Below are 46,900 nucleotides of genomic sequence, written 5' to 3' on the forward strand. Positions count from 1 at the left end.
CTGCAGGACGTGTTCATCCGCGTCGGCGGTGCCGGCCCCGGCTCCGCCACCGCCGGCATCGTGGTCAACAGTGACGACGTGATCGTCGACCACACCTGGATCTGGCGCGCGGACCACGGCGCCGGCGTCGGCTGGACGACCAACCCCGCCGACTACGGCCTGCTGGTGCGCGGGGACGACGTGCTCGCCACCGGCCTGTTCGTGGAGCACTTCAAGAAGTACGACGTCGAGTGGTCCGGCGAGCGCGGCCGGACGATCTTCTTCCAGAACGAGAAGGCGTACGACGCGCCGAACCAGGCCGCCGTCCAGAACGGCGCGACCAAGGGCTTCGCTGCCTACAAGGTCGACGACGGCGTGACCACCCACGAGGGGTGGGGCCTCGGCAGCTACTGCTACTTCAACGTGGACCCGACCATCCGGATGGACCACGGCTTCGAGGCCCCGGTGCGGCCCGGGGTGCGGTTCCACGACCTGCTGGTGGTCTCGCTGGGCGGCAACGGCCAGTACGAGCACGTGATCAACGGGACCGGCGGCGCTACCTCGGGCACCGCCACCACCCCGTCCACCGTGGTCGCGTACCCCTGAGCCGGTTCGCCGGGGGCTTCAGGCGGAAGTCCCCGGCGGGCGCTCCCGAGGCCCGGTCTTGGCCCCCCGCTCGCGGCCCGGTCGCGGCCCCGGCCCCGGTCACGCTCCCGTGAGTGTGGCCGGGGTCGGGCCGTCGGGCCGGACGGTGATGCTGTAGGCCGCTCCGGTGGGGGTGCTCAGGAAGCGGGGCGAGTAGGCGGGGAGGAGGAGTTCGAGCAGGGCGGTGGTCTCCCGCAGGGCGAACTGGGTGCCGAGGCAGGCGCGGGCGCCGAGCCCGAAGGGGTAGTAGGCGCCCAGGTGGGCGGGCTTGCGGCCGGGAGAGGTGAACCGGGCCGGGTCGAAGCGCTCGGGGTCGGGCCACAGCTGCGGGTCACGGTGCGTCAGATAGGGGCAGACCAGCAGATCCGTGCCGGGCTCGATGCGGTGGCCCGCCAGGGTGTCGGCCTCCAGCGCGTGCCGGGGCAGGATCCACGCGGACGGGTAGAGCCGCAACGTCTCGCTCACCAGCGCCTGCACCGCCTCGCGCCGCTCGGCCGAGCCCTCGGGGCCGGCCGCAAGCGCCCACGCGCGGGCCTCGGGGTTGCCGTCCAGCAGGAGGAAGAGCCAGGTCAGTGTGGTGGCGGTGGTCTCGTGCCCGGCGACCAGCAGGGTCACCAGCTCGTCCCGGATGAGCCGGTCGGTGTACTCGGGGAGCTCGTCGGCGGCGTCTAGCAGTACCCGCAGCAGGCCGTCCCCCGCCGGGTCGCGCCGGGCGGCGTCGATCGCGGCGTGCGCGACGGCGTCGATCCGGGCCAGGTCGTCGGCGACCGCCTCCCGGGCGTCCGTGCCGTCGGCGGGCAGCGTCGGCAGCGCGGCCACCACCCGGGCCACCGAGGCGAGTTCGCGGTCGGTCCGGTCGTCCAGCGGGCGGCCGGTGAGGGCGCGCCAGATGGTGTCGAGGGCGAAGTGCCGCATCTCCTCGCCGACGTCCAACTGCTCCCCGGTGCGGGCGTAGCCGGCCCAGCGGTCGGCGGCGCGGCGGGCGGCCTCGACGATCCGCTGCTCGTAACGGCGCATCCCGGGGCCGGTGAACTGGGACTGCAACAGCCGCCGTTGGCGCTTCCAGGCCTCGCCGGTGGCGGACAGGACGCCCTCGCCCGCCAGCATCCGGGCCCGGTGGGAGCGCTTGACGTAGCGGTCCGGATGCCGCCCGAGCACCTGCTGCACCGCGTCCGGCTCGGTGACCAGAACGGTGGGCTGCGGCCCGAGCCGGAACGCCGCGACGCCGCCGAGCCGTTGCCGCGCCACGGCGAGCAGCTCGATCAGGTCGGACTGCTCGGCCCGCCACTGCGCGACCGTCTCGGCCGGCAACTCGGGGACGGGCCGGACCGCCCCGTCGGCGGGTGGCGGGACGGGAACGGGGTGGGCTTGGGTGGCCACGGCGTGCTCCTCTGGCGAATGGACCGACCACTCGGACGGCTGCTGCGCGCACCTGACTGTACGTCAACAGGCGGTCACCGGTCAGGGCGTGTCCCGGGACCGCACCACTGCTCCGGCCGGGGGACGGAGCGGGGCGATGCCACCCGGGCGGCGGACAGTCACGACGTGTGCGAACCGGTAGCCTTCGGCGAGGCCGACCCGGCCACTCACCGCTGCTCGCCCTCCGACGGGAGAAACGCATGCCCGGGACTCCGCCCATCACGCCCCGCCCTCGCGTCGGCAGACCGGCCCGGTGGCTGGCTGCCGCCCTGCTGCTGCCGGCGCTGGCCGCCTGCGGGGGAGGCGGCGGCTCCGGGTCCGGGGCGGAGAGCTCGGCGGCCGGCGCCGCCGAGCCGGCGGACACGCCCCCGGCGGAGGGCTCGGGGCAGCAGCCCCAGGACAAGCGGACGGAGGCGGGCGGCAACCAGGGCGGGTTCACCGGCGCGGGCAATGTGTCGGCGAGCGCCACCGGAAACTGGCCGACGGCCCATCTCACGCTCACGAGTTCGGTGACGAGCACCTTCACCGCCGAGGTGACCAAGGTCAACGACTGTGCCGGTGGCCCTAAGTCCTCGGGATCCACGAAGGTGGAATTCGACGGAGGCGAGGCAACCGCCACGGTCTCCGTTCCGGGCCCGCAGCCCCCGATCGGCAGCGGCGTCAAGGTCTGCTTCACCCTGACCGCGGGCGGAAAGAGCCAGTCGATCCAAGCCGCAGGAGGGTTGGTGGTGCAGGAGGAGATCGGCACCGAAAGCGGGGGCGGCCAGAACGGCGGGGGCGGTGAAAGCGGGGGGAGTCCGGCAGGCAGTACCGCCGGAGGTGACGCAGGCACCAGCGCCGGCAACGCGTCGGCGGGCAGCGGGAGCACGCCCTGAGCCCTGCGGAGGAGGAGCCGCCCGCCGCAGAGCCCGCCGCCGGGCCCGCCGCCACGGCCGAGCAGCCCGAGCCGCCGGTCGGCCGCTCGTTGAGCAGCTGGCTCGGCCTGATCACGACCTGGGTCGCGCCGACCACCCTCATCACCGCGCTGCTGTTCTTCTTCGGCTTCGCCTACACCGACTCGCTCTACCACTACTTCGGCCTGGACGCCGCGACGATCGGCTTCGGCACCCAGGACCTCCTGCTCCGCAGCTCGCCCGCGTTGTACCTCCCGGCCGGGGTGCTGCTCTGCGCCGCCCTGGTGGCCGCGGTCACCTACCACCTGGCGACCCGTGCCGTCCGGTCCGGTCCGGACAGCAGCAGGGCCGTCGGCCGGGCCTGCCGAGCCGTCGCCGTGCTGGTCGTCCCGTTGGTGCTGCTCGGCTTCCTGGCCGGGTTCGAGGTGATCGACGCGGGCCCGATGGGCACTCCGCTGTTGCTCGGCGGCGCGCTCCTGCTGGTCGTGCTGGCCCGGCTGCTCGCCGTCCGCACCACGGGCGCCCCCTACCCGCTCACCGGCGAGCGGGCGGCGCTCGGCATCAGCACGGCGCTCATCGTGCTCTGCTCGTTCTGGGCCGCCGGCGGCTTCGCCCACCAGAAGGGGGAGGCGGACGCCGAGCGGCTGGCCGGCAACCTGGCGCTGCGCCCGGCCGTCGTCCTCGACACCACCGAGCGGCTCTACCTCCAGTGGTCCGGGGTGGACGAGCGGGCGCTGCCGGACGCCGCGGCGGGGCAGCGGTTCCGCTACCGCTACCGCGGCCTGCGCCTGCTGGCGCAGGCCAACGGTCGGATGTTCCTGATCCCGCGGAACTGGACGTGGGAGGAGGGCAATGTGCTGATCCTCCCGGTGGACGCCAACGTCCGGATGGTCTTCCACCCGGGCTGATCCGGTGCCCGTGCGCGGACGCGGCCGGGCCGCGGCTCGTCCCCCTCGACGAACCGCGGCCCGGCCCGGCCCGTAGGCCTCCGGAATCAGGTCAGATCTGCTGCCAGAGGGCCGGGACGATGTTGGGCTCCCAGCCGACCTGCGCGGTGTGGCCCTGGATGCAGCGGTAGCTGACGCCGTTCCAGGTGACCACGTCACCCGCCTGGTAGGTGGTGCCCGGCGTCCAGGTGCCGCCCGGGTTGCCCGGGTCGGTGCCGACCACCAGCGAGTAGGTGGTGCTGTGGGTGGTCGAGCCGGTGCCGGTCACGGTGAGGGTGTAGGTGCCGGCCGCGGTGCCGGAGCCGACCGCGACGGAGAGCGTCGCGGAGGAGCCGGACTGCACCGAGGACGGGCTGACGGTGGCCGTGACGCCGGCCGGGGCGCCCGAGACGGACAGGTTCACCGTCTGGGCCGAGCCGGACGTGGTGGCCGTGGAGACGGTGGCGTTGGTCGAGCCGCCCGGAGTGGCGTTGCCGGTGGTCGGGCTCACCGCGACGGAGAAGTCGTTGGTCGGGATGGGACCGCCGCCGACCGAGGTCTTCCACAGGGTGTACGCGACGCCGTCGGCGCTGCGGTCCAGGACGGTGGTGTTGATGTTGCTCGTGGTGTCGCACGCCTGGTGGTAGCAGGAGTCGTACGCCCGGTTGGCGGTGCCGCCCCACTTGGCCGCCTGGGCCGTGGTCTTGACCGCGCTGGCGCCGGCCGCGTAGCCGGAGGTGGGGATGCCGCCCTGCTGGAAGGAGTAGTCGTCGGAGCGGCCCTGGCCCTCGACGTTCTCCTCGGGCTGGATGCCCAGGGAGTCCCAGTAGGCCTTCATCGGGGCGGAGGCGGCGGAGTTGATGTTGTTGATGAAGTAGCCGGCGTTGGGCGAGCCGACCATGTCGAAGTTGTAGTAGCCCTTGATGGCGCTGCGCTGGGTGGAGCCCAGCTGGTTCACGTAGTACTGCGAGCCCTGCAGGCCCTGCTCCTCACCCGTCCACCAGGCGAACCGGACGTGCCGGGTCAGGGTGGGGTTCTGCTGGGCGAGCGTCAGCGCGTTCTCCAGCAGGACGGCGGAGCCCGAGCCGTTGTCGTTGATGCCCGGGCCGGCGCCGACGCTGTCCAGGTGCGCGCCGAACATGGTGACCTGGTCGGTCGGGCCGCCCGGCCAGTCCGCGATCAGGTTGTTGGAGCTGTAGGTGCAGGAGGTGCAGGTCTGCTCGCTGACGGTGTAGCCGGCGGCCTGCAGCTTGCCCTTGATGTAGGCGAGCGACTGGCTGTGGCCGGCCGTGCCGGCCCGCCGGGTGCCGCCGTTCTGGGTCGCGATGGTGTTGAGCTGGCTCAGGTGCGCCTGCACGTTGGCGACGCTGATGTCGGGCACGTTGGGGTTGGGGTTGCCGCCGCCGACGGTCAGCGTGTACTGCGCGGTGTGCGTGGCGGAGCCGGTGCCGGTCACCGTGATGACGTAGGTGCCGGGCGTGGCGGAGGAGGAGGCCGAGGCGGTCAGCGTCGCGGACGAACCGGCCTGCACCGAGGTCGGGCTGACCGAGACGGACACGCCGGCCGGGGCGCCGGAGACGGCCAGGTTGACGGTCTGCGCGGTGCCCGAGGTGACGGCGGTGCTCACCGCGGCCGTGGTCGAGGCGCCGGGCTGGACGGAGCCGGACGCCGGGTTGACGGCCAGCGAGTAGTCGTTGTTCCCGCTCGGCGTGCAGGTGGGCTCACCGCTCTGGGCGGTGACGCTGATCGCGTCCCAGGCCGCCTTGGTGCGGGTGAACAGGGTGCAGCCGGGGTCCAGGCTCTTCGCCGCGGTCAGGGTGGTGACCCGGTACTTCTTGTAGGTCATGCCGCTGGTCTTGAGCAACATGCCGCCGTAGAAGACCCGCCCGGCGTCCTTGATGCCGACGCCGGTGACCGAGGAGTTGTTGCAGGTCGGGCTGGTGGGCTTGCCGCCACCCGGGTTGGAGCCCTCGGAGAGCAGGTAGAACCAGTGGTTCAGCGGGCCCGCCGCGGCGTGCACCTCGGTGCTCGGGATCGAGGAGGAGTAGCAGTTGGGGTTGTTGCCCACCAGCGAGGGGTTGTACATGTTGCGGATCGGCCCCTGGCCGACCAGGTTGATCATCTCGCCGACGGTGTAGTCGGGGTTGTCGTACGGGGACGGCTCGTTGGCGTACGCCTCGGTCAGCGCGCCGAAGATGTCGCCGGTGCCCTCGCCGAGGCCGTTCTCGTTGTTGGCGCCGCCGGGCGTGTACTGGTCGATGCCGTGGCCGAACTCGTGGCCGACCACGTCGATGGCGGCGATCCACTCGTTGGCGTTGTTGTGGCCGATCGAGACGGAGGAGCCGTCCCAGTAGGCGTTGACGTCGTTCAGGCCGACCTTGACCGGCCAGCTGCCGCCGTTGCCGTTGTGGCCGTTGCGGCCCAGCCAGTCGCGGAGCATGTCCCATTCCTTCTGCGCCGCGAACATCACGTCGGCGCAGCCGGTCTCCTTGCTGGTCGGGTTGCCGGTGCCCCAGGAGTCGCTCGACTTGGAGAACACCTGGCCGGAGCTGTAGTCCGCACAGCTCAGCCCGGACCGGCTCGGGTCGCGCAGCGAGTAGGTGCTGCCCGAGGCGGTGGTGCTGATGGTGACCGGGGCCGGGCCGTTCCACTTGCTGTTGGCGGTACCGGCCTTGACGTCGTCGTAGCGGTCGATCACCTCACCGGTGCGGGCGTCGACGAAGACGTGCAGCCGGCTCGGGGCCGCGGAGGTCCGGCCGGTGAGCACGGTCTCCCAGGCGAGCCGCCCGGTGCCGTCCTGGACCTTGACCACCAGGCGACGGGTGTCGACGCCGTCCACGGCGGCCAGCCCGGTGCGCGCGGTCTTCTCCGCGTTGGCGGCGCTGATCAGGGGTGCGGTCGCCAGCGGGGCGACGGCGGTCCCGCCGACCGGCCCGGTGGCCGCGGACTGGAGGCCGCGGACCTTGCCCTGGCCGTCGGCTATGACGACGGCGTCGCCGCCGACCACCGGCAGGCCCCGGTAGCTGCGCTCGTAGGCGATCGAGTAGAGGCCGCCGAGCCACGGGGTGACGGACTGGCGCTCGTAGGTCTCGCCCGGGCCCTTGGCCAGGGCGTCCAGGCCCGCTGCGGCCGCCTGGTCGGCGGCGGACACGGCGGCGGCCAGCGCGCTCGGGGGCGCGCTCACGGCCGGGCCCGGCTCGGCGGCGGCCTGCCCGACCGCGGTGGCGGTGAGCATGCCGGCCAGGACGGTCAGGGTGGTTCCCGCCGTCAGTAATCTGCGTTTCATTCCGAGGCTCCTCGAACGTGGGGGTGCTCGACCGCGGACGACGTGCCTGTCTGGCGCTCACCGCGGGCCGCATCGGGGGACGGCCGTTGCGGGCGTCCGCGCTCGGGTGCCGGAACCCTCACACGCCGTCATGCCTCGGTCAACGGGTCCGGCACGGCATTCGTGCGGTTGGCAAGTTCTGTCAAGCTGCGGGTTTTGTGGAGAGGTTGAGACCAAGAGGTTGAGACCACCTCATGTACGGAGGGCGCCCGGTCCAGTACCGTCCTGTTCATCGGAGGGACCGGAACCGACTCGCCGGGACCGATCAACCGGAACCGACCCGTCGGAACCGACCCGCCGGAACCGATCTCGGGAGGGCAGCCCCGTGTACCGGAACCACGCCGACGCACCGCCCGCCGGTCCGCCGTCGGCCGACGCGCTCTGGCGGGCCTTCGGCGCCCGCCTGCGGCACTGGCGCCGGCGCGCCGGCCTCACCCAGGCCCAGCTCGGAGCCGAGATCGGCTACGACCACACCGCCGTCAGCAAGCTCGAACACGGCGCCCGCCGGACCACCCTGCGGATCGCCGAGCGGCTGGACGGCCTGCTGACCGCCGACGGCGAGCTGCGCACCGCCTGCCTGCGCGCCGAGGAAGGGGACGCGGGGGAGTGGGACCGCCCCGCCCCGCCGGTCCCGCCCGTACCGGCAGGCTGGGCCCGCCACCCGCTGCCCGGCGGCCCCGCCGCCCCCGAACCGGCCCTGCCGCCGTTCGCCGCCGGCGGACCGCCCCGCCGCCTCCCCGACTACGGGCTGCTCTGCCCGCTGCACGGCGCGGCCGGCTGCGCCGTCCCCGAGGCCGGCGAACTGGCCGTCCTGCACGCCGCGTTCTGCGCCGCCGACCCGGACACCGCGCCGCCACTGGACCCCGACACCGCGCACGCCCTCACCGGCCTGCTCGCCGCCCACCTGCGGGCCGGCGAGGCGCCCGCCGGACCGGGCACCGCCGCCGTCGAGGAGACCCTGCGGGTGATCCTGCGCCGGCTCACCGGCACCACCGCCGCCCGGGCCCGCCGCCCGCTGGCCCGGCTCGCCGCCGAGTACGCGCACGCCGCCGGCGGGCTGCGGATGCAGCACGGCCGCAACGCCACCGCGATGGCCTGCTTCGACCGCGCGCTCACCTGGTCCGAACTGGCCGACGACCCCGCCACCCAGGTCGCCGCACTGAGCGACATGAGCACCCTGGCCCGGCTCGACGGCGACCCGGCCGCCGCGCTCGGCTACGCCCGCGAGATCGCCCGCGCCGCGCCCGGCCGGCACTGGGCCGGCGCGATGTCCCAGGTCGGCCAGGCCCGGGCGCACGCCCTGGCCGGGGACGTCCGCGCGACGGTCCGGCACATCGCCCGCGCCCGGCTCCACCTCGACCACATCGGCGAGCACGACGAGACGGACGCGCCCTGGCTCTCCATCGCCTCGATGCGGCTGCGGGTCGAGTCGGGAGCGGCCGCCGCGCTGCGCGACGCCGCCGCCGCCGTCGGGGACCACCGGCTCGCGCTGCGCGCCGTGGACGCCGCCGACACCGCGCTGCGACTGCTGGCCCCGGACCAACTACCGACCACCCGACTGCTGTTCACCATCCGGATGGCCGACTGCCACCTGTGCGCCCATGACCCGCAGACCGCCGTGGCCCTGCTCGCCCCGGTACTGGACGACGCCACGACCGCGCTGCCCGCCCTCGCCCGGCACGAACTGCGCGGGCTGCGCACCCGGCTGGGCGCCCACGGGCTGGCGGTATCTTGACGAAGGTGGGCGATCACGCCGCTCGTGGGCTCCGGCCCCGGCGGGCGAAGATCGGACCACCGCCGAACAGGGCGGGCCCCGGTACGAGTTCGAGGAGCACCCCGATGACCGCCAGCGCCGTTCTCAGCGTCCCCGCCGCCGACCCGGCCGTCGCCGCCGCGCACTTCCTCACCCGCCTCTCCTTCGAGGCCGACGTCTCGGACGTGCACGCCGACCTGGCCGCCGGCGCCCCCGGCGTGGTGGTGGTCGACTCCCGCAGCGAGGCGGCCTGGGCACAGGGCCGGATCCCGGGCGCGGTGCACATCCCCACCGCTCGGATCGCCGAGCTGGCGCCGCTGCTGATCGACCCCTCGGCCACGGTCGTCACCTACTGCTGGGGCCCCGGCTGCAACGGCGCCACCCGCGCCGCCCTCGCGTTCGCCCGGCTCGGCCACCCGGTCAAGGAGATGCTCGGCGGCTTCGAGTACTGGGCCCGGGAGGGCTTCGCCTACGACACCGACCACGGCACCGAGCAGCGGCCGGTGGACGACCTGACCGCCCCCCGCTCCGGCATCTCCTGCGCCTGCTGACCCGGATCGGCGGCGACGAAGGCCCGGGCCCGGTGGCCCGGGCCTTTCGGCCGGCCGGGCCCTGGCTGGCCGTTCGGGGCGGTGCGGTGGGTGCGGTCGGGGTGCGGTCGAGGTGCGTCGGGGCAGGGGTCGCGGCGCGGTCCCACCGGGTCAGTGTGGCCGCGGTGTTGCGGCCCTGTGGCGCGCGGTTGCGGGAGGCCGCGCAGGCGTTGAATCGCTGGTCCGGGCGTTGATTGATCGTCTCCGGCTTCCTAGACTCGGGGACGGCGAAGGGCGCCGGTCGCAGGCCCGGACCGGCTGACCGGCAGCCCCCGTACCGCGGTGCGGCGACCGGGGGCTCGCGATGTGACGCGGCGTCATGTCAGAGGCGGCCGTGGTCGAGGCCCGGGTGGGCGGGGACGGAGAACGTCGTGGCACAGCGGACGGGCGGGCCGATCGCCGTGGGCCTGAGGCTGGTGGCCCGGCTCGATGTCGACCTGCGCCGGCGCGCCGGATCGCTCTGTCGCTGACGCTGCCGACCGGCCGGGGCGTCCTCCCCGGGGCGATCCGGCCTTCGCCCGTCCCGCTTTCCTTCGCCTTTCCGTCAGCCTTCCCCTGCCTTCCCCCCGACTTGCCCGCCGAGGAGACCGTATGGCCACCGACCTGTCCCCGTCCGACGCCGAACAGATCCGCCAACTGCTCGCCCGCTTCTCGCACGCCTTCGACAACGCCGACACCAAGGCTCTGGGCGAGGTCTTCGCCACCGATGGGGTGCTGGAACTCGCCCGTACCGGTGCGGTGTTCAGCGGCCTGGAGAAGATCCGGGTGTTCAGCCGCGACCTCGGCACCCGGTCGCCCGACCAGCACACCCTGGACAGCGTGCTGACCGCCGAACCGGACGGCACCGTCCGGGGCCGCAGCCGGTACCTGGCGATCCAGTCGGACGGCACCGTCCACAACGGGGACTACTTCGACGTCTACGTCCGCACCGAGGACGGCTGGCGGATAGCCCGCCGCCGCTCCGTCCCGCGCTACCCGCTGCGCGCCGGCGAGGCGTAGGGGGCGGGGGCGGGCTCCAGTTGCCGGGCTCGCCCGGCCCCCGGACCTCCGGGGAGGCGCGGACACGCACTCCGGTGCGCGAGCGGGGGCGACAGTGCCCGGGCGTGTTCCTCGGTACCCCTGCCGAACGGCAGGGGTACCGGGCCCTGACAGGTGTTCAGAACCTGCCGAACAGCACATGTGCCGCCCTGTGGTCAGGCGGGAAGCTGGATCCGTCAGCAGGAAGCAGCCCCGGCCACGGCCGGCAGGCGCGCCAGACGAGGGAGTTCGGCATGTCCGTCATCATCAACACCGCCCGGGCGAGGGCGACCACCGGGGCGATCGCCGTCGCCGCGCTTCTTGTGGCCGTGGGCGGTTGCGCGTCCTCCTCGCCGGTCGCCGGCGCCGGGGCGGTGTCACCGGCGGCGGGCACGGCCGGCCGCTCGGCCTCCCCCTCGCCGGGGGCGGTGGCACCGGCGGCGGTGGCGGGGGTGGGCGGGTCGGCGCGGATCACCTACGCCTACTCTCCCGACGACGACATACGCTTCACCTTCGAGGTCGAGGCGGCGCCGTTCAGCCGTCCTTTGCCGGGGGCTCCGCAGGGGCTGCCCTCCGATGCGCGCGGCACGGTGCGGATCTCGCACCACGTCGCGGCGGTGGACCGTACGGTGACGTCCGAGGCCGCCGTGGACTGCCTGGTGACCGGGGACCGAACGGCCTCGTTCAGCGCCATCGTCACCCGGGCCGACCCGGAGGTCGCCGACACCATCGGCAAACGCCAGGGCTTCAGCGTCCTGGACGGCGGCTCACCTGACCACCCCGACCGCGTCGGGTTCTCCTGGGGCGTGGCGAACCTGGACACCGACGCCACCGGCCAAGCCGTCGAGGGTCGGGTCGGCACCTGCATGGCACCCGCCCCCTTCGCCCCGGTCGCTACAGGGGACTTCACCGTGCGGCCCGCCGAGCTGCCCCCGCTCCCCGCCGCCCCGAGCACCCCGGCCGGCCCGTGAGCAGGGCCCGATCCCCGGGGCAGCGCACGCACTCGGCGGCGAGCTCGTCGCCGGACATCGCGCCGCGCGGGCGGAACGACGCGGTGCGGACAAGGAAGTAGTCGTTGACCACGCCGTCGTAGCCAGTCGCATGTCCAGGCGCGACGACCTGCTGGTGCCAGACACGCGGCGGGTCCGTATCGACCGCCAGCCCCACCTCCTCGTTGAGCTCTCGGCGGAGCGCACGAGGGACGTCTCGCCGCACTCGACGCCTCCACCAGGGGCTGCCCGGACGACAGTGCCGACCGGATGTGGGAGGGCGAAGCGACACAGCAGGATGCGGTCATCCTCGTCGAGCGCGACCGCACGGCCTGAGCGACGCGGGTTCACCGAGGGCATCCGCGCATGCTATCCACCGGTGACCACCACGGTCCCTCGGAACGGGGAAACTCGGTTGCCGCGGGCCGCCGTCTCGATCATGATCTCCCGCATGGACTTTTGATGACTGCCACGTAGTACGTACCTGTCGCGCGATCGACCTCGGAGCCTGACTTCCCGGCCCCGGGGCGATGGGTCGCGCCCCTCGTGAGCATCCGTCAGAGAGCGGGAGTCGCCGAGTGAGTTCGGCATGCCCTCCTGCTGAGTCCTGAAAGCACCCAACACACATGAATACCGACCGCAAGGCCCTGTGGGCCGTGCGTCAGTCCGCCCTGCCCACCGTCGTCCGGTCCTGCCCGGACTGCCCCGGCATGCGGCACCGCGCCTCGGGGAAGATCCGCGTCAACGCGAACGGCAAGCTGCTCGACGTCTGGCTGCTGCTGAGCTGCGCGACGTGCGACCGGACCTCGAAGGTGCCCGTCCACGAGCGCGCCCACGTCTCGACGCTGGAGCCGGCCCGGCTGGTGGCGTACGAGATCAACGACCCGGCAGCGGTACGGGAGGTGGTGATGAGCGCGTCGCTCGCGGCGAAGAACCGGTACAAGCTCGACTGGACCGGGACGTGGGAGCTGGAGGCCCGCATGCCGCTGTACGCGCTCGACGACCCGAACCCGCTCTCGGTGCAGGTGCGCTTCGAGCTGCCCGCGCCGGTCCGGGTGGAGCGGCTGCTGCAGCTCGGTCTCGGTCTGAGCCGGGCCGAGGTGCGCCGTCTGGTCGCGGACGGGCGGATCCGTCTGCCGTTCGCGCCGGACGCCAAGGCGCACCAGGACTTCGAAGTCACCATCCACGGACCCGGTTCCGTCGATGCGGCCAAGCACGCGAAGTCCCTCGATGCGCCCGACGCCGAACGCGCCGACCTGGCTCGGATCGGGCTGCCGCCCGCGCCCGGCCGGGAGCTCCCACGCCGGGCCACGGCGGCTGGGACGTGTCCGGTCGATCGTGCGCGGAGCCCGATGACGAGGGCGGCTGCGGTGACGGTTCCGAGGTAGACGTATCCGCGTTAGTCGTATCGGGTTGCGACTGCTCTGGCGTGCTTGAGCTTGTCGATGGCCCGTTCGACGGTGTTCCGGTTCCTGTACCGCTCCAGGTCGAGTTCCGGTGGCCGCCCGCCTCGCGATCCCTTGCGCAGGCGGGCGGCCTGGTTCCTAGTCGGCCGTGCAGCCCCAGTAGCCGACCTCTGCCGGTTCGCCGTCGTGGTACAGGACGGTGCAGTGGCCGATGCCGCGGCCGGGGAAGGGGAGGGCCGCGGTCCCGAGTGCCGCTTCCCAGCGGGCGCGCGTCGGTCGTCCGTCGGGTGCCCAGCGGCGAAGTTCGTGATCGGTCAGCGGCCGCACCATGGCGAAGTCGTCGTCGGCCCCGGCGTCGAGGAGTGCGTAGAAGTCGAGCACGGTGGCGGTGCCGCCGGTGAGGATGAACTCCCGCCAGTCGGCGTCCCCCCACAGATCGCTGATGTCCCGGCCGGGGAAACCGTGGTCGTCCTTCGCCAGCTCCAGTTCCTGGGCCCGTCTCAATGCCGCCGCCAAGTCCGGCCGGTACGGCCCCGTCCCCGCCCACTCGTGGCCACCCATGCCCAGGGCCTCCCCGTATCTCTCGCCCACTCGACTCTCGCCGCAGGTTAACGGGGGCCACCGACAGGTGATGATGACGGGACGAGGCCCGCGGCGAGGTCCTGCGGGAGGGTGCCCTGGCTGTTCATCGGCTGTCCATGCGGTGGTCCAGACCAGTGGGGCGGGATCGTCGATAGCATCCGCAGGTGACCAGGTTGACCAGGGTGACCACCGAGGATGACCGGCCCGCGCCCCGACGGCCCACCGTTGCCCGCCTGTCGGGGTTGCTGCTCTGCGCGGCGCTGCTGGGCTCGGACGGCTGGCTGGTCGGCCGGGGTGCGGCGAGGATGATCGCGGTCGGGAGCTGCGGCGACGGCTTCGAGCGGGCCTGCGAGTCGGCCGATCTCTGGGCGGGCCTGTCCGTCCCCCTCGGCGTCATCCTCGGCATGGTCCTCCTGGTGGGCACCGCCTTCGTGCTGGCCGCCGACGGCTCCGCCTCGGCCTCCTCCGACCTCCCGATCGGTGCGGGCACCCTGCTCGGTCTGCTCTGCCTGCTGGCCGGCATCGCCCTCGGTGCCGACGGCGCGAGCGGGTGGCTGCTCGGGCCGGCCGTCCTGGTCGCACTGCTCGCCGCCTGGTCGGCGCGTGCGGAGGCCCGTCGCCGCCGTCGGATCCTCGCCGGGGAGCGGGCGCGGGCCGAGCGGGCGGAGCGCCTCGACCGGTACGGGGTGACGGCGCACGGCACCGTCCTGGACCTTCGCGGCACCGGCGTCGTCCTCAACGACTGCCCCGAACTGGTCGTCACCGTCCGCTACGTCACGGCCGACGGCCCGGAGCACACCGAGTCGCTCACCGAGACCTTCCCCGTCCACGAGCTTCCGCGCCGCGGTGACCGGCTCGCCCTGCGCTACGACCCCCGGCACCCGGACCGTCCCGAGCTGTGCTCCCGGGCCGCGGCGCCGGACGGCACCCCGGGCTGAGCCCCGAGGGCCGCGCGAGGAGATCACTGCGCCGAAGCCCGTGCGCCGAGGTCAGCTTGCCGAGGTCAGTGCGAGAACTCGATCGACAGGTACGGGCTCAGCGCCCGCAGGAAGTCCGCCGCGTCGAACATCGCGCCGGCCGAGGCGACCCCCGTGGTCCGCGTCCGCCCGGTCAGGATGCGGTCGACGGCCTCCACCGCCAGGGGCGCGGTGATCGCGTAGATGTCCTGGCCCCGGGCCGTGGCACGGCGCTCGACACCACCCGCGGCGAGCAGGACGTCGACCAGGAACGTCTGGTCGGACCGGCCCAGGTCGTCGACCGGCTCGGGCGCCGGCGTGTTCTCCCCGGCCAGGTCCCCCGCGGCCTCGACGGTCATGTAGGTGCGGACCTCGGGCACGGCCAGGTGGCTGGGAAGGGTCACGACGTCGGCCATCGTGAACTCCCCGATCACCGTGCGCCGGCCCAGCGGCGCGGGGAAGGGCCACTCCTGCTCCCACGGCTTGTCGTCGTGGTACTGCAGCGAGCCGTCCGCGAACCTCACCCGGCGGCCCGCGCGGCGGTCGTGCGACACCTGCCCGGCCTCCCGGGTACCCGGGGTGGGGTGCCAGCTGTCCAGCCCGTAGGCGACGTGTGCGATGTCCGCGGACGTCCACTCGCCCATCACCGCGGTCGCCAACAGGTCGCCCAGGCCACCGTAGAAGGCCATCGCCGGGACCACCGGGACGCCGGCCTCGCGGGCGGCGTCCGCGTGGTCGGCGAACATCGCGACGTTGGCCTCGATCTCCGCGGCGACGTCGACGTAGGGGATCCCGGCGCGCAGGGCGGCCTCGACGACCGGGCCGCCGGTCACCGCGAACGGTCCGGCGGCGTTCACGACGGCCGCCGCGCCGGCGAGGGCGCGGTCCAGCGACGCCGGGTCGTCCACGGTGGCCGGCCGGGGCTCCACACCGGGCCACTCGGCCGCCAGCGCCTCCAGCTGGGCCGCGTTGCGCCCGGAGACGATCGTGGTGAAGCCGCGCCTTTGCAACTCGGCGACGATGAAGCGACCGGTGTGCCCCGTTGCCCCGTAAACCACCACTGCAGCCGTCGTGCTCATCGTTGCTTCCCCGTTCTCGTCGTCCTGTTGATGACCAGTCTGGCCGGGGACGGGACCGGACCGTGATGGTCCGGAACGACAACACCCGTACACTTTCGGACATGCCCACTGTCGCCCTTCCGACCGCCGGACACCTGCTGCACTTCGAACTGGCGGTGGCCTACGAGATCTTCGGCAATCCCCCGCGCGAGGCCACGGACGGCTGGTACGACGTGCTGCTCTGCGGGCCGGGGCCGGTGCGGGTCGGCCCGTTCACCGTCGAGCCCGACCACGGGCTGGAGCGCCTGGTGGACGCCGACACGGTGATCGTGCCCGCGTGCGCTGACATCGACGATCCGCTGCCGGCGGAGCTGGTCGAAGCCGTGCGCGCGGCCCACCGGGCGGGTGCCCGGGTCGCCTCGCTCTGCACCGGGGCGTTCGTGCTCGGTGCGGCGGGCCTGCTGGACGGCCGGCGGGCCACCACCCACTGGGCCCACACCGAGGAGTTGAGGGCGCGCCACCCGTTGGCCGAGGTCGACCCGGACGTGCTCTACACGGACAACGGCAGCGTGCTGACCTCCGCGGGCAAGGCCGCGGCCGTGGACCTCTGCCTGCATCTGATCCACCTCGACCACGGCGCCGGCATCGCCAACTCCGTGGCCCGTCGCCTCGTCATGTCGCCCCACCGGCCGGGCGGTCAGGCCCAGTTCGTGGCGACGCCGGTGCAGGCGACGGGCGACCACGTGCTGTCCAACGTGCTCGCCTGGGCCCAGCAGCGACTGGACCGGCCGCTGACGGTGACCGACCTCGCGCGGAAGGCGAACACCAGCCCCCGCCATCTCGGACGGCAGTTCCGCTCGGTGCTCGGGCAGACGCCGCTCCAGTGGCTGCTGAACCAGCGGGTGCGCCGGGCCCAGGAGTTGCTGGAAGCCACCGACGAGAGCATCGAGGCGGTGGCCCTCGCCACCGGCATGGGGACCGCCACGACGCTGCGGCGCCAGTTCAAGCGGATCGTCGGAGTCCCGCCCAACAGCTACCGGCACTCGTTCCGCAGCGCGAACCCCGGCTGACCGGTCCGGATGTGACGCAACGCCCGTCCTTTCGACGGAGGTTCGGGGACCTCGGGGGCGGGGGTGGGGTTACTGGTGGGCTCATGACAGGCCGTTCCGGTCAATCGGTGGCTGATACCGGCGAGCGGGGCGCCCTTCGTGCCGGAATCGGGTGTCACATGCCAGAGGCACTGCCATGATGCAGCGAGAACGATGTGACATTGCACATTGCTCTCGCCGAGCGCTGAGGGCAATGACCGAGGGAGGAACCCCGTGAAGAGTCTCACCGCCGTACTGGCCACCGCCGCGACCCTGGCCACGCTCGCCACCGCCCAGCAGGCCGTCGCCGCGCCCGTCGCCGGCCCGGTGGGTGCCACCGTGACCTGTGGGAGCCCGGGCGCGCCCGGCTTCCTGCTGACGAGGGCCTGCGTCGAGGTGACCGGCAACCAGGTGTACTTCTACGGCCAGGCCACTCCCACCAACCCGGCCTGGCAGCCGCAGCAGGTCGGGTTCAGGGTCTCCGGCACCGTCGTCGGCAGCGCGCCGATCGCCCCCGTCACCCCGACCACCCTCGTGACGGCGGGCGGGACGCGCGTCGGCGGCATCACCGCCACCGCGCCGTGCGGTTCGACGGTGATCGCCAACTTCTCGGTGGACCAGTGGGGCTGGCCCACCTCGGACGCGACCGTCTCCGCGGTCGTGGCCTGCTGACCGAAGCCGGCAGCAGTACCGGGCAGGCCGGTGCGGGCGGGGGCGGCGGCCTCCACCCGCACCGGCCGTTCCGCAACGGCCGCGACCCGCGACCCCGTGACCCGTGCCCCGCCGATCGGCCCGGCCCTCCCCGGTTCGGCCCGGCGGCTACTCCGGCGTCCACCGGCCGAGCAGCTTGCGGACCTCCGTGCGCAGGCGGAACCAGCCGCCGGCTCCCGCGACGGCGCCGGCGACGAGGGCGGCGAGGGTGTGGCCGATGAGCGCGAACAGCGGGTGGTCGGCGATCTCGCCGGTGCGCGGGCTCATCCACATCGACAGGCGGTGGCCGTCGGAGTCGCGCCGGTCAGTGCTCCCGCGAGGGCGAATGCGCGCCAGTGGAGCGAACGGTCCTCTTCCATCGGATCCCCCTCGCACTCCCGCCGGGCGCACCCCCGCCCATGCTGCCCCGGACCGGCGCCGCGGGGCCACCCGCCGGAACGAGAACCGGCGCCGAGTCCTGACCGGTGGGCGACGAGCGGGCCCGCACCGGGCGGTCCGGCTCGCCGGTCCGATGCCGTGTTCGCGGCCGCTCAGTCGAGACAGAACTCGTTGCCCTCGACGTCCTGCATCAACTGGCAGGACTCGTTCTCGCCGTCGGCGAGCAGCAGTTGCCCGCGCACCGCGCCGAGCGCGACAAGTCGTGCGCACTCGGCTTCGAGCACGGCCAGGCGCTCTTCCCCCACGAGCCCGGTGCCGACCCGCACGTCGAGGTGCACCCGGTTCTTGACGACCTTGCCTTCGGGTACCCGCTGGAAGAACAGTCGCGGCTCCGTACCCGTGGGATTGATGGCGGCGAACGCCGGTCCCTGATGCCCGGGCGGCTGTGCGCGATCGAACTCGTCCCAGCCGGCGTACCCCTCCGGGGCCGGCGGTGCGATGTATCCCAACACCGCGCGCCAGAAACGGGCGACGCGCTCGGGGTTCGCGCAGTCGAAGGTGATCTGGACCTGCTTGATCGACGCCATCGGTCCATCGTAGAGGTGGGTCCTCCGTCGCCTCCAGGGGCCCCGCCCCTGGTCGGGGCGTGGCGCGATGCGGCCGACTCCCGGCGATGGGTGGGGTCTTGAGCGGTGGGACGACGATCCCGAAGGCCCCCGCCGCAGGAGGTTCCGGCGGACGTCGGGACCGTCGGGCGGACGCGACGCGTCCGCCCCGGCGGCAGGCCGGGGCGGACGCGGGTGGTGCGGGTGGTGCGGGGGTGGTCCGGCCGGTCAGAGCGCGGCGTCGGGGATCCACGAGCCGTGGATCATGGCCGGGACCCGGCGGGGCAGGTGGACGGTGGCGATCGGCGGGGCGGCGAGGTCGGAGGCGTCCAGGACGAGCAGCTCGGAGGTCTCGGTGTTGAGGTCGCCGACGATGGTGAGCAGATAGCCGGCGTCCTCCTCGGTGGCCCCCTCGGCCGGGACGAACACGGCCTCGCTGGGGAGTCGGCCGGTCCCGAACGGCCGGAGCGTCCGGGCGCCGGTGGCACGGTCGTACTTGACGAGGGTGTGGTTGCCGATGCCGAGGTCGTCGGGGAACGAGAGCGCGTACTGGTAGCGGTGCTCGCGGCCGAGGTACTCCTCGTTGATGGTCGGGAACTCGACGGTGAGGTCGTCGGTCTGCTCCTCGCGGACGGTGTCGGTGGTCAGGTCGACGGTCCAGCGCCGCGAGCGGGAGCCGGAGTTGGGCTCGGCGCCGCGGTCGGGGGTGCCGACCCACCAGTTCCAGGAGCGCTGCCAGCCCTCCCGGCCGACGGCCGGGCCCTCGATGACGACGCGGCCCCGGGCGTCCTCGTAGGCGTTGGCGAGGTGCATGGTGTAACCCTGGCCGATCTCGTACCAGCGGACCCGGGCCGCGCCGCCGGCACCGCGCGGCATGACGCCGATGCGGGAGGCCTGGGCGTCGTGCCAGCGGTAGGGGATGCCGGAGTGCTCGGCGGGGTCGAAGGTGACCGAGCCCTCCAGGAAGACGACGTGGTGCTCGGTGACGGCGAAGTCGTGCTTGAGCGCGGCGCTCGCCCCGGGGACCTCCTGGCTCTCCAGGACGGTGCCGTCGGGGGAGGAGACGTGGTGGATCAGGTAGGGCGGGAACGGCGAGGAGGCGAAGAAGTGGAGTTCGCCGGTGACCGGGTCCTCCTTGGGGTGCGCGGTCATCGCGGAGGTGAGCTTGCCGCCGAAGTCGTAGGCGCCCACGGTCTCCAGGTCGGCCGTCAGCTCGAAGGGGAGGTTGGCCTCGCAGAGGGCGAGGAGGCGTCCGGCGTGTTCGATGACGTGGGTGCCGGCGGTGGAGGCGGTGAGGTCGGGGCCGTGCTCGGTCAGGTAGGGGGCGCCGTCGAGTGCGGGGGTGTGCACCCAGCGGTTGCGGTACCACTCGGCCCGGCCGTCGCGCAGGCGGATGCCGTGGACCATGCCGCTGCCCTTGAACCAGTGGGTGGGGGTGATCCCGGGCTTGGGGTTGTGGCTGTTGCGCAGGAGGCGGCCGGTCAGCTCGGGCGGCAGGTGGCCCTCGACGGTCAGGCCGGTGGCGGTGATCTCGTCGGCGACGGGGGCGTAGTGGCCGGTCAGGTAGGGCTTGGCGGTGGTCATGGCGGGTCCTCGTTCTCTTCGGTGGTGGTCGGCGGGTGTGTCGGCGATGACGCGCGGGAGCGGCTAGCCGCGCTCGGCCTCGGCCTTCAGGTGGCCCAGCCAGCTCTCCAGGGAGGCCCGCAGCGCCGCCGCCAGGTCGGCGGGCTGCGCCTCGACCGGTGCGCCGCTCCAGGACTCCTCCGTGTGGACGGTCACCACGCCCTCGGCCTCCCGGAAGGTCCAGACGTGGACGCCGTCGATGCCGGCGGCCGGGCCGCCCCAGACGATCCGGGCGCCGGGCACCAGTTCGCGGACGGTGGAGGTGATGTCGAGGCCGTGGGTCAGCCAGTGGAAGGAGGCGCCGGGGGCGAGCGGGCCGTCGAGCCGGGCCCGGTCGATGTCGGGGTTCCAGTCGGCCCAGGAGTCGATGGCGGTGTGCAGGGCCCAGACGACGGCGAGCGGGGCGTCGATCGTGGCGGTGAGGCGGACGACGACGGGGGCGCTCTCGTCGACGGTGGTGTGGGCGGTCATGGTGATCTCTCCTTGGGGTGGCGCGAGTTCGGGCGGTGTGACGTCGGGCGGCGCGAGTTCGGGCGGTGCGGGTTCGGGCGGTGGCGGTGGGTGTGGTGGCGCTGGCGGGTCAGCGCGTGGTCAGCGGGAGCGGGGCGGCGGGGGGCTGCTGGGTGGCCGCTGCGGGCGCCGCCCGGGCCGAGCGGCGTGCCAGGTAGGGGGTGAGCGCCGCGCCGGCGGCGAGCACGAGGGCCGAGACGAGGAAGGCCGTCCGGTAGCCCTCGGTGAGGGCCTGCGCCCTGGTGTGGTGGGCGGCGTGGGTGGCGGTGGCGGAGGCCGCGAGACTGCCGAGGAGGGCCAGCCCGATCGCGCCGCCGAGTTGGCGGGTGGTGTTCACCAGGCCGCCGGCCAGGCCCGAGTCGGCGGCCCGGACGCCGGTCACGGCGGCGCCGGTCAGTTGGACGAAGGCGACGCCGAGGCCGAGGCCGACGACCAGGGTGGGTCCGAGCAGATCGGCGTGGAAGCTGCCGTGGGCGGAGATCCGGGAGAGCCAGAGCAGTCCGCCGGCCTGGACGAGCAGGCCCGCGGCGAGCGTGGCGTTCGGCCCGATCCGGGCGGCGAGCCGTGGGGCGAGTGATGAGCCGGCCATGTTGGCCGCGGCGAGCGGCAGTTGGGAGAGTCCGGCGACGAGCGGCCCGGCGCCGAGCACCTGTTGCTGGTAGAGCGGCAGGAAGTAGAAGAGTCCGACCCAGACCGCACCGAGCAGGGCCATGACGAGGTTGGCGGGTGCGACCGGGCCCTCGGCGAGCAGGCGCGGTGGCAGCAGCGGGGCGGGGTGGCGCCGCTCCACCAGGGCGAACGCGGTGAGCAGGGCGGCGGCGGCCGCGAAGGAGACCAGGGCCGCCGGCTCGCCCCAGCCCGTCCGGCCGGCGGTGGTGAAGCCGTACACCAGGGCGACCAGGCCGAGCGTGGCGGTGGCCGTCCCGGCCAGGTCGATCCGGTGGCCCCCTCCGGCGGGCGCCGGCGAGCCGGGGAGCAGTGCCACCGCGCCGGCCAGCACCAGCGCCGCGCCGGCCGCCGAGGCGTGGAAGACCCAGGGCCACCCGAGGCGCTCGGTCAGTACCCCGCCCAGCAGGACACCGGCCGCGCCGCCCGCCCCGGAGACCGCGCCCCAGACCCCGAGCGCCTTTCCGCGCCCCGGCCCGGGCGGGAAGAGCTCCATGACCAGGGCGAGGGCCGCCGGGGCGACGGCCGCCGCGCCGACGCCCTGTGCGGCGCGGGCCGCGATCAGCAGCCAGGGCGTGGTGGCGAGCCCGGCCGTCAGGGCGGCGGCGGCGAAGAGCGCGAGGCCGGTGAGCAGGACGCGGCGGCGGCCGAGCAGGTCGGCGGCCCGGCCGCCCGGCAGGAGCAGTGCCCCGAAGGCCAGTCCGTAGGAGTTGACCACCCAGGACATGCCGCTGTCGGAGAGGCCGATGCCGTCCCGGACGGCCGGGAGGGCGACGTTGACGATCGAGGTGCTGAGGACGACGGCGAACTGTGCGCCGGCCAGGACCGCCAGGGCGGCGCCGGGCCCGGTGGGGGCCTGCGGCCCGAGTCGTTTCACCGGTACTCCTATGTGTGGTTGACCACTCACTTTGATGGCCGAAGGAACGGCGAGGCGTCGGCGCCGCGCAGGGTGCGGGCCGTTGCCCCGCCGGAGCGGGCCGCGGGTGGTGGATCGTCAGTGGTGGACCGTCGGCCGCGCGTTCGGCGCGTCCGGTGTCCTGCGCGCGCCCGGCGTGCGGGCGCCGCGCCGGGCTCAGTAGTGGGTGATCCCCGCCGTCAGGGTGCGCGTCCAGGGGGCGTCGACCTCGTCGGCGCCCATGGACACCAGCAGGTGGCAGAGCATGCCGGTGGCGAAGAACTCCTGGACCTGCCGCTCGTCGCCCCCGGAGGCGCCCCGCACGTACTCCACCAGTCGGGCGTAGCCGGCCCGGACGGCGTCGCGGATCGCGGGCTCGGAGACCGCCGCGGCCTGGGCGTGCAGTTGGACGAGCATCAGGTCGTTGTCGCTGATCAGCTTGGCGTAGGCGTCCCCCATCGCGGCGAGCACCGCCTCGGGAGCGCTGCTGCTCGCCGCCGCGGTGCCGTGCTCCAGGCTGGCCCGGACCCGGGTGAAGCAGTGCTCGACGACCGCGACGAACAGGGTCTCCTTGTTGGGGAAGAGGCGGTAGACGTAGGCCTGTGAGATGCCGGCGGCCTTGCCGACCTCGGTGGTGGTGGTGCCGAAGTACCCCCGCGAGGCGAAGGCTCCGATGGCGGTGCTCAGCACCGTCTCGCGGCGCTCGTCCGCCGTGGACAGTCGGCGGGGTCGTTCGTTCGTCATGTGAGTAGTCAATCACTCATTAATCTGCCCCGTCAATCCCCGTCCTTCGCGCCCCGGCCCGGCCCGCCTGGGCGGGCCGGGCCGGGGCGCTGCCGGTCCGCTGTTGCCCGGCGGGTGGGCCGGCGGATCAGCGCACGTACCACTTCTGGTTGGCGGTGCCGGCGCAGTCCCACAGCTGCAGCGGGGTGCCGGCCCCGGTGCCCAGGTCCTTGGCGTCCACGCACTTGTCGGCCTGCGGGTTGACGAGGTCCCCGGCGCCGGACAGGACGAACCGCTGGGCCGGGCCGTTGTTGCAGTTGGCCACCTGGATCGCCGTGCCGTTGGCCACGGACCCCCAGGCGACGTCCATGCAGAGGCCCTGGGCGCGGACCGTGCCGTCGGGGCGGAAGTCCCAGGTCTGCCAGGCGCCGCCGGTGCAGTCCTGGAGCTCCAGTCGGGCGCCGTCCGTGACGTTGCGGGCGATCGCCCCGATGCACCGCTCGGAGGCCCGCCCGGCGATCGGTCGGCCGACCGCCGGTGGTGCGGCCACGGGCGCGGGCGGTGCGGCCGGCGCGGGTGCCGCCGGCGCGGGTGCGGCCGGCGCGGGTGCGGCCGGGGCCGGCGTGGCGGGTGCCGGCTGGGCCGGCGGAGCGGACTTGGCGGCGGGTGGGGCCGGCGCGGGGGCGGCCGGGGCCGGGGCGGCGGGTGCCGGCTGGGCAGGCGGTGCGGCCGCCTCCTCCGGTGCCGGGGCCTGGACGGTGACGGTCGCGGCCGGTTCGGGAGCCGGCTCCGCCGGCGGGGGAGCGGTGGCCGCCTGGTCCACCGGGGCCGCGGCGGTGGTCTCGGGGCCGGTCGTGGCCGGACCGGAGGGCGCGGCCGCGGCGGCATCGGTGACCGGCGCGTGACCGGCGCTCACCGGCGCCCGGTGCGGGTCGTGGCCCGGCAGCTGAGCCGTGCCGAACGCGACGGCCCCCACCAGTGCGGCGGCCGCGGCGGTCGCGCCCCAGACCCGTGCGCCCGGCACCAGCCCCCGGGGTGGCGAGGGGGTGCGCCGCGCGAAGGTGTCGGCGAAGCGGTCGACGGGCTGCGGTCGCGTCGACAGGGGGTCGGACGGGGACACCGGGGGCCTCCAAGGAGTATGCGACGGCGGACGGAAGGCTCCCCCGTCAACGTCACGGCGATGTGAACGCCCCCCGCTCGGGAGGTGACGATTGGTCAACTCGGCGACCAACTTGTTTGGTTGGGCACAATTGCGTGAACTTCTGTTCACTCTGTGATGGGTTGGTGGCCGAGTGGCACCACTACCGTGACCACCGGTCGGGGCTGCGCAGCACGCGTGGGACAGGGGGCTCCGCCGCTGCCGCTCGCCGTGCGATCAGGGAAGAGAAGAGCAGTGTCATGGAGTACAGCGCCTCGACAGCCCACCGGCGGTCCGAGGGTGGGTCCGAACGCCGGTCCGCCGAACGCCGATCGGTGTCGCCGGCGCCGCCCGTCCCCGCCGGCACTGTCCCTGACGGTACTGCCCCTGCCGACACTGCCCCCGACGGCACCGTCCCCGACTTCCGGGCCGAACTCCTGCTGGCCGAACGCGAGAGCCTGCACCGGTTCGTCACGGGTCTGATCCGGCAGGACCCGTACCACGTGGAGGACGTCGTCCAGGAGACCCTGCTGCGCGCCTGGCAGGCGGCCGACGGTCTCGACTGGCACGACCGGCCGATCCGGCTCTGGCTGTTCCGGGTCGCCCGTCGCCTGGTCATCGACGACTGGCGCAAGGACCGCACCGTCCCGGTCGGCATCGCGGCCGAGGGATTCCCCGCCGCCGACGCGGTCGCCGACCAGACGGCGCAGGTGCTGGACCGTCAGGTGCTGGTCGAGTCACTGCGCTCCCTCGACCGGATCCATCAGGAGGCCGTCGCGCACGTCCACCTCCTAGGCCAGAGCGGGGTCGACGCGGCCCGCGCCCTGGGCATACCGGGCGGGACGCTGAAGTCCCGTACGCACTACGGGGTGCAGGCCCTTCGCCGGCACCTCGCCGACCGGGGCGTCCTCGCCCGGGGAGTCGCCTCGTGACCGCCGCACCCGTCGCACCCGCCGCACCCGTCGCATCCGCTTCAGCCCTCGCCCTCGCGGTGCCCCGGGGCGTGCCCGGACTGATCGGCCTGGGCGGGCTGCTGCTTCTGCTCGCCGTCCTCGCCCACCTCGCCGTCCGGCGCGGCGGCGGGTGGCGGGCGGCGCGGCGCAGGGCGCGCCGCGAGGTCGCCGCCACGGCCGCCGCGTTCGCCGCACCCGTCCGGGCACAACTGCGCTTCCGCCGCGACGTGCGGCTGATCCTGCGGCTGCTGGGCGGCCGGGCGGGCTGGGCCGACGCGGAGCGGGCGGTCCTGAACGCCGGGCTCGTCCCGGACGTCCGGCCGTACGCGGCGCTGCTCGGCCCGGCCCTGGTCGGCGTGCTGGTGGCCTGCGGGCCCGGCACACCGCCGCAGCCGCCGGAGCCCTGGACCGTGGACGACGCCGACCCGCGGCTCTGGTGGATCGCCCGGGAGGACGTGGCCGCGGCCGCGACCGGGGTGGGGCGGACCGCGCCGCTGCTGGCCGTCCTGGGCACCGACGGGCGGCACGCCGTCCTGCTCGACCTGGCCGACGGGCCCGCCGTCCTGGAGTTCGGCGGCGAGCGGGGCCTGGCCCGGGCGGTGCTCCAGGCCGTGGCGGCCCAGTTGGACACCCGGCTGCCGGTCGGTGCGGTCACCGTGGCGGACGGCGTCCACCCCCAGCACCAGGGCCCCGATCCGGCCGCCGCCCTGGTGACGGCCGAGCGGGCGGCCGCCGGCGGGCACCCGGCCTTCGCGGTCTGCGCCGCGGTCGTGGACGAGGTCCGTCCGGCGGCCGGGGTCCGCGTCCTGACCCTCGGCGGGGCCCGTGGCACCGCGAGACTGCTGACGGCCGACCGGGACGGGCTGCGGATCCGGGGCAGCGGGCTGCGGGTCGACGCCGTGGCGCTGGCCAGGGCGACCGCACGGATCCTGCCGAGCCTGCCGCCGCATCCCGCGTTCGACGCCGCTCCGGCGGACGACGCCGACCTGGTCGAGCCGGACCTGGTCGAGCAGGATCCGGTCGAGCCGGACCTGACCGAGCCCGCCCCGGGCGAGCCGGAGCGCCCGGTCGCGCCCGGGACGGCTGCGGCCGCCGCGTCTCCCGCGGTCGGGCCGGCGCCCCTTCCGGCGCCCGCGCCCGTGGTTCCCGCACCCGTGGTTCCTGCGCCCGCCGCCCCCGAGGTCGCCGTCCCCGAGCCCGTCGATCCCACGCCCACGCCCACGCCGCCGGGACCCGCGGCGCCCCCGGCGGCCGTGGAACCGGTCCCGTTCCGGGTCGGTCCGGTGGCCCCCGCCCCGGACCGGGACGGCCCGGTGCCGGCCGGACGGCAGCGGTTCGCCCGGCGCACGCCCGGCGCGGACGCGGACACGGCCGTGGACGGCGCCGCGGCCGCAGCCGCTCCGCAGGGCATCGAGGACCCGGTGGCCTCGGGTGTCCGGAGCCGACTGGGCCGCCTGAGCCCGGTGAGCGGCCCGGACGAGGGGGCGTTCGGCCCCGTCCGCGCACCGGCCGCCCGGCCCCCGGAGGCGCCGCCGGAGGAGGACGACCTCGCCGAGCCGGACCGCGCCCCGCGCGGCCCCGGGGTCTCCGCCGCCGTCGCGGACTGACCGGCCGGCCGGGGCGCCTCCCGGCCGGCCCACCTCCACCGACCCGCACCGCGCACCGCGCCCGCACCCCGGCCCGCGCCCGATCCCCGCCCCCGCCGCCGAGTCCCCGTCGAGCCCGACCCCCTGGAGAACACCCGGTGAAGCTCACCGTCACCCTCGTCGACGCCGCCGACCGCCGCCGCGACCACGTGCTGGACCTGGCACCGTACGCGACCGTCGGTGAGCTGGCCGCCGCGGTGGACCGCGACCCGTCCGGCGCGCAGACCCCCCGTCAGGAGGCCGGCCGGGCCGGCGGGGTGGAGGCGTTCCTGGCGGAGGAGGGCTCGGCCCCGCCGCGAGGGCTCCACCTGGGGTCCGCGCCGCTGGACCCGGAGGCCCTGGTCGCGGAGTCCGGGGTGGTCGAGGGCGCCGTCCTCGGGCTCGGCGCACCCGTCCGGGCCCCGGACCGGATCAGGGTCCCCCCGTCCGACGGCCCGTCCGACGGCCCGGCGCACCTGGAGCTGCACCTGGTCTCCGGCCCCGGCGCCGGGCAGACCTGGCGGCTGGGGCCCGGCAGTCACGAGATCGGCTCGGATCCGGCCTGTGCCGTCCGGCTGCGCGGCGCCGACGTCCCGGCCGGCGGCCTCTGGCTGACCGTCGGCCAGGACGGCTCCGCGACCTGGCACCGGACGGCCGGCGCCCCGGGCGAGGTCCGCAGCTGCACCCCGGGCCCGCCCCCGGCCCCCGGCACCGAACCCGCCTCCGCCGCACCCGCCCCGCGGCACGGGGTCGTCACCGCCTGGCCGCTCGGCGGTGACATCGCGGTCGGCGCGGCGCTGCTGCGCCTCGTCGAGCCCGTCGAACCGGACGCCGCCGTGGTGCCCTCCGCGGACGGCGTCGGCGTGGACTACAACCGCCCGCCGCGGATCGCCCCGCACCTGGACGCCGAGCGGCTCCGGCTGCCGCTGCCCCCCACCACACCCGCCCGGCGCCCGTTCCCGCTGCTGATGATGCTGGCGCCGGTGGTGCTCGGCATGGTGATGGTCGCGGTCTTCCATTCGTACTTCTACCTGGTGTTCATCCTGTTCAGCCCGGTGATGGCGCTTGCCAACTGGATCGGCGGCCGGCGCAGCAACCGCCGGCAGCACGAGCAGGACGAGGCCCGCTACCGGGCCCGCCGCCGGACGCTGGAGCGGGAGATCCGGGTGGCGGCCGACCGCGAGCGGGAGGTGCGCGGCCTGGCCGGGCCGGACCCGGCGACGGTCGGGCTCACCGCCGTCGGCCCCGGCAGCCGGCTCTGGGAGCGGCGCCGCCGCGACCCGGACCACCTGGTGCTGCGGCTCGGCACGGTGGACCAGCCGTCCGTGAAGGAGCTGGACGACCCCGCCCGCGACGAGAACCACCGGGCGGTGCGCTGGAACATCCCCGACGTGCCGATCGGGGTCGAGGTCGCCGAGCACGGCGTGGTCGGCGTGGCGGGCACGGAGGAGCCCGTCCAGGCGCTCGCGCGCTGGCTGGTGGCCCAGTCCGCCGTCCTGCACAGTCCGCGCGACCTGCGCGTGGTGGTCCTCTCCGACCAGGCCCGCGCGGACGGCTGGGCCTGGGTGCGCTGGCTGCCGCACCTGCGCCCGACGGCCCCGGGCGGCCCGCTGGTGTCCGTCGGCAACGACCCCGAGTCGACCGCGAACCGGATCTCCGAACTGGTGGCCCAGATCCAGGCCCGGCAGCGGGTGCTCGGTTCGTCGATGGGCAAGGCGATGTTCAACGAGCCGGACGTGCTGGTGATCGCGGACGGCGCCCGGCAGCTGCGCGAGGTGCCCGGGATGGTGCAGGTGCTCACCGACGGCCCCCGGGTGCGGGTGTTCAGCATCTGCCTGGACACCCAGGAGCGGCTGCTGCCGGAGGAGTGCAGCACCGTCGTCCTGGCCGCCGGCCACCGGCTCACCGTCCGCCGCACCGGCGCGCCGGACCTCACCGACGTCCGCGCGGACCTGGTCGACGCCGACTGGTGCGAGCAGGTCGCCCGGGCCCTGGCGCCGGTGCGGGACGTCAGCCCCGAGCACGACGCCGGCCTGCCGCAGCAGGTCAGGCTGCTGGACCTGCTGCGGCTCGAACCGCCGGACCCGGCCCAGCTGCTGGCCCGCTGGCGCCGGCGGCCCGCGTCCACCGCCTTCAAGCTCGGCACCGGCTACGACGGGCCGCTCACCCTGGACCTGGTCCGCGACGGCCCGCACGCGCTGGTCGCCGGCACCACCGGCTCCGGCAAGTCGGAGCTGCTCCAGTCCTTCGTGGCCTCGCTGGCGGCCGTCAACCGGCCGGACGAACTGACCTTCGTCCTGGTCGACTACAAGGGCGGCTCGGCGTTCCGCGAGTGCGCCGAACTCCCGCACACCCTGGGCATGGTGACCGACCTCGACGCCCACCTGGTGGAGCGCGCGCTGGCCTCGCTGGGCGCCGAACTGCGCCGCCGCGAGCGGCTGCTGGCGGACGTCGCGGCCAAGGACCACCCCGAGTACCGCTCCAAGCGGCTCGCCGATCCGGCGCTGCCGCCGCTGCCCCGACTGCTGCTGGTCATCGACGAGTTCGCCACCCTGGTCCGTGAGGTGCCGGACTTCGTCCCCGGGCTGATCGGGATCGCCCAGCGCGGCCGCTCGCTCGGCATCCACCTGGTGCTCGCCACCCAGCGGCCCTCCGGCGCGGTCACCAGCGACATCCGCGCCAACACCAATCTGCGGATCGCGCTGCGGGTCACCGACTCGACCGAGAGCCAGGACATCATCGACACCTCCGAGGCCGTGCACATCCCCGCCTCCGCCCCCGGGCGGGCGCTGGTGCGCCTCGGGCACCGCTCGACCGTGCCGTTCCAGGCCGCCTGGGCGGGCGCCGCCCGGCCCGGGACGGACACCCGGGGGCCCGCCGCGCCGCCGCGCCGCGCGGGCGGTGCGGTGCGCGCCGTCGAACTCTCCTGGACCGGACTCGGCCGCCCGGTCGCGCTGCCGGCGGCGGACGTCGACCCCGGCGCGCCCGCCGCCCCGGCCCCCACCGACCTGCAGGCCCTGGTGGACGCCCTGCGCGAGGCCGCGGCCGGGTTGGACGACTTCGTGCCGCAGCCCAGCCCCTGGCTGCCCGCCCTGGCGGAGGAGGTCCGGCTCGACGAACTGGTGGCGCTGCTGCCCGCGCACGAGGGCCGCGGCGTCCCGCCGATCCCCTACGCCCTGGAGGACGTGCCGCAGCTCCAGGAGCGCCGGGTCGCCACCGCCGACCTGGCCACCTTCGGGCACCTCTACGTGGTCGGCGCGCCCCGCTCCGGCCGGACGCAGGTGCTGCGCACCCTGGCCGGTTCGGCCGCCCGCACCGCCTCCTCGGCCGACGTGCACCTCTACGGCATCGACGCCGCCGGCGGGGGCCTGGCCGCGCTCACCGCGCTGCCGCACTGCGGGGCGGTCGTCTCGCGGCACGACCTGGAGCGGCTGGAGCGCCTGCTGCACCGGCTCACCCTCGAACTGACGAAGCGTCAGGAGCTCTGCAGCGAGCGGAACGCGGCCGGTCTGAACGAGCTGCGCGCCGTGCTGCCCGCGGCGGAGCGGCCCGCGCACATCCTGCTGCTGATCGACGGCTGGGACGCGCTGGCGGGTCTGCTCGACGACCACGACAACGGGCGGCTCGCGGACGTCGTCACCCGGCTGCTGCGCGAGGGCGCGGCGGTGGGGATCCACGTGGTCGCCAGCTCGGAGCGCTCCCTGCTCGGCGGCCGGCTGGCCGCGCACAACGACCACAAGCTGCTGCTGCGCCAGGGCGACCGCAACGACTACCAGCTGGTCGGCCTCTCGCCGAGCAAGGTGCCCGGCGCGGTGCCGGCCGGGCGCGGCTGGCACGTGCTGAGCGGCACCGAGACCCAGGTCGCGCTGCTCGCCCCCGGCGCGGGTGGCCAGGAGCAGGCCCGCGCGCTGGCCGCGATCGGTGTCGAGACCGCCCGCCGGGACGCCAAGGTGCCCGCCGCCCGGCGGCCGTTCCCGGTCGCCGCGCTGCCCCGGTCGGTCGACTTCGCCGAGGCCTACGAGACGGTCGGGGCCGAGCTGCGCCGCCCGATGTGGGGCCTGCTCGGGCTGGGCGGCGACGACGCGGGCCCGGTGGGGGTGGACTTCGCCGGCGCTTCGGCGGCGTTCGCGGTGCTCGGCCCGCCCGGCTCGGGCCGCAGCACGGTCCTCGCCTCGCTCGCGGTCTCCCTGCTGGCCGGCGGCACCTCGCTGGTGGTGCTGACCCCGCGGCACTCGCCGCTGCGGGCGCTGGCCCGGCACGCCCGGGCGCGGGTGCTCACCGAGCCGGACCCTTCGCCGCAGGACGTCCAGGCCGCCCTCGACGGGTTCGACGGTCCCCGGGTGGTGGTGGTCGACGACGCCGACCTGCTGGCGATGCCGGCCTGCGACCGGATCCTCAAGGACATCGCGGCGTTCGGTCGCGACCGGGGCCTCGGACTGCTCTACGCCGGACCGGCCGACGCCCTCCAGGTCGCGATGGGCAGCTGGGTGACGGCCGCCAAGCGGGCCCGCCGGGGGCTGCTGCTGGCGCCCAAGAGCCTGCAGGAGGGGGACATGATCGGCGTCCGGCTGCCGGTGCACCTCATCCGCACCACCCCGTCGGTCGGCCGGGGCTGGACCACCGGCCGGGCCGGGGAGCCGATGGCCGTGCAGGTGCCGCTGACGGTGCTGCGCGCCGAGGGCTGAGCACGCGGCGGGGGCCGAGCACGCGGGGGCCGGGACGGGCGTCCCGGCCCCCGCACGGTGCTGGCGTCACTTGCTCTCGCGCAGGCTGGCGGCCATGTCCTGGTCCATCTGGTGCATCTGGTCCTTGATCTGCCGGAACTGCTTGGCGAAGCCCTTGATGCCGTCCATCGCGGCCAGCAGGCTGGTGTTGAACTTGTCGTACGCCTCCTGCATGGCCGGGCTGGACTGCTGGAACACCATGCCGTCGCCGAGCAGGCCGTTCACGTCGTTCTTCAGGTCGTTCAGCATCGGCACGATGTTGTCGCTGGCCGAGTCCAGTCGGCCCGAGGTGGCCTCGATCTTCTCGAAGTCCAGGGAGATGTTGGGCATGGTCGTCCTCTCGAAGGGTGGTGGGTGACCGTGGCCGGGGGCCGGGTCAGTACATCGTCGGGGGGTCGTAGTCCGGTTCCGGCTCCGGCGGGCCGCCGCCGGTCTGCTGCCACTCCTGGCCCGGTCCGCCGCGGTGGTACTCGGTCTTCACGCCGTCGTTGTCGGTGACGGTCATGTCGCCGCTGCCGTCCTCCTGCAGGTGCGTCTCGGCGTGGTTCTTGGTGCCGTCCGCGTACACGGTGTCGGTGGTGAAGGAGCGGCCGTGGTCGGTGTAGCTGGTGGTCGAGGTGTAGGTCTGGCCGTCGTGGGTGACGGTCGTCTCCTCCTTGATCACGTTGTTGTCGCCGTCCAGCGTGAGGTGGGTGTGCACCGAGCCGTTGGCGGTGTCGATGGTCTGGTCGACGGGTGGCGCGCCGGGGTCGGTCGCCTTGCAGAAGTCCGGGACCGTCCCGTCCGGGCCGGGGGTGCACTGGTCGGCGTGGGCGTTGCGGTAGTCCCAGGCCGCCTTGTCGTTGCGCCAGGCGTCCAGGCCCATGTTGGTGCCCATCACCCCCAGCCCGTCGGCGACCTGCGCGTCCACGTCGAAGTAGCCGTCGGCGACCGCGCCGAAGACGTCGCCCAGCTGCTTGAGGTGGTCCACGGCCCGGTTCATCGGGTCCTTGGAGAGCCGGTAGAGGCTGCGGAAGCCGTTGGTGACGTTCGGGTCCCCGAACACGGCCTGGGCGTCGCCGAGCTTGCCCGAGCCGTACTGGGAGAAGAGGCTGTCGTGCAGCGTCGGCGAGATCCGGTCCGCGAGGGCGTGCAGGTCCTTGCGGGCCTCGTGGAGGATCCCGTAGTCCATCGAGAAGTCGGGCAAGGGGTCCCTCCGGTCGGGTCGGCACACCGTGCTGCTGCGCCCGGACCACGTCCGAGCCCCGGTCCCGGTTCACCACGCCTCGCCGGCGCGGCCCGGGGTGCCGCGGTGAGCCGCCGTCGGGCCGCCGTCGGGCCGCCGTCGGGCCCGGTGAACCGCCGGGGCCGTCCGGCCGTGGTCAGGCGGGAGTGCTCCGCGCACGGCGGTGGGCGTCCCACCCCGGCGAGGCCGCGTACGGAGAGGACCCGAGATGGCTCAGCGTCCGACCGACTGGACCGCGATCGGCCTGAGCGGTGACCCCACGCCGGGGGATCCGGACCGGATGGACGAGGTGCAGCGCTCGCTGGCCGACCTCGGCCGGGTCGCCCGGGAGATCGACGACGCCCTGGACGCGGTGCTCAACAAGACCGGTGACGGCGCGTTCGTCGGGCAGACGGCCGACGCGCTCCGCGACAAGATCAGCGGACCGCTGCGCGGCTTCGTCCAGTCGGTGGCCGACGCCTTCGAGAACTCCGCCCGGGCGCTGACCACCTACGCGGGCGTGGTGCGCGACCAGCAGTGGCGCGCGGACAACGCGCTCTCCCAGGGACGCGGCCTGGCCAAGGACGACTCCCGGCTGACCGAGCTGGCGAGCACGGCCCGGCAGGCCGGCACGGCCCAGGACGAGGCCGGCCGGACGGCCGGCAGCGCGCTCAGCAGCGCCGCCCGGGGGATCAAGCAGCCGGTCTCCGACTGCGACCTGTTCTGGGAGGCCTTCCAGTGGCTGGCCATCGCGCTGATCCTGCCCGCACTGGTCTTCGGCGGTCCGATCGCGCTGATCGCCATCGGCGCCAACCTCGCGATCTTCGTCAAGACGGCCGTCGACTTCGCCCAGGGCAAGGCCAGCGCGCTGGACCTCTTCCTCTCCGGCCTCGGCATGATCGCACCGACCACCAAGGGCATCCCGCTGCTCAAACTCATCAGCGCCGGGGCCAAGTTCACCTGGGCCGGGATCAAGAGCGTCGGCCAGACGGTGAGCAACTTCTTCCGCGGCGTGTTCACCGGCGGCGGTCTGCACGGCTTCCGGTTCCTGCCGGGCCTGTGGGACCTCGCCAGGATCACCGGCAGCTGGATCAAGTCCGGCGGTCTCTGGGTGAAGAGCACGATCACCAACCTGCCGCACCTGGCGGGCGTGACCTTCAACGCCGGCGGTCTCGCCGTCATCCAGGGCATCAAGAGCCTGCCCGGCCTGGTCCGCGGCCTGCCCGCCGGGCTCGGCCGGATCGGTACCGGGACCTGGAACTTCGCCCGGGCCGAACTCGGCGGCACCAAGTGGCTGCGGCTGTTCCTGCCGGTCGACGCGGCCGAGATCGGGCAGTTCGGGCTGCGCGGCGCCCTGCGGATCGGCTTCTTCGAGCGCGGTGTGCTCGGGAAGTTCCGGTTCGGGGCGCCCCTGCTGGGCACCGCCGGGCGCACCGCCGCGGCGATCCCCGTCCCGCCGCCGCTGCACCAGGTGGACGCCCTGGTCGACCTGCCGCGCGCGGACCTCGCGAAGGTCCGGCTCGGCGACTGGGCCGGACCGCGAGGCCTGGACCTCCCGCACCTGGAGCCCGGCGGCCTCGGGCTCTCCTTCTCCCGGCCGCCGACCTTCGGCGTGCACTCCGGCCTCACCGACCAGCTCTCGTTCGCGCCGCACGCCGTGCGCCAACTGGACGCCCTGCTCGACATCCCGGTCCGCGAGCTGCACTCCGTCCGGATGGGGGACTGGGGCAACCTGACCGTCACCCCGGGCGGCCTCCACCTGGACACCGGCCTCGGCGTCAGCGCCCACCCGGGCGGCCTCGGGACGGGGGCGGGCGTGCACGCGGGCACGCCCGGCAGCCTGCACCTGCCGGGCACGCTCGGCAGCGTGCAGCCGGCCCCGGTCCACCTCGCCGACGTCACGACGGGCGCCGGGACCGGCGCCGTCCACCTGCCGTCGGTGCAGACCCAGGCGATCGGCCTGCACCAGCCGGCCACCGGGGTGGGCACGATCGGCACGGGCGCCGTGCACACCGTCACCCCGCACGTGCCCGCCGTGCACACCGCCGACCTGTCGGCCACGACCACCCAGCTGGCCCCGACCACCCAACTGCACCCGCCGACCGCGCTCCAGCACAGCGGCGGCCTCACCCCCGGCGTCGCCGTGCCGGGTACGTCCGTCCCCGGCCTCGGCACGGTCGGCACCCCGGGCGCGCAGCTGCACGGCGCGCTGGACCTGCTCGCCACCGGCTCCCCGATCAACCGCGCGGACTCGCCCGTCTTCAGCACCGGTGCCCACCTGGGCGACCACAGTCGAAGTGCCCTGACCGCTCATCAGGTCAACCTGCACCTCTCCGAGTTCGCGCCGCCCCGGGTCACCGTCGCCCCACCGGTCGTGCTGCCCGGCGTGCACACCGTCACCCCGCCCGGCACGGGGGCGGTCGGCCGGGTGGACGACGCCCTCGGCCTGCTCGACACCGGCGCCCTGGCCCGCACCCAGTCGCCGACGTCCCTGGTCCAGGCCCCGACCGTCCATACGCCGGCCGTCCATACGCCGACCGTGCAGAGCCCCTCCGTCCAGACGCCGGCCGTGCATCAGCCGACCGTGCACACCCCGACCGGTCACACTCCGGCCCCGGTGGTCCTCACCGCGGCTCCGACACCCCCGGTGCACACGCCCGGCGGTACCGGACTCCCGCACGGCGCCGGCCCCGAGCGGCTGACCGGCGCCCAGCTCGACCGGCTCTGGCGCGAGCAGAGCGACCGGGTGGTCGCCCTGTTCGGCCAGGCCGACGACCCGGGCGGGGTGGCCCGCCTCGACGCCTGGGCCGATCTCACCCTGGCCCGCCACGAGTTCGGCCGGGCCGAGCGGCTGCTGTCCGACCTGCACGCCCGCCCCGGCTCCGGCTCGCGGCCCAGCCCGGTGGTGATCCACGCCCAGGCCTCGGTGGACGCCGCCGCCCAGCGCCTCGACGACACCCTCGACCGGCTCGCCGCGCTCGGCGTCGACCCGGCGCGGATGGACCAGGACCTCGCCCGGCTCACCGCCGACAGCCTGCGCGAGCGCCCTCGGCTGCTCGGCGGTGCCGAGACCGGCGGCGGCGCCCCGCCGGTGCACGTCCAGCCGCAGGTCGCGCCCCAGGTCGCGCCGCAGCCGCACGTCCAGCCCCAGCTCGCGCCGCAGCCCGCCCCGCAGCCCGTCGTGCTCACCCTGACCGACAGCGCGGTGGGCGGCCCCAACGGCTGGCGGATCGAGACCACCACCGCCAACGGCGGGCAGGTCCACCGGGTGCTGGACGCCCACGACGTGCCGGACCCGACGCTGCGCCCGGTCGCCCGCCCCGGCGGCGGCTTCGACATCCACAACGCCCAGCTCGGCAGCGTCCAGAGCTACGACGGAACCGGCCGGCTGGTGGCCGAGGACCTCCCGCTCACCGGCCCGGACGGCGCACCGGTCGGGCAGCACGTGCACATCGACTTCGTCGGCCAGGGCCACCCGACGTACCGGGTGCACGACGTCGACGGCGTCGTGGGGCTCGACGTCCACCCCCGCCCGGGCGGCGGCTTCGACCTGCGCGACCCGGTGACCGGCGGACACCGCGGCTTCGACCACGGCGGACAGTTCGTCGAGGAGGGCCGTCCGCTGCTGGTCGCGGGCGGCGTGCCGCTGGGGCCGGTGCTGCTCCTCGGCCACGACAACGGGGTGGTCACCCGCTCGCTGGGCAACGCCGGCGGCCACGACCTGACCGTGCTGAACGGCGGGGCCGGCCTGCGGGTCACCGACCCGGTCACCGGCCGGTCGGTCCGGTTCGACCCCGACGGCGGGTTCCAGGGGGAGAGCCTGGCGCTCGGTGACGGGGCGGGGCTGCGGGGGACGCACTTCGTGGTCCCGCGGGGTGGCGGTCATGTCCTCACCGATGCGGCGGGTGCGCGGTTGCCGCAGCCGGTGACCACGCTGCCGGACGGTACGGTGCGGTTGACCGATCTCGGGACCGGTCGTTCGGTGCGGTACGGCGGCGACGGTCTTCAGGTGGAGAGCGGTCTGGCGTTGGCGGATGTGCACGGTGTGCGGGGCGTTCACTTCCTCACCGATGGTGCTCCTCGTCGTCTGACCGATGATCTCGGTCGGCCGACGGGTCTGACGGCTGATCCGCTGCCGGCCGGTGGTTGGCGGGTGACGGATCCGCAGTCCGGGGTGTCGACCCGCTACACGCCGCAGGGCGGCTTCGGCGAGCAGGGCTTGGCGCTCGGTGACGGGGCGGGGCTGCGGGGGACGCACTTCGTGGTGCCGCAGGGTGGTGGTCACGTGCTCACCGACGCGGCCGGCACCCCGCTGCCCGAGCGGGTGATCGCCCACCCGGGCGGCGGTTTCCGGGTCGAGCAGCCGCCCCTCACGCCCGGCGGCGGCCTGCGGTACGAGCGGCACGGCGCGGACGGCACGCTCCAGGTCGACGGGCAGCAGGTGCTCGACAGCACCGGCCGGCCGCTGGGCCACCTGGAGCGCCCCGCCGGCGGCCCGGTCCACCCGCTGGCCTTCCAGTGGCTGGACGCCGGCTTCCACCCGGACCCCCGGTGGACCGTCACCCCGGAGGGCACCGGGTTCCGGGTCGTCGACCCGGCCGGCGGGTTCCGGGTCTTCGACGACGCCGGGCGGATCGTCGACGACGGGACCAGGCTGCACGGCCCCGGCGGCGCGCCGCTGGACCAGTGGGTGGTGGCGCACACCCCGCCCGGTGGCCCGCGCACCCTCGGGGTCGTGGACGCCGGTGGCACCCCGCTCCCGCACCTCACCGCCGTCGACCGGCCCGGCGGCGGGCACCAGATCACCGACACCACCGCGGGCGGGGACTTCGTCCGCTACGGCGCGGACGGTGCACGGCTGGAGATCGGCACCGGGCTGCAGGGCCCCGACGGCCACCCGAACGGCACCTTCGCGGTCGTTCCGGAGCCCGGCCCCGGCGCCGTCGCGGGCCCGGGCCACCTGGAGGGCCCGGCCGGCGTCCGGGTGCCCGAACGGGTCGTCACCGTGCGGCCGGACGGCGGGCTGCAGGTGTCCTTCGACCGCCCGGGCGGCCCCCGGCACGGCGAGTTCACCGTCCACGCGCCGAACGGCGGCGCCGTCACCCACCAGGGCTTCAACGTGGTGGACGGCGGCCGCCGCACCGACCACCAGTACGTCATCGACCACACCGCCGCCGGGGGAGCCACCTGGCAGCGGACACCGCACCCGGCGGCGGCCACTCCGCCGCCGGTCGGCACCGGCGCGTTCCACCACGGCCGGGTGGAGATCACCGGCGGCGGCAACCGGATCCGGCTGCTGTCCGCCACCTACACACCGGTGGAGGTGTTCGAACGGCGGATGCTGTCCGGTGGCGGGATCCTCGACGCCTTCCGGCGCACCGACACGCTCTCCTTCGGCGACCTCAACCGCCGGACCGCCTGGGCGCAGTGGGACGGCGCCGGCGGCCTGGCGGGCCACGGCACCCGCCGCTACGACACCTCCGGCTTCAGCTGGCGGGACGTCGACCACCGGGGCACCACCGTCCACCAGTACCGCGACGGGCTGCAGAAGACCGGCGGCGTCACCGGCCACACCTTCGCCGTCCGCGGCGCCGACCGCTCCTGGACCTGGCACCGCTTCGACGGCGCCGGGGTCGAGCTCGGGCACGGCCCGCGCACCCAGCACCGGGACAGCGGCTGGACGGACCGGCTCGGCGACGGCACCAACACCGTCGTCCAGAAGCAGTGGGGGATGGGCCACGGGCCGGACAAGGCCGGGCACTTCCAGGAGTACACCTGGCGCAACGGTGTCGGGCAGAACTGGGAGCGGCACTCCCCGCACGGCAAGGAGGTCGGCAAGCGCGAAGTCCTGACGACCGACCAGGGGGTGCTGACCACGACCCGCTGGTCCGAGCAGCGCCCGCCGCTCTGGGTGCGCGACCGGCTCGGCGGGGCGCCGCAGGGTTCCGTCCGCCACCTGGGCAGCGACACCCGGTTCCAGACCTTCCTCTGGAACAAGACCGGCGGTGTGAACCCCGGGGGCGGCCTGCGCTACGTGGGCATGGACAGCAGCGTGGTCGACCTCGCCGCGGACGGCCGCTTCGTCCGCTCCACGGTGAAGCTGCACAGCGGCGCCACGCTCAAGGTCGGTGACCACGCCACCCCGCCGCCCCATCCGCCGACCAACCCCGCGCACGTCCCCTGGGAGGAGCCCGGCCGCGCCGGCTACCGGGCCGACCTGACCCCGCCGGCCGGCGGCGGCGCGAACCACCCGATCTGGCAGGACCGCTTCCAGGCGCCGGGCGGCAACGACTGGCGGGTGGCCCGGGAGGGCTTCCCCGACGGCTCGGTGCGCGAGTACCGGGTGCCGCCGCGGGTCGATCCGGTGACCGGGCAGGTCCACGCCCGGTCGGCCGACCCCTGGGTGCAGCGCGACGCCCACGGCAACCTGACCGGAACCCACGACAGTTGGAGCGACGCGCACGGCAACGTCACCCGGATCACCGGTACCGGCCGCCCGGACTCCGCCGAGTGGCGCTGGACCGGCACCGACCACCTGGGCAACCCGGTCGGCGGCCGCCGAATGGTGTTCCGCGGCTCCGACGACCCCCGGCTGCCCTGGGACGACTCCTTCCGGGACTTCGACACCACCGGCGCGCTGGTCCGCGAGCGGAACATGCTCGACGGCGGCCGGTACACCGACTCCTGGCGGGGCGTCGACCCGGTGGGCGGCGGCGAGCGCTGGTTCACCCGCAAGTACGGGCCGGACGGCGCCGCCGTCGACTACGGTGCCGGCCAGCAGGTCCGCCGCTGGTGGAACGGGACCACCCGGACGTGGGACGACCAGTGGCGGGCCGGCACCCGGCACTTCCGGGACGAGTTCCGCCCGGCCGGCGGCGGCCCGGCCCTCACCGTCCGCGAGGTGCCCCCGCACCTGTCGCTCGGCGACGGCCCGCTGCGGGTGCGCGAGTACGTTCAGGGCAACGGCGCGCCGCACCCGCCCGGCGCCTGGAAGGAGTTCGACCACGGCGCGGTGGTCCGCGAGCGCAAGCCGCTCGGCGACGGCACCTTCCTGGAGAAGGACGCCTGGCGCAGCCAGTGGCGCCGCTACGACGGCAACAACCACATCATCGCGCAGCGCACCGACAGCGGCCTGGTCTGGGAGACGGCCCCCGGCGGCCGCTTCCGGGTCACCGGCAACGAGTACGACTTCCGCGGCCCGCTCACCGAGATCCGCGGCTTCGGCCGGCGGATCCGCGAGGCCAACCGGCTGCCCTGGGGCGACTCCGTCCAGATCCGGGTGCCGCGGATGCAGAACGCGCTGGACGGGGTGCCGGGCCTGCCCGCCGCGAACCACGGGATCGTGCCGCTCGGCGAGGCGCTCTACCAGCCGTACTGGAAGGTGCTGGCGAAGAAGGTCGCGCTGGAGTTCGGGCAGGAGTTCGTCCTGGAGTTCGCCGCCAACCTGGCCGTCAACGGCATCGTCGCGGCCGTCAACAACAAGCCGTTCACCGGCAAGGACGCGCTCAAGTCCTTCGCGAACGCGGCGGTCGGGGCCGGCGTCAAGAGCCTGGTCTCCACCGGGATGCACGAGCTGCGCGGCTCCGCCGTCGGCGGCCCGAAGTCGGTGCTGGGCAACGTGGACGGCGGGAAGCACGAGCTGCGCCGGCCCAACAACCACGACAAGCACTGGGCCAACGAGTGGGCGGGCAACGAGACCCCGACCCGCTGGCGCGGCGGCACCTACGACTTCTTCTACAACGCGGCGCTGGGCGGCCTGGTCGGCTGGGTCAACGGCTCGATGAACGCCGCCGTCTGGGGCGTCACCGGGGCCGACGGCAAGACCCACGTGCTGAGCGGGATGGACGCCTTCCTGGACGGCGGCATCGCGGGCCTGGCCGGGCTGACCACGGCGAGCAGCGCGGCGATCGCCAAGAACGCCGTGATCATGGGCGGCGGCAGCCGGTTCTTCCACCGGCAGGGCTTCGCCGAGTTCTGGATCCAGCTGCCGTTCAAGATCTTCGAGAAGTCGATCACCTCGATCTGGCTGACCAACGCCTACCGGGCCAGCATCAACCCCTCGTGGTACCGCAACCCCGTCCCGGTGCCCAAGCCCGTCCCCATCCCCGCCCCCGTACCGCAGCAAGGACAACAGCCCTGATGCAACACCGGACACACCGGATCCACGCCGTCGGCCCGCGCGGCCGGGGCGTCCACCGCCTGATCGCCGACGCCCTGCGGGCCGCCCTGCCCGGCGACACGGTGGTGGTCGCCCCCGGCCGCTACGAGGAGTCGCTGGAACTCCCGCGGCGGGTCGTGCTCGTCGCCGAACAGGGCACCGGCACCGTCCTGCTGGCCGCCCCGCCCGGCGGCGGCCCCGCGCTCACCGTGCAGGGGCCGGACTGCCTCGTCCGCAGCCTGGACATCGAGGGCGCCGACCCCGGCGAGCCCGCCGTCACCGTCGCCCCCGGCGCCGGGCTGGTGCTGGCCCACTGCACCGTCCGCGGCGGCCGGATCGAGGTCCGCGGGCCCGACGGCCCCGAGCCGGGGCAGCGGGACGCCGACGGTGAGGACGGCACCTCGGCCGTGCTGCTGCGGGACTGCCGGCTGCACGGCGCCCGGCTCGCCGCCCTGCGCCTGTCGGGCGGCGCCCGGGTCCGCGCCGAGTCCACCGTGATCGCCGACACCGACGGCACCGGCGCGGTGCTCTCCGGGACGGCCCGCCTGGACGCCGTCCGGCTCCGGCTGGAGTCCACCACCGGCTCCGGCATCCGGCTGCGCGGGCGCTCCCGGCTCCGGCTCGCCGATTCCGTGCTGCACGGCACCGGCCGGGCCGGCCTCCTCCTGGAGGACGGCGCCGGGGCGGTCGTCGAGACCACCCGGATCGAGGCGCCCGGCGCGGCCGGCGTGCACGTCACCGGCGCGGCCTCGGCACAGCTGGTCGACTGCCGGATCCTGCGGGCCGCCGCCAGCGCCCTGGTCGTCCAGGACGACGGCCGGCTCACCGCCGACGGCTGCACGGTCGCCGCACCCGCCGCCAACGGCCTGCTGGCCACCGACCACGCCCGGGCCGAACTCACCGACTGCCGGCTGGACGACTGCGCGTTCAGCGCCGTCCACCTCTCCGACGAGGCCGGCGCCGTCCTCACCTACTGCCGGGTGCGGGGCGGCGCCGAGCACGGCGTCCACCTGGCCGGGAAGGCGGACGCCGCGCTGACCGACTGCACCGTCACCGGCGTCGCCATGACCGGCGTGGCCGTCACCGAGCACGCGCGCGCCACCGTCGCCGGCTGCCGGATCTCCGCCGCCCACACCGGTGTCGCCGTCACCTCCCCGACCGGCTCCCGGATCGAGCACTCCACCGTCACCACGACCGCGCGGGCCGGGCTGGAGATCGGCACCGGCGGCAGCGCCGTCCTGGTCGGCAACCGGGTCGCCGGGGCGGGCGCGGCCGGCCTGCTGCTGGACGCCGGCTCCGACGCCCGCGTGGAGGGCGGCTCGGTGGAGGGCAGCACCGGCTCCGGAGTGGTGGTGTGGACGGGCGCCCGACCGGTCGTCGGCGGCCTGCGGATCGAGGACACCGGCCGCAACGGCATCTACTTCGCCGAGGGCGCCGGCGGCGTGTTCACCTCCTGCGACGTGGTGCGCAGCCGCTTCCCCGCGCTGCACCTGGCCGAGGGCGCCGCCCCCCGGCTGCGGCGCTGCCGGCTGCTCGACTGCACCGAGGCGCTCGGCGGCGAGGCGGGCGCCGCCCCCGTCTTCGAGGAGTGCGACCTCGGCGACCGCCCGGGGCTCCCGGCGACCCCGGCCGCTCCCGCCCTCCCGACCCCCGCCGCCCCGCCGCACCCGGGCCTGCCCGGCGCCGCCGGGCCGGCGGCCACCGCCCCGGCCGAGCTGTTCGACGAGACGGTGGTGGAGGAGAGCCTCGACGACCTGCTGGCGGAACTCGGCACCCTGGTCGGCCTGGACCGGGTCAAGCACGACGTGCACTCGATGGTGAAGCTGATGCAGGCCGTCCGGCTGCGCGAGGAGGCCGGGCTCCCCGCCCCGCCGCTCAGCCGCCACCTGGTCTTCGCCGGCAACCCCGGAACCGGCAAGACCACCGTCGCCCGGCTCTACGGACGGCTGTTGAAGGCCCTCGGGCTGCTGCGCCGGGGCCACCTGGTCGAGGTGGACCGCAGCGCCCTGGTGGGCGAGTACGTCGGGCACACCGGGCCGCGCACCGCCGCCGCGTTCACCCGGGCGCTCGGCGGGGTGCTCTTCATCGACGAGGCGTACTCCCTGGTGCCGGCGGCCGGCGGCGGTCACGACTTCGGCCTGGAGGCCGTCGCCACGCTGGTCAAGCTGATGGAGGACCACCGCGACGACGTGGTGGTGATCGCCGCCGGCTACCCGGCCGACATGGGGCGCTTCATCGCCTCCAACCCCGGGCTCTCCTCCCGCTTCACCCGCACCCTGGTCTTCGAGGACTACACCGCGCCCGACCTGGTCGCGATCGTCGACCACCAGGCCCGCGAGCACCGGTACGAACTCACCGCGGACGCCCGCCGGCGCCTGCTGCGCCACTTCGAGACGATCCCGCGCGGCTCCGGCTTCGGCAACGGCCGCTCCGCCCGGCAGACCTTCCAGGAGATGACCGAGCGTCAGGCCCAGCGCATGGCGGAGCTCACCACCGCCCCCACCCCCGGCCAACTCACCGCCCTGGAGCCCGAGGACCTCCCGTAGGGCCGCTCTACCCCCGCCCGGCCCCGCCCCTGACGGCCCGGCAACCGCCGCGACGTGGGTGGTTCCGGTGACAACGCGACTTCGTACCGCTACGGTGGGCGTCAGTCGATACCGGGGGGTAGGGCACCGAGGTGCAGATGTCCATGACGACGCATGCCCGGCCCGAGGGCAGGCCGGCGGGCCATGAGGCATTCGAGCAGCGGCCCCGGCCGGCCTCCCCGGCCTCGACCGGCGGCAACCCGCACACCGAGCAGCGCACGGTGGTGCTCCCGCCCGAGGCGGCGGCCGCCGCGCTCGCCGTCGACCCGCGGCCCGGCTCGCACAACCTGCCACCCGGCCCCGCCGGCGAACTCGTCGGCCGGGACGGGGCGTTACGGGCGATCGGCGCGGCGCTGGCGGACGGCGGCAGCCTGGTCACCCAGGCCACCACCCTGCACGGCCTCGGCGGCGTCGGGAAGACGGCCCTCGCCCTGCACTACGCCTACGCGCACGCCGCCGACTACCGGCTGGTCTGGTGGATCACCGCCGAGTCCGAGGAGCAGATCGGCGAGGCCTTCGCCGACCTCGCCGTCCACCTCCACCCGTCCTGGGCCCTGACCGCCCCGCCGAGCCAGCAGTCCGAGTGGGCGCTGGCCTGGCTGCGCGCGCACCGCGGCTGGCTGCTGGTCTTCGACAACGTCGAGGACCCGGTCCACCTCACGCCCTACCTCGGCCGGCTGCTCGGCCACGGCCACCACCTGGTCACCAGCCGGTGCGCGAGCGGCTGGCACCCGGGGATCCGCCCGGTCCACATCGACGTCCTCGACCGGCAGCAGGCCGCCCGGCTGCTCCGTGACACGGCCCGCCCCGGGGCGAGCGTCGACGCGGCCGAGCGCGTCGAGGCGGAGGCCCTCGCCGACGAGCTCGGCAACCTCCCGCTCGCCCTCGCCCAGGCCGGCGCCTACATCCAGCAGACCGGTACCACCTTCGGCGCCTACCGGGAGCTGCTGCACACCGTCACCCCCTCCGACCCGGACGCCGCGCCCAGCGCGGTCGACACCGTCGCCCGGCTCTGGCACACCACCCTGCACACCGTCCAGGCCGGCGCGCCCTTCGCCGTCGACCTGCTGCGCACGCTCGCCTGGTACGCCCCGGAGGCCCTGCCGCGCGAGGCGCTGGTGCCGTTCGGCGCCCGCCGGCCCGCCGAAGTGGACTCCGCCCTGCGGCTGTTGGCCGACTACCACCTCATCACCCTCGGCCCGCACACCGTCGCCGTGCACCGCCTGCTGCAGAGCGTCCTGCGCAGCTCCGACCGCGACCGCCGGGTCAGGACGAGGGCGGAACGCCATCTCGCCGCCGCGGTGGCCGGTCTCTGGCCGACCTCGGACCTGAGGATCCGCCGGGCGCTGCTGCCCCACATCCGGGAACTCGCCGCCACCGGCCCCTCGGAGCAGCCCACCCGGGAGAGCGTCGCGCTCTACCGCCTGGCGGCCGAGGAGTTGACCGAGCGGGAACAGCGGATCTTCGCCATCCCGCTGGTCACCGCGGTGGCCGACGGCCAGACCCGGCTGCTGGGCGCCGACCACCTCGACACGCTCGCCAGCCGGGGCCGGCTCGCGGAGCTGCACGCCCGCGAGGGCGACCCGACGCGCGCGGTCGCCCTCTGCTGGGCGGTGGTGGCCGCCCGCAGCCGGGTGCAGGGCCCCGACCACCCCGCGGTGCTCGGCGACCGCCACACGCTGGCCCACGCCCTGCGCAAGGCGGGGGAACACACGCTCGCGGTGGCGGAGTTCGGGGCGGTCGCGGCCGACCGGGCCCGGCTGCTCGGCGCCGACCACCCGGACACCCTCTCCACCCGGGCCGGGCTCGCGTACGCCCTGCAGGTGTCGGGGCTGCACCGCGAGGCGGTCCGGGAGTTCGAGGCACTGCTGGCGGACCGGGCCCGGGTGCTCGGCGCCGACCACCCCGACGTCCTGTCCAGCCGCAACAGCCTCGCCTACGCCCAGCTGACCGTCGGTGAGCACCGGCTCGCCCTGGCCCTCTACACCCAGGCCGTCACCGACCGGGCCCGGGTGCTCGGCGCCGACCACCCCGACACCCTCACCGGCCGCAGCTGGCTCGCCGCCGCCCACGCGGTGGCGGGCGACCACCCCGCGGCCGTGGCCGGCTACGAGTCGGTCGCCCGGGACCGCGCCCGCACCCAGGGCCCCGAGCACCCGCAGACCCTGGAGGCCCGCGGCCAGCTGGCCCTGGCCCGGTCCGAGGCCGGCCGCCGGACCGTCGCCGTGCGCGAACTGCGGACGCTGGTCAGCGACCACGTCCGGGTCCTGGGCCCGGACCACCCGGACACCCTCGACGCCCGCTCCGGGCTCGCCTGGGCCCACCGGGAGGCCGGGGACCACCGGCGCGCCGTCGAGCTCAACGAGGCCCTCGTCCGGGACCGCACCCGGGTCCAGGGCCCCGACCACCCGGACACCCTGGCCGAGCGGGCCGGCCTGGCCTACGCCCGGCAGGCCGCCGGGCGGACCAGGGAGGCCGTCGCCGACCAGGAGGGGCTCGTCACGGACCGGGTACGGGTCCAGGGGGCGGACCACCGCGACACCCTGGAGGCGCGCTCCTGCCTGGCCTGGGCCTGCCACGAGGCCGGGGAGCACCGCCGCGCCGTCGCCCACTACGACGCCCTGATCGCCGACCGGGCCCGCGTCCAGGGGCCCGACCACCCCGACACCCTGGAGGAGCGGGACAGCCTGGCCCGCGCCTGCCGGGAGGGCGGCGAGCACCGGCGCGCCATCGACCTGTGCGAGGCGCTGGTCGCCGACCGGCGGCGCGTCCAGGGCGTGGACCACCTCGACACCCTGGAGGCGCGCTCCGGTCTGGCCCGGGCCTGCCACGAGGCCGGGGAGCACCGCCGCGCGATCGAGCTCTACGAGGCCCTCGTCCGCGACCGCACCAGGGTCCAGGGCGCGGACCACCCGGTCACCCTGAACACCCGCTGGTGGCAGGCGACGGCCTACCGCGAGGCCGGCGAACGGCGCCGGGCCATCGGGCTGTTCGCGGCGCTGATCGCCGACCGGACCCGCGTCCAGGGCGCGGACCACCCGGACACCCTCAACACCCGCTGGTGGCACGCGTCGGCGCACCGGGAGGCCGGCGAGTACGGCCTCGCCGTCGAGCTCTTCGAAGGCCTGCTCGCCGACCGGGTCCGGGTGCAGGGCCCGGACCACCCCGACAGCCTCAACACCCGGGCGGGCCTGGCCTGGGCCTGCCGGATGGCCGGGGAGCACCGGCGCGCCCTCGCGCTCTACGAGGCCCTGCTCGCCGACCGCGTCCGGATCCAGGGCCCGGACCACCCCGACAGCCTCAGCACCCGGGCCGGAATGGCCTGGGCCGGCGGTGAGGCGGGGGAGCACGACCGCGCCGTCGAGCTGTTCGCGGTGCTGGTCGCCGACCGGACCCGCGTCCAGGGGGCCGACCACCCGGCCACCCTGAACGCCGTCACCGGCCTGGCCTGGGCGTACCGGGAGGCCGGGGAGCACGAGCGGGCCGTCGGGCTCTACGAGACGCTGGTCGCCGACCGGGCCCGGGTGCAGGGGCCGGACCACCCGGACACCCTCGACGACCGGGCGGGTCTGGCCTGGGCCCACCGGGAGGCCGGGGCGTACGGGCGGGCCGTCGCGCTCTACGACGCCCTGCTCGCCGACCGGCTGCGGGTCCAGGGCCCGGAGCACCCGGACACCCTCAACACCCGCTGGCGACAGGCCTCGACGTACCGGGAGGCCGGGGATCACCGGCGGGCCGTCGAGCTGTTCGAGGTCCTGGTCGCGGACCGTTCCCGG

At 75.2% G+C, this 46,900-nt stretch carries 30 protein-coding genes (1 of these 30 running past the window's edge); 17 read left to right on the forward strand and 13 right to left on the reverse strand.

Going from position 1 to position 46,900, the window contains the following annotated elements:
- Positions 1 to 585: the end of a discoidin domain-containing protein gene (locus ACFVYI_RS00230; RefSeq protein ID WP_387879656.1), read on the forward strand. The gene continues 1,983 nt to the left of window position 1, outside the view; the window shows 585 of its 2,568 coding nt (coding positions 1,984–2,568); the start codon falls outside the window, past its left edge; the stop codon is at positions 583 to 585.
- A gap of 99 nt (positions 586 to 684) precedes the next feature.
- Here ACFVYI_RS00230 and ACFVYI_RS00235 read toward each other — a convergent pair whose 3' ends face one another.
- The gene (locus ACFVYI_RS00235) at positions 685 to 2,004 is read right to left on the reverse strand and encodes a cytochrome P450 (RefSeq protein WP_387879658.1); all 1,320 of its coding nucleotides are present in this window, start codon (positions 2,002 to 2,004) and stop codon (positions 685 to 687) included.
- A gap of 548 nt (positions 2,005 to 2,552) precedes the next feature.
- On the opposite strand from ACFVYI_RS00235, the gene ACFVYI_RS00240 reads away from it, so the two are divergent.
- Positions 2,553 to 2,918: a hypothetical protein gene (locus tag ACFVYI_RS00240; protein WP_387879661.1), complete on the forward strand. Its 366-nt coding sequence runs from the start codon at positions 2,553 to 2,555 to the stop codon at positions 2,916 to 2,918.
- Between the two features lie 89 nt (positions 2,919 to 3,007).
- The gene (locus ACFVYI_RS00245) at positions 3,008 to 3,844 is read left to right on the forward strand and encodes a hypothetical protein (RefSeq protein WP_387879664.1); all 837 of its coding nucleotides are present in this window, start codon (positions 3,008 to 3,010) and stop codon (positions 3,842 to 3,844) included.
- Positions 3,845 to 3,935: 91 nt separating this feature from the next.
- Here ACFVYI_RS00245 and ACFVYI_RS00250 read toward each other — a convergent pair whose 3' ends face one another.
- Complete coding sequence (locus tag ACFVYI_RS00250) at positions 3,936 to 7,148, reverse strand: M28 family peptidase (RefSeq protein ID WP_387879667.1); 3,213 nt, start codon at positions 7,146 to 7,148, stop codon at positions 3,936 to 3,938.
- 364 nt (positions 7,149 to 7,512) lie between these two features.
- On the opposite strand from ACFVYI_RS00250, the gene ACFVYI_RS00255 reads away from it, so the two are divergent.
- From ACFVYI_RS00255 to ACFVYI_RS00275, 5 genes are all read left to right on the forward strand, one after another.
- Positions 7,513 to 8,922: a helix-turn-helix domain-containing protein gene (locus tag ACFVYI_RS00255; RefSeq protein WP_387879669.1), complete on the forward strand. Its 1,410-nt coding sequence runs from the start codon at positions 7,513 to 7,515 to the stop codon at positions 8,920 to 8,922.
- Between the two features lie 104 nt (positions 8,923 to 9,026).
- Positions 9,027 to 9,491: a rhodanese-like domain-containing protein gene (locus ACFVYI_RS00260; protein WP_387879672.1), complete on the forward strand. Its 465-nt coding sequence runs from the start codon at positions 9,027 to 9,029 to the stop codon at positions 9,489 to 9,491.
- A gap of 630 nt (positions 9,492 to 10,121) precedes the next feature.
- On the forward strand, positions 10,122 to 10,529 hold the full coding sequence (locus tag ACFVYI_RS00265) for a nuclear transport factor 2 family protein (protein ID WP_387879675.1): 408 nt from the start codon (positions 10,122 to 10,124) through the stop codon (positions 10,527 to 10,529).
- 272 nt (positions 10,530 to 10,801) lie between these two features.
- Positions 10,802 to 11,518 (forward strand): hypothetical protein, encoded by a 717-nt coding sequence (locus tag ACFVYI_RS00270; RefSeq protein ID WP_387879677.1) that lies wholly within the window; start codon positions 10,802 to 10,804, stop codon positions 11,516 to 11,518.
- Between the two features lie 644 nt (positions 11,519 to 12,162).
- Complete coding sequence (locus tag ACFVYI_RS00275; RefSeq protein ID WP_387879679.1) at positions 12,163 to 12,924, forward strand: DUF1062 domain-containing protein; 762 nt, start codon at positions 12,163 to 12,165, stop codon at positions 12,922 to 12,924.
- Between the two features lie 156 nt (positions 12,925 to 13,080).
- On the opposite strand, the gene ACFVYI_RS00280 is transcribed toward ACFVYI_RS00275, so the two are convergent.
- Positions 13,081 to 13,503 carry a hypothetical protein gene (locus ACFVYI_RS00280; protein ID WP_387879680.1) on the reverse strand — a complete coding sequence of 141 codons (423 nt, stop codon included), beginning with the start codon at positions 13,501 to 13,503 and terminating at the stop codon, positions 13,081 to 13,083.
- A 185-nt stretch (positions 13,504 to 13,688) separates the two neighbouring features.
- On the opposite strand from ACFVYI_RS00280, the gene ACFVYI_RS00285 reads away from it, so the two are divergent.
- The gene (locus ACFVYI_RS00285) at positions 13,689 to 14,462 is read left to right on the forward strand and encodes a hypothetical protein (protein WP_387879682.1); all 774 of its coding nucleotides are present in this window, start codon (positions 13,689 to 13,691) and stop codon (positions 14,460 to 14,462) included.
- Positions 14,463 to 14,527: 65 nt separating this feature from the next.
- Here ACFVYI_RS00285 and ACFVYI_RS00290 read toward each other — a convergent pair whose 3' ends face one another.
- Positions 14,528 to 15,559 (reverse strand): saccharopine dehydrogenase NADP-binding domain-containing protein, encoded by a 1,032-nt coding sequence (locus ACFVYI_RS00290; RefSeq protein ID WP_387879685.1) that lies wholly within the window; start codon positions 15,557 to 15,559, stop codon positions 14,528 to 14,530.
- 101 nt (positions 15,560 to 15,660) lie between these two features.
- Here ACFVYI_RS00290 and ACFVYI_RS00295 point away from each other — a divergent pair, with 101 nt between their 5' ends.
- On the forward strand, positions 15,661 to 16,608 hold the full coding sequence (locus tag ACFVYI_RS00295; protein ID WP_387879687.1) for a helix-turn-helix domain-containing protein: 948 nt from the start codon (positions 15,661 to 15,663) through the stop codon (positions 16,606 to 16,608).
- 252 nt (positions 16,609 to 16,860) lie between these two features.
- Complete coding sequence (locus ACFVYI_RS00300) at positions 16,861 to 17,298, forward strand: hypothetical protein (protein WP_387879690.1); 438 nt, start codon at positions 16,861 to 16,863, stop codon at positions 17,296 to 17,298.
- A gap of 147 nt (positions 17,299 to 17,445) precedes the next feature.
- Here the strand turns inward: ACFVYI_RS00300 and ACFVYI_RS00305 are convergent, their stop codons facing one another.
- From ACFVYI_RS00305 to ACFVYI_RS00335, 7 genes are all read right to left on the reverse strand, one after another.
- Positions 17,446 to 17,604, reverse strand: coding sequence for a hypothetical protein (locus tag ACFVYI_RS00305; protein ID WP_387879692.1), 159 nt, complete (start codon positions 17,602 to 17,604; stop codon positions 17,446 to 17,448).
- A 263-nt stretch (positions 17,605 to 17,867) separates the two neighbouring features.
- Complete coding sequence (locus ACFVYI_RS00310) at positions 17,868 to 18,302, reverse strand: VOC family protein (RefSeq protein ID WP_387879695.1); 435 nt, start codon at positions 18,300 to 18,302, stop codon at positions 17,868 to 17,870.
- Between the two features lie 246 nt (positions 18,303 to 18,548).
- The gene (locus ACFVYI_RS00315; RefSeq protein WP_387879697.1) at positions 18,549 to 19,904 is read right to left on the reverse strand and encodes a carotenoid oxygenase family protein; all 1,356 of its coding nucleotides are present in this window, start codon (positions 19,902 to 19,904) and stop codon (positions 18,549 to 18,551) included.
- A gap of 63 nt (positions 19,905 to 19,967) precedes the next feature.
- On the reverse strand, positions 19,968 to 20,414 hold the full coding sequence (locus ACFVYI_RS00320; RefSeq protein WP_387879700.1) for an SRPBCC family protein: 447 nt from the start codon (positions 20,412 to 20,414) through the stop codon (positions 19,968 to 19,970).
- A gap of 109 nt (positions 20,415 to 20,523) precedes the next feature.
- Entirely contained in the window at positions 20,524 to 21,996 is a 1,473-nt protein-coding gene (locus tag ACFVYI_RS00325) for an MFS transporter (RefSeq protein WP_387879702.1), read from the reverse strand.
- Positions 21,997 to 22,191: 195 nt separating this feature from the next.
- Positions 22,192 to 22,758: a TetR/AcrR family transcriptional regulator gene (locus ACFVYI_RS00330; RefSeq protein WP_387879705.1), complete on the reverse strand. Its 567-nt coding sequence runs from the start codon at positions 22,756 to 22,758 to the stop codon at positions 22,192 to 22,194.
- Between the two features lie 127 nt (positions 22,759 to 22,885).
- Complete coding sequence (locus tag ACFVYI_RS00335; protein WP_387879707.1) at positions 22,886 to 23,857, reverse strand: ricin-type beta-trefoil lectin domain protein; 972 nt, start codon at positions 23,855 to 23,857, stop codon at positions 22,886 to 22,888.
- A 278-nt stretch (positions 23,858 to 24,135) separates the two neighbouring features.
- On the opposite strand from ACFVYI_RS00335, the gene ACFVYI_RS00340 reads away from it, so the two are divergent.
- From ACFVYI_RS00340 to ACFVYI_RS00350, 3 genes are all read left to right on the forward strand, one after another.
- On the forward strand, positions 24,136 to 24,807 hold the full coding sequence (locus ACFVYI_RS00340; protein ID WP_387879709.1) for a sigma-70 family RNA polymerase sigma factor: 672 nt from the start codon (positions 24,136 to 24,138) through the stop codon (positions 24,805 to 24,807).
- The gene (locus ACFVYI_RS00345) at positions 24,804 to 26,435 is read left to right on the forward strand and encodes a hypothetical protein (RefSeq protein WP_387879711.1); all 1,632 of its coding nucleotides are present in this window, start codon (positions 24,804 to 24,806) and stop codon (positions 26,433 to 26,435) included. Before ACFVYI_RS00340 ends, ACFVYI_RS00345 begins: the two co-directional genes overlap by 4 nt.
- A 137-nt stretch (positions 26,436 to 26,572) precedes the next feature.
- Entirely contained in the window at positions 26,573 to 31,138 is a 4,566-nt protein-coding gene (locus tag ACFVYI_RS00350) for an FtsK/SpoIIIE domain-containing protein (protein ID WP_387879714.1), read from the forward strand.
- A 66-nt stretch (positions 31,139 to 31,204) separates the two neighbouring features.
- Here the strand turns inward: ACFVYI_RS00350 and ACFVYI_RS00355 are convergent, their stop codons facing one another.
- Both ACFVYI_RS00355 and ACFVYI_RS00360 read right to left on the reverse strand, forming a co-directional pair.
- Positions 31,205 to 31,507 (reverse strand): WXG100 family type VII secretion target, encoded by a 303-nt coding sequence (locus ACFVYI_RS00355; protein WP_360634883.1) that lies wholly within the window; start codon positions 31,505 to 31,507, stop codon positions 31,205 to 31,207.
- 46 nt (positions 31,508 to 31,553) lie between these two features.
- Positions 31,554 to 32,363 carry a hypothetical protein gene (locus tag ACFVYI_RS00360; RefSeq protein ID WP_387879717.1) on the reverse strand — a complete coding sequence of 270 codons (810 nt, stop codon included), beginning with the start codon at positions 32,361 to 32,363 and terminating at the stop codon, positions 31,554 to 31,556.
- 247 nt (positions 32,364 to 32,610) lie between these two features.
- On the opposite strand from ACFVYI_RS00360, the gene ACFVYI_RS00365 reads away from it, so the two are divergent.
- From ACFVYI_RS00365 to fxsT, 3 genes are all read left to right on the forward strand, one after another.
- Positions 32,611 to 40,521 carry a hypothetical protein gene (locus ACFVYI_RS00365; RefSeq protein ID WP_387879720.1) on the forward strand — a complete coding sequence of 2,637 codons (7,911 nt, stop codon included), beginning with the start codon at positions 32,611 to 32,613 and terminating at the stop codon, positions 40,519 to 40,521.
- Positions 40,521 to 43,085 (forward strand): right-handed parallel beta-helix repeat-containing protein, encoded by a 2,565-nt coding sequence (locus ACFVYI_RS00370; protein WP_387879723.1) that lies wholly within the window; start codon positions 40,521 to 40,523, stop codon positions 43,083 to 43,085. Before ACFVYI_RS00365 ends, ACFVYI_RS00370 begins: the two co-directional genes overlap by 1 nt.
- A 143-nt stretch (positions 43,086 to 43,228) precedes the next feature.
- Positions 43,229 to 46,900 (forward strand): FxSxx-COOH system tetratricopeptide repeat protein (gene fxsT / locus ACFVYI_RS00375; RefSeq protein WP_387879726.1); only part of this gene is annotated, 3,672 nt, incomplete at its 3' end.

The sequence above is a fragment of the Kitasatospora sp. NPDC058218 genome (assembly GCF_042882445.1).
In the GTDB taxonomy this organism is placed as follows: Bacteria; Actinomycetota; Actinomycetes; order Streptomycetales; family Streptomycetaceae; genus Kitasatospora.

Excerpts from the sequence above, each read along its gene's own strand:
- ACFVYI_RS00250 (WP_387879667.1), bottom strand. The coding sequence starts at position 7,148 with ATGAAACGCAGATTACTGACGGCGGGAACCACCCTGACCGTCCTGGCC.
- ACFVYI_RS00260 (WP_387879672.1), top strand. The coding sequence starts at position 9,027 with ATGACCGCCAGCGCCGTTCTCAGCGTCCCCGCCGCCGACCCGGCCGTC.
- ACFVYI_RS00265 (WP_387879675.1), top strand. The coding sequence starts at position 10,122 with ATGGCCACCGACCTGTCCCCGTCCGACGCCGAACAGATCCGCCAACTG.
- ACFVYI_RS00270 (WP_387879677.1), top strand. The coding sequence starts at position 10,802 with ATGTCCGTCATCATCAACACCGCCCGGGCGAGGGCGACCACCGGGGCG.
- ACFVYI_RS00275 (WP_387879679.1), top strand. The coding sequence starts at position 12,163 with ATGAATACCGACCGCAAGGCCCTGTGGGCCGTGCGTCAGTCCGCCCTG.
- ACFVYI_RS00280 (WP_387879680.1), bottom strand. The coding sequence starts at position 13,503 with ATGGGTGGCCACGAGTGGGCGGGGACGGGGCCGTACCGGCCGGACTTG.
- ACFVYI_RS00290 (WP_387879685.1), bottom strand. The coding sequence starts at position 15,559 with ATGAGCACGACGGCTGCAGTGGTGGTTTACGGGGCAACGGGGCACACC.
- ACFVYI_RS00295 (WP_387879687.1), top strand. The coding sequence starts at position 15,661 with ATGCCCACTGTCGCCCTTCCGACCGCCGGACACCTGCTGCACTTCGAA.
- ACFVYI_RS00305 (WP_387879692.1), bottom strand. The coding sequence starts at position 17,604 with ATGAGCCCGCGCACCGGCGAGATCGCCGACCACCCGCTGTTCGCGCTC.
- ACFVYI_RS00310 (WP_387879695.1), bottom strand. The coding sequence starts at position 18,302 with ATGGCGTCGATCAAGCAGGTCCAGATCACCTTCGACTGCGCGAACCCC.
- ACFVYI_RS00315 (WP_387879697.1), bottom strand. The coding sequence starts at position 19,904 with ATGACCACCGCCAAGCCCTACCTGACCGGCCACTACGCCCCCGTCGCC.
- ACFVYI_RS00320 (WP_387879700.1), bottom strand. The coding sequence starts at position 20,414 with ATGACCGCCCACACCACCGTCGACGAGAGCGCCCCCGTCGTCGTCCGC.
- ACFVYI_RS00330 (WP_387879705.1), bottom strand. The coding sequence starts at position 22,758 with ATGACGAACGAACGACCCCGCCGACTGTCCACGGCGGACGAGCGCCGC.
- ACFVYI_RS00340 (WP_387879709.1), top strand. The coding sequence starts at position 24,136 with ATGGAGTACAGCGCCTCGACAGCCCACCGGCGGTCCGAGGGTGGGTCC.
- ACFVYI_RS00355 (WP_360634883.1), bottom strand. The coding sequence starts at position 31,507 with ATGCCCAACATCTCCCTGGACTTCGAGAAGATCGAGGCCACCTCGGGC.
- ACFVYI_RS00365 (WP_387879720.1), top strand. The coding sequence starts at position 32,611 with ATGGCTCAGCGTCCGACCGACTGGACCGCGATCGGCCTGAGCGGTGAC.
- ACFVYI_RS00370 (WP_387879723.1), top strand. The coding sequence starts at position 40,521 with ATGCAACACCGGACACACCGGATCCACGCCGTCGGCCCGCGCGGCCGG.